Annotated in this window: 43 protein-coding genes (1 of these 43 running past the window's edge); 20 read left to right on the top strand and 23 right to left on the bottom strand. The window is 60.7% G+C overall.

The window, feature by feature from the left end; all coding sequences use genetic code 11:
• From trmD to ffh, 4 genes are all read right to left on the bottom strand, one after another.
• Positions 1-139 carry the 5' end (the start) of a tRNA (guanosine(37)-N1)-methyltransferase TrmD gene (gene trmD, locus ASD70_RS23800; protein ID WP_173664496.1) on the bottom strand. Its footprint begins 635 nt before the window's first position, so only the first 139 of its 774 coding nucleotides appear in the window; it begins with the start codon at positions 137-139; its stop codon lies off the left edge, out of view.
• Entirely contained in the window at positions 121-657 is a 537-nt protein-coding gene (gene rimM, locus ASD70_RS23795) for a ribosome maturation factor RimM (RefSeq protein ID WP_003175898.1), read from the bottom strand. Before rimM ends, trmD begins: the two co-directional genes overlap by 19 nt.
• Positions 658-662: 5 nt before the next feature.
• Positions 663-914: a 30S ribosomal protein S16 gene (gene rpsP / locus ASD70_RS23790; RefSeq protein WP_003175899.1), complete on the bottom strand. Its 252-nt coding sequence runs from the start codon at positions 912-914 to the stop codon at positions 663-665.
• 251 nt (positions 915-1,165) lie between these two features.
• The gene (gene ffh, locus ASD70_RS23785; protein WP_017139724.1) at positions 1,166-2,542 is read right to left on the bottom strand and encodes a signal recognition particle protein; all 1,377 of its coding nucleotides are present in this window, start codon (positions 2,540-2,542) and stop codon (positions 1,166-1,168) included.
• 232 nt (positions 2,543-2,774) lie between these two features.
• On the opposite strand from ffh, the gene ASD70_RS23780 reads away from it, so the two are divergent.
• The 3 genes from ASD70_RS23780 (at position 2,775) to ASD70_RS23770 (ending at position 6,517) form a co-directional block, all read left to right on the top strand.
• Positions 2,775-3,587, top strand: a complete 813-nt coding sequence (locus tag ASD70_RS23780) for a cytochrome C assembly family protein (RefSeq protein ID WP_043046858.1) — start codon at positions 2,775-2,777, stop codon at positions 3,585-3,587.
• Between the two features lie 12 nt (positions 3,588-3,599).
• Positions 3,600-4,838 (top strand): transporter associated domain-containing protein, encoded by a 1,239-nt coding sequence (locus tag ASD70_RS23775; protein ID WP_056847582.1) that lies wholly within the window; start codon positions 3,600-3,602, stop codon positions 4,836-4,838.
• 368 nt (positions 4,839-5,206) lie between these two features.
• Positions 5,207-6,517 carry an MFS transporter gene (locus tag ASD70_RS23770; protein ID WP_056847581.1) on the top strand — a complete coding sequence of 437 codons (1,311 nt, stop codon included), beginning with the start codon at positions 5,207-5,209 and terminating at the stop codon, positions 6,515-6,517.
• Positions 6,518-6,622: 105 nt separating this feature from the next.
• On the opposite strand, the gene purT is transcribed toward ASD70_RS23770, so the two are convergent.
• The 5 genes from purT to ASD70_RS23745 form a co-directional block, all read right to left on the bottom strand.
• Complete coding sequence (gene purT, locus ASD70_RS23765) at positions 6,623-7,804, bottom strand: formate-dependent phosphoribosylglycinamide formyltransferase (protein ID WP_019817237.1); 1,182 nt, start codon at positions 7,802-7,804, stop codon at positions 6,623-6,625.
• Between the two features lie 69 nt (positions 7,805-7,873).
• On the bottom strand, positions 7,874-8,341 hold the full coding sequence (locus ASD70_RS23760; RefSeq protein ID WP_056847580.1) for a VUT family protein: 468 nt from the start codon (positions 8,339-8,341) through the stop codon (positions 7,874-7,876).
• A gap of 166 nt (positions 8,342-8,507) precedes the next feature.
• Positions 8,508-8,723, bottom strand: a complete 216-nt coding sequence (locus ASD70_RS23755; RefSeq protein WP_056847579.1) for a DUF1289 domain-containing protein — start codon at positions 8,721-8,723, stop codon at positions 8,508-8,510.
• The gene (locus ASD70_RS23750) at positions 8,720-9,244 is read right to left on the bottom strand and encodes a gamma carbonic anhydrase family protein (RefSeq protein ID WP_005791135.1); all 525 of its coding nucleotides are present in this window, start codon (positions 9,242-9,244) and stop codon (positions 8,720-8,722) included. The genes ASD70_RS23755 and ASD70_RS23750 overlap by 4 nt, the downstream gene beginning before the upstream one ends.
• Before the next feature lie 35 nt (positions 9,245-9,279).
• Positions 9,280-9,882 (bottom strand): CoA pyrophosphatase, encoded by a 603-nt coding sequence (locus ASD70_RS23745; protein WP_046069410.1) that lies wholly within the window; start codon positions 9,880-9,882, stop codon positions 9,280-9,282.
• 147 nt (positions 9,883-10,029) lie between these two features.
• Here ASD70_RS23745 and ASD70_RS23740 point away from each other — a divergent pair, with 147 nt between their 5' ends.
• From ASD70_RS23740 to nagE, 7 genes are all read left to right on the top strand, one after another.
• Positions 10,030-10,578 carry an NUDIX hydrolase gene (locus tag ASD70_RS23740; RefSeq protein WP_056847578.1) on the top strand — a complete coding sequence of 183 codons (549 nt, stop codon included), beginning with the start codon at positions 10,030-10,032 and terminating at the stop codon, positions 10,576-10,578.
• Positions 10,579-10,615: 37 nt separating this feature from the next.
• Positions 10,616-11,119: a L,D-transpeptidase family protein gene (locus ASD70_RS23735; RefSeq protein WP_046069412.1), complete on the top strand. Its 504-nt coding sequence runs from the start codon at positions 10,616-10,618 to the stop codon at positions 11,117-11,119.
• A 263-nt stretch (positions 11,120-11,382) separates the two neighbouring features.
• Positions 11,383-12,141: a GntR family transcriptional regulator gene (locus tag ASD70_RS23730; RefSeq protein ID WP_043046851.1), complete on the top strand. Its 759-nt coding sequence runs from the start codon at positions 11,383-11,385 to the stop codon at positions 12,139-12,141.
• 10 nt (positions 12,142-12,151) lie between these two features.
• A complete protein-coding gene (gene nagA, locus ASD70_RS23725; RefSeq protein WP_056847577.1) occupies positions 12,152-13,258 on the top strand; it encodes an N-acetylglucosamine-6-phosphate deacetylase in 1,107 nt (368 codons plus the stop codon).
• On the top strand, positions 13,251-14,261 hold the full coding sequence (locus tag ASD70_RS23720) for an SIS domain-containing protein (RefSeq protein ID WP_056847576.1): 1,011 nt from the start codon (positions 13,251-13,253) through the stop codon (positions 14,259-14,261). The genes nagA and ASD70_RS23720 overlap by 8 nt, the downstream gene beginning before the upstream one ends.
• A 30-nt stretch (positions 14,262-14,291) precedes the next feature.
• Positions 14,292-16,802, top strand: a complete 2,511-nt coding sequence (gene ptsP, locus ASD70_RS23715) for a phosphoenolpyruvate--protein phosphotransferase (protein ID WP_056847575.1) — start codon at positions 14,292-14,294, stop codon at positions 16,800-16,802.
• 26 nt (positions 16,803-16,828) lie between these two features.
• A complete protein-coding gene (gene nagE / locus ASD70_RS23710; protein ID WP_056847574.1) occupies positions 16,829-18,535 on the top strand; it encodes an N-acetylglucosamine-specific PTS transporter subunit IIBC in 1,707 nt (568 codons plus the stop codon).
• Between the two features lie 117 nt (positions 18,536-18,652).
• On the opposite strand, the gene ASD70_RS23705 is transcribed toward nagE, so the two are convergent.
• The 3 genes from ASD70_RS23705 to purL form a co-directional block, all read right to left on the bottom strand.
• A complete protein-coding gene (locus ASD70_RS23705; protein ID WP_236708737.1) occupies positions 18,653-18,946 on the bottom strand; it encodes a DUF6124 family protein in 294 nt (97 codons plus the stop codon).
• Between the two features lie 309 nt (positions 18,947-19,255).
• Positions 19,256-19,567, bottom strand: coding sequence for a Nif3-like dinuclear metal center hexameric protein (locus ASD70_RS23700; protein ID WP_056847573.1), 312 nt, complete (start codon positions 19,565-19,567; stop codon positions 19,256-19,258).
• Between the two features lie 4 nt (positions 19,568-19,571).
• Positions 19,572-23,468 (bottom strand): phosphoribosylformylglycinamidine synthase, encoded by a 3,897-nt coding sequence (gene purL, locus ASD70_RS23695; RefSeq protein WP_056847572.1) that lies wholly within the window; start codon positions 23,466-23,468, stop codon positions 19,572-19,574.
• Between the two features lie 286 nt (positions 23,469-23,754).
• On the opposite strand from purL, the gene mltF reads away from it, so the two are divergent.
• Positions 23,755-25,215, top strand: a complete 1,461-nt coding sequence (gene mltF, locus ASD70_RS23690; RefSeq protein ID WP_056847571.1) for a membrane-bound lytic murein transglycosylase MltF — start codon at positions 23,755-23,757, stop codon at positions 25,213-25,215.
• 123 nt (positions 25,216-25,338) lie between these two features.
• Here mltF and ASD70_RS23685 read toward each other — a convergent pair whose 3' ends face one another.
• The 5 genes from ASD70_RS23685 to treP all read right to left on the bottom strand — a co-directional run bounded on the left by ASD70_RS23685 (position 25,339) and on the right by treP (position 32,696).
• Positions 25,339-25,617 carry a PTS transporter subunit EIIB gene (locus ASD70_RS23685; RefSeq protein WP_046069421.1) on the bottom strand — a complete coding sequence of 93 codons (279 nt, stop codon included), beginning with the start codon at positions 25,615-25,617 and terminating at the stop codon, positions 25,339-25,341.
• A 2-nt stretch (positions 25,618-25,619) separates the two neighbouring features.
• The gene (gene ptsP / locus ASD70_RS23680) at positions 25,620-28,148 is read right to left on the bottom strand and encodes a phosphoenolpyruvate--protein phosphotransferase (RefSeq protein WP_046069422.1); all 2,529 of its coding nucleotides are present in this window, start codon (positions 28,146-28,148) and stop codon (positions 25,620-25,622) included.
• Between the two features lie 96 nt (positions 28,149-28,244).
• Entirely contained in the window at positions 28,245-29,465 is a 1,221-nt protein-coding gene (locus tag ASD70_RS23675; protein WP_056847570.1) for a maltoporin, read from the bottom strand.
• 68 nt (positions 29,466-29,533) lie between these two features.
• Positions 29,534-31,180 carry an alpha,alpha-phosphotrehalase gene (gene treC / locus ASD70_RS23670; RefSeq protein WP_046069424.1) on the bottom strand — a complete coding sequence of 549 codons (1,647 nt, stop codon included), beginning with the start codon at positions 31,178-31,180 and terminating at the stop codon, positions 29,534-29,536.
• 73 nt (positions 31,181-31,253) lie between these two features.
• Positions 31,254-32,696 (bottom strand): PTS system trehalose-specific EIIBC component, encoded by a 1,443-nt coding sequence (gene treP, locus ASD70_RS23665; protein WP_056847569.1) that lies wholly within the window; start codon positions 32,694-32,696, stop codon positions 31,254-31,256.
• Between the two features lie 237 nt (positions 32,697-32,933).
• Here treP and treR point away from each other — a divergent pair, with 237 nt between their 5' ends.
• The 4 genes from treR (at position 32,934) to ASD70_RS23645 (ending at position 41,595) form a co-directional block, all read left to right on the top strand.
• Entirely contained in the window at positions 32,934-33,638 is a 705-nt protein-coding gene (treR, locus tag ASD70_RS23660) for a trehalose operon repressor (RefSeq protein ID WP_046069426.1), read from the top strand.
• Between the two features lie 88 nt (positions 33,639-33,726).
• On the top strand, positions 33,727-38,439 hold the full coding sequence (locus ASD70_RS23655; RefSeq protein WP_056847568.1) for a membrane-targeted effector domain-containing toxin: 4,713 nt from the start codon (positions 33,727-33,729) through the stop codon (positions 38,437-38,439).
• Positions 38,440-38,472: 33 nt separating this feature from the next.
• Positions 38,473-39,243, top strand: coding sequence for an APH(3')-II family aminoglycoside O-phosphotransferase (locus tag ASD70_RS23650; RefSeq protein WP_056847567.1), 771 nt, complete (start codon positions 38,473-38,475; stop codon positions 39,241-39,243).
• A 279-nt stretch (positions 39,244-39,522) separates the two neighbouring features.
• Complete coding sequence (locus ASD70_RS23645) at positions 39,523-41,595, top strand: TerD family protein (RefSeq protein ID WP_056847566.1); 2,073 nt, start codon at positions 39,523-39,525, stop codon at positions 41,593-41,595.
• A 396-nt stretch (positions 41,596-41,991) separates the two neighbouring features.
• On the opposite strand, the gene ASD70_RS23640 is transcribed toward ASD70_RS23645, so the two are convergent.
• From ASD70_RS23640 to ASD70_RS23610, 6 genes are all read right to left on the bottom strand, one after another.
• Entirely contained in the window at positions 41,992-42,258 is a 267-nt protein-coding gene (locus ASD70_RS23640; RefSeq protein ID WP_442965914.1) for a type II toxin-antitoxin system death-on-curing family toxin, read from the bottom strand.
• 452 nt (positions 42,259-42,710) lie between these two features.
• A complete protein-coding gene (locus ASD70_RS30045) occupies positions 42,711-42,878 on the bottom strand; it encodes a FitA-like ribbon-helix-helix domain-containing protein (RefSeq protein WP_046069431.1) in 168 nt (55 codons plus the stop codon).
• Positions 42,879-43,020: 142 nt separating this feature from the next.
• The gene (gene guaA / locus ASD70_RS23625) at positions 43,021-44,598 is read right to left on the bottom strand and encodes a glutamine-hydrolyzing GMP synthase (RefSeq protein WP_043046834.1); all 1,578 of its coding nucleotides are present in this window, start codon (positions 44,596-44,598) and stop codon (positions 43,021-43,023) included.
• Positions 44,599-44,679: 81 nt separating this feature from the next.
• Positions 44,680-46,149 (bottom strand): IMP dehydrogenase, encoded by a 1,470-nt coding sequence (guaB, locus tag ASD70_RS23620; protein WP_016977684.1) that lies wholly within the window; start codon positions 46,147-46,149, stop codon positions 44,680-44,682.
• A 128-nt stretch (positions 46,150-46,277) separates the two neighbouring features.
• Positions 46,278-46,826 (bottom strand): hypothetical protein, encoded by a 549-nt coding sequence (locus ASD70_RS23615; protein ID WP_046069432.1) that lies wholly within the window; start codon positions 46,824-46,826, stop codon positions 46,278-46,280.
• A 143-nt stretch (positions 46,827-46,969) separates the two neighbouring features.
• Positions 46,970-47,737, bottom strand: coding sequence for a sulfite exporter TauE/SafE family protein (locus ASD70_RS23610; RefSeq protein ID WP_056847565.1), 768 nt, complete (start codon positions 47,735-47,737; stop codon positions 46,970-46,972).
• A 99-nt stretch (positions 47,738-47,836) separates the two neighbouring features.
• Here ASD70_RS23610 and ASD70_RS23605 point away from each other — a divergent pair, with 99 nt between their 5' ends.
• The 5 genes from ASD70_RS23605 (at position 47,837) to leuA (ending at position 57,496) form a co-directional block, all read left to right on the top strand.
• Positions 47,837-48,727 (top strand): LysR family transcriptional regulator, encoded by an 891-nt coding sequence (locus tag ASD70_RS23605; RefSeq protein WP_046069434.1) that lies wholly within the window; start codon positions 47,837-47,839, stop codon positions 48,725-48,727.
• A 10-nt stretch (positions 48,728-48,737) separates the two neighbouring features.
• Entirely contained in the window at positions 48,738-50,117 is a 1,380-nt protein-coding gene (gene xseA, locus ASD70_RS23600; RefSeq protein WP_056847564.1) for an exodeoxyribonuclease VII large subunit, read from the top strand.
• A gap of 3 nt (positions 50,118-50,120) precedes the next feature.
• Positions 50,121-50,942, top strand: a complete 822-nt coding sequence (locus ASD70_RS23595) for a M23 family metallopeptidase (protein ID WP_046069436.1) — start codon at positions 50,121-50,123, stop codon at positions 50,940-50,942.
• 202 nt (positions 50,943-51,144) lie between these two features.
• The gene (locus tag ASD70_RS23590) at positions 51,145-55,410 is read left to right on the top strand and encodes a membrane-targeted effector domain-containing toxin (protein WP_156382938.1); all 4,266 of its coding nucleotides are present in this window, start codon (positions 51,145-51,147) and stop codon (positions 55,408-55,410) included.
• A gap of 406 nt (positions 55,411-55,816) precedes the next feature.
• Complete coding sequence (gene leuA / locus ASD70_RS23585) at positions 55,817-57,496, top strand: 2-isopropylmalate synthase (RefSeq protein ID WP_043046828.1); 1,680 nt, start codon at positions 55,817-55,819, stop codon at positions 57,494-57,496.
• The last annotated feature ends 175 nt before the right edge of the window (positions 57,497-57,671 follow it).

Genomic DNA, 57,671 nt, shown 5'->3' with positions numbered 1-57,671 from the left:
TCCAACAGGTAAGCTGCAACAGCCCCTGTTTCACCGCCCGACTGGTGATGCCGTACTCGCTGATGGCGGAAAACATCTCGGGAAACAAACTGATCACTTCAATGCGCAAATTAGCCACGCTTAGAAGTCCGCGTCCCATTCCACCTTCATCTCGCCCGCTGCCAGGTCGACGGCCAACACGCATTGCTCGGTATAGGGCAACAGGCGTTCGCGATCATCCAGGCTGCCAGCGCAAGGCTTGACCACCATTACATCATTGGCGCCGGTTTCCAGAAGATGGTCGATTTTCCCCAGCAATTGCCCGAGTTGATCGATAACCTTCAGACCTTCGAGCTGGTACCAGTAGTACTCGCCGTCGGTCAATTCAGGGAACAGGTTGCGCGGCACGCAGATCTCATAACCGGCCAGAAGACGAGCTTCTTCACGATCATCAAGACCCTTGAGCTTCGCGACCAGGAACTTATCGCTCCCGCGTCCACTGACCAGCTCAACCTGCTTCACACTACCCTCGCGCTTGAGCGTCCAGGTCTTGTACTGCAACAGGTTTTCAGTCGGATCAGTAAAGGAATACACCTTCACTTCGCCGCGAACGCCATGAACAGAGTAAATCTTGCCGATAACGATCAAATCATCAGCAACAGCTGGCGTCGCGTTCATATTGCTCAGGCTGCGGCCTTAGCCGAGTCCTTCAACAGTTTTGCAACGCGCTCGGATGGCTGTGCACCAACGCTCAGCCAGTAGGCTACGCGCTCTTGGTTCACGGACAGACGAACTTCTTGACCACGAGCAACAGGGTTGAAGAAACCAACCTGTTCCTTGTGCGAACCGTCGCGCGGGTTGCGGCTGTCGGTTACGGTCAAGTGGTAAAACGGGCGCTTTTTGGAGCCGCCAAGGGCAAGACGGATTGTTAGCATGTGAACATCGTTCCTGTAGTCGGTGCTGCAAATCTAAATGCACAGCGGGCATAGGTGCCCGAAAGGCCGCATATTCTAAGGAATATCCGGACTTTTGCAAATGTCTTTTTCTGGCGCCTAGTCAGCGTGCCACTCAGATCTGCTATAGAGCCGTCGGTTAAAACGGCGAGTCAGCCCCCGCCAACGGCGGGTTTGCTGGAGATCCCACATCCCTGTGGGTCGGAGCAGGAGTGAACTCCCGCTCGAAACTTTTACATTTTCGGCATGCCGCCGCCGGGCAACATACCGCCCATGCCGCGCATCATCTTGGCCATACCGCCTTTGGCGGAGAATTTCTTCATCATCTTCTGCATCTGCTTGTGCTGCTTGATCAAGCGACCGATGTCCTGCACCTGGGTGCCGGAGCCCATGGCGATCCGACGCTTGCGCGAACCACTGATCAGCTCAGGGTCGCGGCGCTCGGCCGGGGTCATGGAGTTGATGATGGCTTCCATCTGCTTGAACTGCTTCTCTGCCGCGCCTTGGGCATTGCCCATCTGCGCCAGGTTTACACCACCGATGTTCGGCAGCTTGTCCATCAGGCCGCCGAGGCCGCCCATGTTCTTCATCTGTTGCAGCTGGTCACGGAAGTCTTCGAGATCGAAGCCCTTGCCCTTCTTCAGCTTCTTGGCCAGCTTGTCGGCCTTGTCCTTGTCCAGCGTGGCTTCGGCCTGCTCGATCAGGCTGAGCACGTCGCCCATGCCGAGGATGCGCGAGGCGATACGCTCGGGGTGGAACGGCTCGAGCGCGTCGCTCTTCTCGCCCATACCGATGAACTTGATCGGCTTGCCGGTGATGGCACGCACCGAGAGCGCAGCACCGCCACGGGCGTCGCCGTCGACCTTGGTGAGGATCACGCCGGTCAGCGGCAGTGCGTCACCAAAGGCCTTGGCGGTGTTGGCCGCATCCTGGCCGGTCATGGCATCGACCACGAACAGCGTCTCGACCGGGTTGATCGCGGCATGCAGCGCCTTGATCTCGCCCATCATCTCTTCGTCGATGTGCAGGCGACCGGCGGTATCGACGATGACCACGTCGATGAACTTGAGCTTGGCTTCTTTAATCGCCGCGTTGGCGATGTCGACCGGCTTCTGGCTCAGGTCGGACGGGAAGAAGGTCACGCCCACTTCACCTGCGAGCATTTCCAACTGCTTGATGGCCGCCGGACGGTACACGTCGGCCGACACCACCATCACGGATTTCTTCTTGCGCTCTTTAAGGAAGCGCGCCAGTTTGCCGGCGGTGGTGGTTTTACCTGCGCCCTGCAAACCCGCCATCAGCACGACGGCCGGTGGCACGGCACTGAGGTTCAAATCTTCGTTGGCCGCGCCCATCAGGCTTTCGAGTTCGGCCTGGACGACCTTTACGAAGGCCTGGCCCGGGGTCAGGCTGCGGGACACTTCGGTGCCGACCGCGCGCTCTTTGACCGAGTTGACGAAGTCCTTCACCACCGGCAAGGCCACGTCGGCTTCCAGCAACGCCATGCGCACTTCACGCAGGGTGTCTTTAATATTGTCCTCGGTCAGCTTGGCCTTGCCGGTAACGTGGCGCAGCGTCTGCGAGAGACGGTCAGTCAAGTTTTCAAACATGCGCGATCCTTTCAGGCCCTACTCATCGAAATGCAGGTAGACCGAGGTAATGGCGGCCCAGGCTGTGGTCAATCGCTATTAAAAACAGCGCTCACCGAGCCTGCGGCGTGGGCAGGTCGCGGATTATAGCGAAGACTGCGCCCATGCACACCCGCTGTCTGGCCCGGGAGTCTTTCTTGCAGCGCAGGTGTGTGCCAAACTCAACGCCTTTCGGGCTTGCCTACCAGGATTTATGCTCCCCTTGTCACCCAGTTTGCTACCCAGCCTCGCCGCCGCCATTCTGTATGCCGCTGCGACTCTCTATCAGGGCACTCGTCTGGCCCAAGGCGCCAAAGCGGACAAACGTCTGCTCGTCGGCCTTGGCGTGCTGGCCCTGCTGGCCCATGCCGCCAGCCTGTTCACTCACCTGATGACGCCGGTGGGCCTGGGCCTGGACTTTTTCAGCGCCGCCAGCCTGATCGCCGCGGCCGTGATCGCGCTGACGCTGCTGGCCTGCTACCGCATTCCAGTCGAGAACCTGCTGGTGCTGCTATTCCCCTTGGGCATGCTGACAGTGCTGCTGGCGCAATTCGCGCCCACTGGCACCGTGCAGGTGATTGACGAGGAACCGGGCATCCTTGCCCATATCCTGTTGTCGATCCTCGCCTACGGCATGTTCACCATCGCGGTATTCCAGGCCCTGCTCCTGCTGCTGCAGGACCACCAGCTCAAGCACAAGCACCCGTCCGGGCTGATCAAGAACTTCCCGCCGCTGCAAACCATGGAAAGCCTGCTGTTCGGGTTCCTGTGGGCCGGCTGGACCCTGCTGTCGCTGTCGCTGATCTCCGGCTGGCTGTTCGTCGAGAACCTGTTCGCCCAGCACCTGGTGCACAAGACCTTGCTGGCGTGCCTAGCCTGGGTGGTGTTCAGCGTGTTGCTGTGGGGCCGCAACCGCCTCGGCTGGCGCGGCCACAAGGCAATCCGCTGGACCCTGGCCGGTTTCTGCCTGCTGATGCTGGCCTATTTCGGCAGCAAGCTGGTTCGCGAATACATCCTGCATATCTGACGAGCGGCGATCATGGACAACTTGCCCTTAGGGCCGATGCTCGCCGTAATTGCCCTGCTGGTTTTATGGGCGGCGCTGTTTACCGCCATCGAAGCAGCACAACAGCATCTGTTGGCCCTGCGCCCCGGCACCCGTCAGGGCGACAAGGCTGCCGCACGCCTGAGCTTCCCGCGCCATAGCCTGATCCTGTGCAACAGCCTGTGCCGTGCCGCGGTGGTGATCCTTTGCACGCTGCTGGCAATCTATGCCTGGGCGCAGAACGGCCCATGGCTGGGTTGGCTGATATCCTGCGCCCTGCTGCTGATACTCGCCGACTACCTGCCCCGCGCCTTGGCTACCCGCCATCCGCAAGCGGTGCTGGGTTTTGGTAACACCCTGCTGGGTGTACCGCTGAAAATCCTCTACCCCCTGGCCTGGCTGCTCAATGGCATCAGCCTGTTACTGCTGCGCCCGTTTGCCCGCAAGGCCGGCGTGGTGAAACACAGCGACGAGCCGCAGCCCCACCACGAAAACGAACCGCAGCCCGAAGCCGACGAAGACCGCATGCCCGGCATGCCTGGCATCCACGCCCTGGATAACATCACCGTCAACGACATCCTGGTGCCGCGCAGCGAAGTGGACGGTATCAACCTGGATGACTCGATCGAGGAAATCATCGAGCAACTGCGCAGCTCCCAACGCACTCGCCTGCCAGTGTTCCACAGCGATATCAACCAGGTCGAAGCGGTGCTCAACACACGCCAGGTCCAGCACCTGCTGCCCGATGCCAGCCTGACCAAAGAGGCGCTGCTCGCTGCCTGCCACGAACCTTACTTCGTCCCGGAAAGCACGCCATTGCAACTGCAACTGCTGAACTTCCACAAGCAGCAGCGGCGCCTGGGCATGGTGGTGGACGAATACGGCGAAGTGCTGGGCATCGTTACCCTGGAAGACATTCTTGAAGAGATCGTCGGCGAATTCGAAAGCGACCAGGCTGTGGATAACCCACATATCGAAGCCCAGCCCGATGGCCGCTACATCATCGACGGCGCCGCCTCGATCCGCGAACTGAACGAGAGCCTGGGCTGGCACCTGCCCAGCGATGGCCCCAAAACCCTCAACGGCCTGGTGACCGAGGCGCTGGAGACCATCCCGGATTGCGCGGTGTGCCTGAAGATCGGTCGCTATCGCCTGGAAATCCTCGAGACCGAGGACAACCGGGTGAGCAAGGTGCTGATCTGGCATACCAGCCATGTGCCTGTAGCCGCATAATCCCTGACAAACCAAATCCAATGTGGGAGGGGCGGTGCGACGGTTCGACTTGCTCCCGATAGCAGAGCGCCAGTCATTGCAGTAGGTGACTGATAAACCGCTATCGGGAGCAAGCCCCCTCCCACATTTTGATTTGTGGTACTCCAACCACTTGTTGTAATTCCAACCCCCTTCCTATAATCCATCCGGCTTACCCAAGCCCCGCCCGACCGCGTGCTACCCGCACTCAGCGTGTCCAGGCACCGCTTCATCATGTCCGACCGGTGTTTGCTCCCATCCCGAGCCGCCCCGCGCACAACCCTGATCCATGGGTGTTCGACCAATAATAATCCGCGTCCAAACGCGCAATGACCTTCAGGGATACTGCCATGAGCACCACCTACCAAGAGGCCGCGACCGCCGCCCCTACCAATTCGACCGCCCGTGTCGCCACGGCGAGCATCGTCGGCACCGCCATCGAGTTCTACGATTTCTATATCTACGCCACGGCTGCCGCACTGGTGATCGGCCCGGTGTTCTTTCCCCAGAGCTCCGGTACGGCGCAGATGCTGGCCTCGTTCCTGACCTTCGGCATCGCTTTTATCGCCCGCCCGCTGGGCTCGGCGTTGTTCGGCCACTTCGGCGACCGTATCGGGCGTAAATCCACACTGGTGGCCTCGCTGCTGCTGATGGGCGTGTGCACCACCTTGATCGGCTTGCTGCCCGGCTATGACAGCATCGGCGCCTGGGCACCGATCCTCTTGTGCGTATTGCGCTTCGGCCAGGGCCTGGGCCTTGGCGGGGAATGGGGCGGCGCGGCATTGCTGGCGACCGAGAACGCGCCCAAGGGCAAGCGCGCCTGGTTCGGCATGTTCCCGCAACTGGGCCCATCGATTGGCTTTCTGGCGGCCAACGGCTTGTTCCTGATCTTGGCCATGAGCCTGGATGACGAGCAGTTCCGCAGCTGGGGTTGGCGCATTCCGTTCATCCTCAGCGCTGCACTGGTGATGGTGGGCCTGTATGCACGCCTGAAGCTGCATGAAACCCCAGTATTCGCCAACGCCGTCGCTAAAGAAGCACCGGTGAAGGTGCCACTGGTGGAACTGTTCAGCCAACATTGGCTGCCGGTGCTGCTGGGCGCTGCGTCGATGGTGGTGTGCTACGCGCTGTTCTACATCACCACGGCGTTTTCCCTGAGCTACGGCGTTTCCACACTGGGCTACAGCCGCGAGACGTTCCTCGGCTTACTGTGCTTTGCCGTGCTGTTCATGGGCTTGGCGACGCCGCTGGCAGCGCTGGCCAGTGATCGTTATGGGCGCAAGCCGGTACTGATCGTTGGCGCGATCCTGGCGATTCTGTCGGGCTTTACCATGGAGCCACTGCTGACCCACGGCTCGACCTGGGCCGTGGCGCTGTTCCTGGCTTTGGAGCTGTTTCTGATGGGTGTGACCTTCGCACCGATGGGTGCCCTGCTGCCGGAGTTGTTCCCGACGCGTGTGCGTTATACCGGTGCTTCGGCGGCGTATAACCTGGGTGGGATTGTCGGGGCGTCAGCAGCACCGTTCTTTGCGACCAAGCTGGTGGCGATGGGTGGGCTGAGTTATGTGGGTGGGTATGTGTCGGCGGCGGCGTTGCTGAGCTTGATTGCGGTGCTGTGCCTGAAAGAGACGCGGGATAATGATTTGAACAAGGTCGCCTGAAAGCCAAAAACTGTAGGAGCGAGCTTGCTCGCGAAAAAGGTACATCCGACACCGCAATGTGCCTGAAATACCTTCGCGAGCAAGCTCGCTCCTACAGGGGCCGTTTTAGAGCTCTACCACCACTGCCTGGGAAGCCCGGGTCGCCTTGGCGCGAGCCGCTTCAATCGACTCATCCCGCGCCAGTGCCACACCCATACGGCGCTGGCCATTCACTTCTGGCTTGCCAAACAGGCGCAACGCCGTGTCCGGCTCGCTCAATGCAGCGCCGAGGTTGGCAAACGCCGTCTGGGTCGACTGCCCCTCTACCAGGATCACCGCCGATGCCGAAGGCCCGAACTGACGGATCAACGGGATCGGCAAGCCCAGGATGGCGCGAGCGTGCAGCGCGAACTGCGACAGGTCCTGAGAAATCAGTGTGACCAAACCGGTGTCATGTGGGCGCGGCGACACTTCGCTGAACCACACCTGATCGCCCTTGATGAACAACTCCACACCAAACAGGCCACGACCACCCAGGGCTTCGGTCACTGCCTTGGCAACGCGCTCGGATTCGGCCAAGGCAATCGGGCTCATGGCCTGAGGCTGCCAGGATTCCTGATAGTCGCCCTTCTCCTGACGGTGGCCAACCGGCGCGCAGAAGGTGGTGCCGCCAATGTGGCGCACGGTCAGCAGGGTGATTTCGTAGTCGAAATCGATAAAGCCCTCGATGATTACCCGGCCTTTACCGGCACGCCCGCCTTCCTGGGCGTAATCCCAGGCTTTCTGCACATCATCGGTGCTGCGCAGCAGGCTCTGACCCTTGCCCGACGAACTCATCACCGGCTTGACCACGCAGGGGAAGCCCAGGTCCTGGACGGCCTTGCTGTAGTCTTCGAAGGTGTCGGCGAAGTGGTACGGTGAGGTCGGCAGGTCCAGTTCTTCGGCGGCCAGGCGACGGATGCCCTCACGGTTCATGGTCAACGACGTGGCGCGGGCGGTCGGGATAACCGTGAAGCCTTCAGCCTCCAATTCCACCAGAGTGGCGGTGGCAATGGCTTCGATTTCCGGCACGATGAAGTGCGGCTTCTCCGCCTCGATCACCGCACGCAGCGCCGCACCGTCGAGCATGTTGATCACGTGGCTACGGTGCGCCACCTGCATGGCCGGCGCGTTGGCGTAGCGATCCACGGCAATCACTTCAACGCCCAGGCGTTGCAGTTCGATTACCACTTCCTTGCCCAGCTCACCGCAGCCACACAGCAAAACGCGGGTCGCGGTTGGCGACAATGGAGTTCCGATTCGGGTCATCTCAGGTCCTCAGGGGAGCGGATCAGGGGGAGAAAGGCCGGCATTTTACATGAACTGTAAAAATTGGCCTCAGTTGGCGATGGTGCGCCGGCGGATGCGCCAGGCCATGATCAGCCAGACCACAGTGACACCGGCAAATTTAGACACCAACGCCGTGCCCGCCACGGCCGGTGTGAGCGCGCCGATCAAGCCGAAGAAAATAAAGGTATCAACGGGAATGCTCAGTGCCGAACTTATCCACAGGCGATCATGCAGCGGACGTTTGGTGATGCTGAACACCAACCAGTCGATGCACTCGGACACCGCGAACGCCGTAGCGCTGGCCAGGGCGATGGACGGGTCGGAAGTGATATACGACAGCACCAGCGCCGCCAGCATGGCGATGATCGCGCCGTGGCCGAAGCGGGTTTGCACCATGTCGCGCAGGATAAATACCAGGCCCCCCCAGGCGGACCAGATGACATCCAGGTGCGGGGCGGTGGAGAAGGCGAAGTTGATCAGCACAACGCTGCTGATGTAGGCGATCAGGAAAAACATGGATGAATGACCTGTGAACAAGGGACACAGGGTACTTCACAATTAGACATATGTCGTCTGGGAGGGCCTCATCGGGGGCAAGTCGAACCGTCGCACCGCCCCTCCCACATTTTGATCTGTGAACACATTCAAGTGTGGGAGGGGGCTTGCTCCCGATAGCAATCGATCAGGCACCCGAGCTTTTGGGCGTCATCCACACCATCCCACTGGCCACCGCCCGCTCATGACACAACCCCAACACCACCCGCCGCTCGGCATTATCCATGCGGCTCCAACGCGTAATCTCGTCCACGCTACGCTGGCAACCGGTACAGATATCGTCCTCATCCAACGCGCAGATACTCACGCATGGCGAGGCTACAGGCCGTTCAACCGCACTCATTCTTCCTGCTCAACCAAGTCTCGGGCATAGCGCTGCGAGTTATGCACATAGTGCGCGGCACTGGCTTCGAGCATGCGTTTCTGCGCCTCGGTCAGCTCACGTACCACCTTGCCCGGCGAGCCCATCACCAGCGAACCGTCGGGAATTTCCTTACCTTCGCCGATCAGCGAATTGGCGCCGATGATGCAATGTTTGCCGATCTTGGCGCCGTTGAGGATCACCGCGTTGATGCCGATCAAGCTGTAGTCGTCGACGCTGCAGCCGTGCAGCATGGCGTTATGACCGATGGTCACGCCAGTGCCGAGGGTCAGCGGGTAGCCCATGTCGGTGTGCATCACGCTACCATCCTGCACGTTGCTGTTCTTGCCGATCAGGATCAGCTCGTTATCACCGCGCAACACCGCGTTGAACCAGACGTTGGCGCCCTCCTCCAGCTTGACCTTGCCTACCAGCGTGGCATTCGGTGCTACCCAACTGTTGGGATGGGTCTCGACACGGGCGTCGCCCAGGCGGTATTTCATGGTTTTTCCTCACGGCTTGCCATTCAAGCGATGGCTTAGATATTGATGAAGCTCTTGGGCGGCTGGTGCAGGCTGATCTTGGCGTCGTCATAGAGCAGATTGATCAGCTCGACAATCATGATCGCCGTCAGGCCCCAGATCTTGTATTCGCCGAACCGGTAGCTGGGCACATACCAACTGCGGCCCTGGTAATCGATCCGGTGGGTATGTTCGCGTGGGTCCTGTCGGAAAAACTCCAGGGGCACACTGAAGACTGCGGCGATTTCGGCGTCGTTGGCCAGGTATTCGACGTAATCGGGGATGACGCCGACATAGGGCGTTACGCGGATGCCATGCAGGGAAATCAGCGGGCTCAACGGCCCGATCACCTCGACCAGCCCGGGTGGCAGGCCGATTTCTTCTTCGGCCTCGCGCAAGGCGGTGAAGATCAGGTCCGGGTCGTCAGGGTCGCGGCGCCCGCCAGGAAAGGCCACTTCGCCACCATGGGTCGACAGGCCGCTGGCGCGCAGGGTCAGGATCAGCTCAGGTTCGTCACTGCGGGTAATCGGCACCAGTACCGCGGCCTCGGGGAAACGCCCGTCAGTTTCCAAGGTGTGAGGGGTGTGATTGCTTACCCGGCGAAGTAGCTCGTCCAGCATGAGTCATCTCGGTCTGTTGGCTACCTTGCATCATGCACCAAAGCGTGCGGGCGCCCAAGCCCAAAACCCGATGCATGTCGCGAAACGACAACTTGCAGGAACGCCCGGCACCAAGCCAAGATGTGCCCATTCTCCAGGAACCCCAGCATGAATTTCTGCAGCCAGTGCGGTAAACCGGTTACCCAACGTATTCCCGAAGGCGACGCACGCCTGCGTTTTGTGTGTGATCACTGTTCGACCATTCACTATCAGAACCCCAATATCGTCGCCGGCACCGTGCCCGTGTGGGGCGATCAAGTGCTGCTGTGCCGCCGTGCCATCGAGCCGCGCCTGGGTTACTGGACCCTGCCCGCAGGTTTTATGGAAAACGGCGAGACCGTGGAACAGGCGGCCATGCGTGAAACCCTGGAAGAAGCCTGTGCCCGGGTGCGTAACCTGAGCATCTATACCCTGATCGATGTGCCGCACATCAGCCAGGTGCACATTTTCTACCGCGCCGAGCTGATCGACCTGGACTTTGCCGCAGGCCCCGAAAGCCTTGAGGTGAAGCTGTTCGATGAAGCCGATATCCCGTGGTCCGAGCTGGCTTTCCGCACCGTCGGGCGTACCTTAGAATGCTTTTTCGCTGACCGCCGGCAGCAGCTGTTCCCGGTGCGCAGCGAGTCGGTGCCACCGATGACACGCCCAGCCAAATAACCTTCCAGGCAGCACCTTTATCAGGGATACCGTTTCAATGCGTTGGTTGCTTGTTCTTATCTGCCTGTCGTTCGCCACGCTGTCCCCCGCTTCCACGGTGGAGACCCTCGGCGGTAAAACCGTCGAGAAAGTCCTGGTGCTCAAGTCCGCCCACCAGTTGCAACTGATCAACGACGGCAAGCCCCTCAAGACCTATCGCATCTCCCTGGGCAAGAACCCCAAGGGCCACAAGCTGATCGAAGGCGACCGCCGCACGCCCGAAGGTCTCTACTGGATCGACTGGCGCAAGACCAGCGATCGCTTCAACCTGGCCATGCACATCTCCTACCCGAACATCAGCGACGCCGCCCGCGCCCGCCGCGAAGGGGTGAAACCGGGCAGCATGATCATGATTCACGGCACCCCCGACACAGAAGACTACCCGGAGCAGTGGTTCCACACCCTGGACTGGACCGACGGCTGCATCGGCATGCGTAATGTGGATATGCGTGAAGTCTGGAACCTGGTCAAGGACGGCACCCTGATCGAGATCCGGCCGTAATCTCGTACCGTTCGTAAATTAATTCGAAAATAATTCCTGCCTCCAGCAGCGCCTGCCGGTGAATACCAGTTCACCGCGCGGGACAGTGCACTTGTGCGCGACACAAAGACCTCTCTAATACCACTTGATACAAAGCCCCATTAAAGAGCCCTGAAACCGGGGCTTGCACCGTTTTGGTAGCATTGACATGGTATTTAAGTGGTATTAATTTCCGGCCATTACCGGGCGACAACACTCCAATAACCGCATCGGAAACTTCACAGATGAACCCCATCCTGACGCTGCGCCCCGACGACAAGCAATCCACGCCGTTGTACCTGCAACTGGCCCGCAACCTTGAAGCGGCGATCCACGCCGGCCAGTGGAAATCCGAGCAGGCCCTGCCGTCGGAACGCGCCCTCAGCGAGCAGTTGAGCATCTCGCGGGTCACCGCCCGCAAAGCCTTGGAAGTGCTGTTTGCCCAGGGTTTGATCCGACGCAGCCAAGGCTCTGGCACCTTCATCACACCGCGCCTGGAACAACCCTTGTCGCGCTTGTCGGGGTTCAGCGAAATGCTGCGGCTCAAGGGCTTTGTTCCCACGTCGCAGTGGCTGGAGCGCGACATCACCCCGCCGACCCACGAAGAGCTGATCCGCCTGTGCCTGTCGCCCACCGACAAAGTGGCGCGCCTCAAGCGTTTGCGCAAAGCCGATGACACGGTGATGGCGATTGAAATGACCGCCATGCCCGCCTCGGTGTTGCCGCACCCGCAAGCCATCGGCAATTCGCTGTACGAATACCTGGAAGGCATCGGCAAGCCCATCGTGCGCGCCCTGCAACATATCCAGGCGATCAACGCCTCGGACGAGTTCGCCAAGCTGGTGGGCATCGCCCCCGGCACCGCCATGCTGCTGATGACCCGAGTGGGCTACACCGCCGACAACACGCCGATTGAAATCACCGACACCTACTGCCGCAACGACTACTACGACTTTGTCGCAGAGCTGCGTCGCCATGACTATTCCGCTGAATTGCGACTCTAGAGAACTGCCCATGCCAGAAGACAATATCCTCACGCCCAGTGGCTGGATTCGCGGCCGCCTGGTGCACGAGCACGGCAAGGTGGTTGCCATCGAAGGCACGCCTTGCGACCCGGCTGACAACGACCTGCCTTACCTGCTGCCAGGCTTTATCGACCTGCACGTGCACGGCGGTGGCGGTGCCGACATCATGGAAGGTGCGCAAGCCTTTGAGACCATTACCCGCACCCACGTGCGCTTTGGTACCACCTCGCTGCTGGCCACCACCATGACTGCTCCGGTGGATGAAATCTCCCAGGTCCTCAGTGAACTCGGCAACTTCTGCGAACAACGTCCTGCCGGCAGTGCGCGGGTGCTCGGTGTGCACCTGGAAGGCCCCTATATCAACCCGGGCAAACTCGGCGCCCAACCCAACTTCGCCCACACCGCGTTGATGGCCGAAGTCGAAGCCTATTTGCGCCTGGCGCCAATTCGGGTAATCACCATCGCCCCGGAAATTGCCGGCCATGACGGCCTGATCCGCGCCCTCAGCCAACGCGGCGTGCGCATGCAGATCGGCCACACCCTGGGCAGCTATGAAGAAGGCGTCGCCGCCCTCGCCGCCGGCGCCACCAGCTTCACCCATTTGTACAACGCCATGAGCCCGCTGCATCACCGCGAGCCGGGCATCGTCGGCGCCGCGCTGGCCCACGCCCAATACGCCGAGCTGATCCCGGACCTGCTCCACGTACACCCCGGCGCCATGCGCGTGGCCTTGCGTTCGATCCCGTGCCTGTACTGCGTCACTGACTCCACCGCCGCCGCCGGTATGCCCGACGGCGAATACAAGCTGGGCAGCCACACCGTGACCAAATGCCTGGGTGGCGTACGCCTGGCCGACGGCACCCTGGCCGGCAGCACCCTGACCATGGACCAGGCGCTGCGCAACCTGGTGAAAATCGGCCTGCCCATCAGTGAAGCCTCACAGCGCCTGTCGCAATTTCCTGCGGACTACCTGGGCCTGGAAGAACGCGGCCGCCTGCAACCCGGTAGCTTTGCCGACTGCGTGCGCCTGGACCGTTCCCTGACACTCACCGACGTAATGGTCGAAGGAGACACCATTGACTTCAAAAATGCTTGAAGAGGCCCTGGCCTCCTGCGACGCCGTCACGGCACAACTGCAACGCCTGAACCCGCTGCTGGAAGAAGTGGCCGGTCGCCTGCGTCGCCAGCCGCCGCAAGTGGCGATGACCATTGCCCGCGGCAGCTCCGACCACGCCGCCAGCTACTTCGCCTACCTGGCCATGCAGCATGTGGGCATCCCGGTGGCGTCGTTGCCGATGTCGGTGGTGACCCTGTTGCAGGCACCGATGAAAGTCAGCGGCCAAGTGGCGTTTGGGTTCTCCCAGTCGGGGCAGAGCCCGGACCTGGTCAACAGCCTGCGACTGCTGCGCAAGCGCGGCGCCCTGAGCATCTCGCTGGTGAACGCCGAAGACTCGCCGCTGGAAGCCGCCTGTGAATTCCACGTGCCACTGTGCGCCGGCCCGGAACAAAGCGTGGCCGCGACCAAGAGCTTTATCGCCACCCTCAGCGCCAGCGCGCAATTGATCGGCCACTGGAACCAGGAAACCGAGTTGCTCCAAGCCTGCCAGGCGCTGCCCGAAGGTTTGCGTGAAGCCGCCAAGCAGGATTGGACCCAAGCCATCGAGGCCCTGCGCGACTGCCAGCAATTGATGGTAATCGGCCGCGGCGCCGGGTTTGCAATCGCCCAGGAAGCTGCGCTCAAGCTCAAGGAAACCTCGGCGATCCAGGCCGAAGCCTTCAGCAGCGCCGAGGTACGCCACGGGCCGATGGCCTTGATCGACGAAAACTACCCGCTACTGGTGTTCGCCCCACGCGGCGCCGAGCAGCCCGGCCTGTTGAGCCTGGCCGCCGATATGCGCCAACGCGGCGCCCGCGTGTTGCTGGCCGCGCCGGACGATATCGCCGAACGCGACCTGACCCTTAGTCGCGCCGAACACTCGAGCCTGGACCCGATTCTGGCGATCCAGAGCTTCTACGTGATGGCCGCAGGCTTGGCTGAGGCACGGGGCATGGACCCGGACCAGCCACGCCACCTGAGCAAAGTCACCCGCACGCACTAAAGCGGCGTTTTCCTGATGAGTACCGTGCCCATGCCCAACAACAATAATCCATTGACCTTAAGCGCCCCCTTGAGTGGGCCGTTGCTGGCCCTGAACAGCGTCCCCGACGAAGTGTTCGCCAGCGGCGCCATGGGCGACGGGATTGCCATCGACCCGTTGAACGATTGCCTGCATGCGCCCTGTGACGGCGTAATCATCCATGTCGCCCGCACCGGTCATGCATTGACCATCCGCGCCGACAACGGTGCCGAAGTGCTGATGCACGTGGGCATCGACACCGTGGAGCTCAATGGCGAAGGCTTTGCCTTGCTGGTGAAGGATGGCGCACGGGTGAGCGAGGGCCAGCCGTTGGTGCAGTTTGACCTGGACCGCATAGCGCGCCAGTGCAAAAGCCTGGTGAGCCTGATCATCCTGACTAACAGTGACCGCTTCGAGCTACACCCCATCGCGAGCAAGACCGTGAAGCTCGGTGAATCACTGATGCGGATTGCCCTGCGCACATCCGCACCGGTTCAAACCGCTGTGGATAACTCGGTCGCGCAAGTGAGCGCCACGGTACGCATCACCCATCGTGGCGGCTTGCATGCGCGCCCTGCCGCGCTGATCCGCAAGACTGCCCAGGGCTTCAGCAGTCAATCGCAGCTGCACTTCGGTGATAAGACCGCGGCTTGCGACAGCCTGATCGGCCTGATGGGGCTGGGTATTGGCGAAGGTGACGAGGTACGGGTGACCTGTCGTGGCAAGGATTGCGAGGCGGCGTTACAGGCATTGGTCGCCGCGCTGTCCGTGACGATCCAAGAGGAGCATCACGCGCCGGTCATTGCCACACCACGCCGGGCGAATACCGAAGCCAATGTGCTGCAAGGCGTATGCGCGGCACCGGGCCTGGTATGTGGGCCATTGTACCGCCTGACGGGCATCGAACTGCCGCAAGACAGCGGCAATCATAGCGTCGACGAACAACTGCAACGCCTGGATGCCGCCCTTGAGCAAGTGCGCGGCGAAATCCGCAATACGCTGGACCAGGCGCGCCAACGCAAGAACGTCGAAGAAGAAGAGATCTTTGCCGCCCACCTCGCCCTGCTGGAAGACCCGGCATTACTCGACGCAGCCACCGCTGCCATCGAACAAGGCAGCGCCGCCACCCATGCCTGGCGTGATGCGATCCAGGCCCAATGCGCCGTGCTGCTGGCGTTGGGCAAACCACTGTTTGCCGAGCGCGCCAATGACCTGCGTGACCTGCAACAACGGGTGCTGCGGGCGTTGCTGGGTGAAGCCTGGCATTTCGAATTGCCGGCGGGGGCGATCGTCAGCGCCCATGAGCTGACGCCCTCGGACTTACTGCAACTGAGCGCGCAACAGGCGGCAGGCATCTGCATGGCCGAAGGCGGTGCGACCTCCCATGTGGCGATTTTGGCCCGGGGCAAAGGCCTGCCGTGTCTCGTCGCCCTGGGCAGTGAAGTGCTCGATGTGCCTCAAGGCCAACGGGTGGTACTCGATGCCTCCAACGGCCGCCTGGAACTGGCCCCCAGCGAAGCGCGTCATGCCGAAGTTCACCAGACTCGCGAAACGCAGAAACAGCGGCGCCAACAGCAACAGGCCCAAGCCCGGCAACCGGCACTCACCACCGACGGCGTGACGGTTGAAGTCGCGGCGAATGTCGCCTCCAGCGCCGAAGCCCAAATGGCGTTTGACAACGGCGCCGACGGCGTCGGCCTGCTGCGCACTGAATTCCTCTTCGTCGACCGCCGCACTGCGCCGGATGAACAGGAGCAACGCCAGGCCTATCAAGCCGTGCTGGATGCCATGGGCGACAAGTCGGTGATCATCCGCACCATCGATGTGGGTGGCGACAAGCAGCTCGACTACCTGTCGCTGCCTGTCGAGGCCAACCCGGTACTGGGCCTGCGCGGTATTCGCATGGCTCAGGTGCGCCCGGAACTGCTCGACCAGCAACTGCGCGCCCTGCTGCAAGTTTCGCCGCTGGCGCGTTGCCGCATCCTTCTGCCGATGGTCAGTGAGGTGGATGAATTGCTGCAGATTCGCCAGCGCCTGGATGAACTGTGCGTGGAGCTGGAGCTGACGCAGCGCCCCGAGCTGGGCGTGATGATCGAAGTGCCCGCCGCCGCGCTGATGGCCGAGCAGTTGGCCAAGCATGCGGACTTCTTGTCCATCGGCACCAATGACCTGTCCCAATACACCTTGGCCATGGACCGCGACCACGCAGGCCTCGCCGCCCGGGTCGATGCCCTGCACCCGGCGCTGCTGCGGCTGATAGCCCAGACCTGCGCGGGTGCGGCGAAACATGGGCGTTGGGTCGGCGTGTGTGGCGCCCTGGCGTCCGACCCGCTGGCCACGCCGGTACTGGTCGGCCTGGGGGTCAGCGAGCTGTCGGTGAGCGCACCGCAGATCGGCGAAATCAAGGACCGCGTCCGCCACCTGGACGCGGCGCAATGCCGGCAACTGAGCCTTGAGCTGCTCGACCTGAGCAGCGCCAAGGCCGTTCGCCAAGCCTGTCAACACCACTGGCCGCTGAGCTGAAAACAACAAGAATAGGGAGACACGCCATGTACCAACACTTTATCGAAGGCCTGCAACGCCTGGGCCGCGCGCTGATGCTGCCGATTGCGATCCTGCCAATCGCCGGGCTCTTGCTGCGCCTGGGCGACACCGACTTGCTCAACATCGCGGTGATGCACGATGCCGGGCAGGCGATCTTCGCCAACCTGGCGCTGATCTTCGCCATCGGCATCGCCGTGGGCTTTGCCCGTGACAACAACGGCACGGCCGGCCTGGCCGGGGCGATTGGCTACCTGGTGATGATCTCGACCCTCAAGGTGATGGATACCACCATCAACATGGGCATGCTCGCCGGTATCGCCAGTGGCCTGATGGCGGGCGGGCTGTATAACCGCTTCAAGGACATCAAGCTGCCGGAGTACCTGGCGTTCTTTGGCGGGCGACGCTTTGTGCCGATTGTCACCGGTTTTTCGGCGGTGGGCCTGGGCGTGATCTTCGGTCTGATCTGGCCGCCGATCCAGCACGGCATCAACAGCTTTGGCGTGTTGTTGATGGAAAGCGGCAGCCTGGGTGCGTTCGTATTCGGCGTATTCAACCGCCTGCTGATCGTCACCGGTTTGCATCACATCCTCAACAATATGGCGTGGTTCGTGTTCGGCACGTTTACCGACCCGGCAACCGGCGCGGTGGTGACCGGCGACCTGACCCGCTACTTTGCCGGCGACCCGAAAGGCGGCCAATTCATGACCGGCATGTTCCCGGTGATGCTCTTCGGCCTGCCCGCTGCATGCCTGGCGATGTACCGCAATGCGTTGCCGGAGCGCCGTAAAGTGATGGGCGGGATTTTCCTGTCCATGGCGCTGACTTCGTTTTTGACCGGGGTGACTGAACCGATTGAATTTGCCTTCATGTTCCTGGCACCGTTCCTGTACCTGATCCACGCCGTGCTGACGGGCCTGTCGATGGCAGTCACCAATATGTTGAATATCCACCTCGGGTTTACCTTCTCCGGTGGGTTTATCGACATGGTGCTGGGTTGGGGCAAGTCCACCAATGGCTGGCTGGTGGTACCGGTGGGCCTGGCCTACTCGGTGATCTACTACACGGTGTTCAGCTACTGCATCCGCCGCTTCAACCTCAAGACACCGGGCCGGGAAGATATCCAGGTGGTGCAGGCCGAGGCCATGAGCGACAACCAGCGCGCCACGGCATATATCCAGGCGCTGGGTGGTGCGCAGAATCTGCTCAGTGTTGGTGCTTGCACCACGCGTCTGCGCTTGGACATGGTGGATCGCAACAAGGCGGTGGATGCAGAGTTGAAAGCGCTGGGCGCCATGGCTGTAGTGCGCCCGGGTAACGGCGGGAGTTTGCAGGTGGTGGTCGGGCCGATGGCCGATAGCATTGCCGATGAAATTCGCTTGGCGATGCCGGGGTTTGTTGCAGCAGCGTCTGTAGCGGTTGCGCCTGTGGATAAGCCCCTGACGGTGAATGTGCAAGAGGCCGAGCAATGGCTGAATGCGCTGGGGGGCCGAGGGAATGTGCGCCAGCTGGAAGCGGTGGCGATGACCCGGTTGCGGGTGGAGTTGGGGGATGATTCGGGATTGTCTGAAGCTCAGCTCACTGTGCTCGGTTGCCAGGGTGTGAGTCAGCTTGAGAGCGGTGTTTGGCACTTGTTGGTTGGTGACAAGGCCTCTGGCTTGGGTGAGGCGTTGGAGCGGTTGGTCAGTGGCCGTGAGGTCGGCGCCAGGGTTTAGAGCTGTAGTGGCTTTTCTGGCCTCATCGGGAGCAAGCCCCCTCCCACATTTGAAATGTATTCGCCATTCAAAATGTGGGAGGGGGCTTGCTCCCGATTGGCCCTCACAAGCGCCTGATTACTTCTGCTCAGGCACCTCAACTAAATCCAGCACCCGATCCACCATCAACTGAATGCCCTCTACCATCCGATGAATGCCCAGCACGACATCACGCTGGGGGCCATCGACATCAAAAGCCAGATTACCCGCCAGTGCCTGTACGGATGCCAGGTCTTGGGAAGCATTGGCGAGCAGGGTTTCGCTGTTCAGACTGGGTATTACGGTGAAGATCTGGTCGGACGGTAAATCACCAGCTTGGCGGGACTCGGCTTGAGATGAGATTGAACCAGTTAGCAAGTTGTCGCTGATCATCATTAAACTCCATATGGAATAGGCTCCTAGTGATTTTTCAGGCTTGCAGTCCCGGTCACTGAATTGGCAGCGACTCGAGAAGGTTAGTTGTGCGAGTTCCGACGGACAACCTGAAAGGCTTGTCGGAAAGTTCTGAGGCGCTTGCACCGACGCCATCGCAGGCAAGCCAGCTCCCACATGGGATTGATGTACGGTCTGACAACGGGGTCAAATGTGGGAGCTGGCTTGCCTGCGATTGGCACTTACAGCCAACAAAAAACCCGCTGACCAAACTGGCCCAGCGGGTTTCTTGTTTATGCAGCCAGCCGATTAAAAATCCGCCAACTGCCACACCTCATACGCCGGTGTCTCATACGGATGGCTAAGCTTGAGTGCAGCCACAACCGCCACAATCAACTCATCCGCCACCACCAACTCAACCTTCCATTCCGCAACCACTTCAACCTGACCGACCTGCCCGATAAACGGCTGACTGCCGTCCAACGCGCGGAATTGGCCCTGGCCCAGCACTTGCCAGGCGCAGCTGTCGTAGTCGCCGATGCGCCCGCCGCCGGCTGCGAAGACGGCGGTTTTCACCGTCTCCACATGGCTGTCGGGCACGAAGAAGGCGAGCTTGTACACGGCCTTAGTTCACCCACACGCGAGCGTTGCGGAACATGCGCATCCAGGCGCCGTCTTCGTTCCACTCTTCCGGGCGCCACGAGTTCTGCACGGCGCGGAATACGCGCTCCGGGTGCGGCATCATGATGGTGACGCGACCGTCGCGGCTGGTGAGGCCGGTAATGCCGCGTGGCGAGCCGTTCGGGTTGGCCGGGTAGGTTTCGGTGACCTTGCCGTGGTTGTCGACAAAACGCAGGGCCACGGTGCCGGACAGGTCGGCTTCAAGCAGCGCTTCTTCGCTGGCGAACTCGGCATGGCCTTCGCCGTGGGCGATGGCGATTGGCATACGCGAACCGGCCATGCCTTGCAGGAAGATCGAGTTGGATTCCTGCACCTGCACCATGGCGACGCGGGCTTCGAACTGCTCGGAACGGTTGCGCACAAAGTGCGGCCAGAACTCGCTGCCCGGGATCAGTTCGCTGAGGTTGGACATCATCTGGCAACCGTTGCACACACCCAGGGTGAAGCTGTCGTTGCGTTCGAAGAAGCCCTGGAACGCGTCGCGAGCGCGGCTGTTGAACAGGGCCGACTTGGCCCAGCCTTCACCGGCACCCAGCACGTCGCCGTAGGAGAAACCACCGCAGGCCACCAGGCCTTTGAACTCGTTGAGATCAACGCGACCGGCGAGGATGTCGCTCATGTGCACGTCAATCGCAGTGAAACCGGCGCGATCGAACGCCGCGGCCATTTCCACCTGACCGTTGACGCCCTGCTCACGCAGCACGGCGACCTGTGGGCGGATGCCCTTCTTGATGTACGGCGCGGCGATGTTCTGGTTGACGTCGAAGCTGAGCATGGTGCTCAGGCCCGGGTTGTCTTCTTCCAGGATCGCGTCGAACTCCTGCTCGGCGCACTCGACGTTGTCGCGCAGACGCTGGATCTGGTAGCTGGTTTCGGCCCACTGGCGTTGCAGCAGGCGGCGCTGGCCGGCAAACACCGTATCGCCATTGAAGGAGATGTTGACTTCACCGTTGTTGATCGGCTGGCCGATGACGGCCACGCAGTCGTCCAGGCCGGCGGCGCTGAATTGTGCGAGTACGTCCGGAGTCGCGTCCTGGCGAACCTGGATCACGGCGCCCAACTCTTCGTTGAACAGGATGCCATTGATCTCGGCGGCATCCTCGGCAACGCTGTCGAGCACGATGTTCAGGCCGCAGTGGCCAGCGAAGGCCATCTCGACAACGCTGGTCAGCAAACCACCGTCGGAGCGGTCGTGGTAAGCCAGCAGGTGACCGTCGGCGTTGAGGCCCTGGATCACGGCGAAGAAGGCTTTCAGGTCTTCGGCGTCATCGACGTCCGGTGCCTGTTTGCCCAACTTGCCATGGGTCTGCGCCAGGATCGAAGCGCCCATGCGGTTCTGGCCACGGCCCAGGTCGATCAGGATCAGGTCGGTGGTGCCCTTGTCCATGCGCAGTTGCGGGGTCAGGGTCTGACGGATGTCGGTGACCGGCGCAAAGCCGGTGACGATCAACGACAGCGGCGAGGTCACGCTCTTGTCGGTGCCATCTTCGTTCCAACGGGTGGCCATGGACATGGAGTCCTTGCCCACCGGAATGGTGATACCCAGTTCCGGGCACAACTCCATGCCGACAGCCTTGACGGTGTCGTACAAGCGCGCATCTTCACCGGGGTGGCCGGCAGCGGACATCCAGTTGGCCGACAGCTTGATGTCGGACAGCTTGCCAATACGCGAGGCAGCGATGTTGGTCAGGGTTTCGCCAATGGCCATGCGGCCCGACGCCGGAGCGTCCAGCAGGGCCAGCGGCGTGCGCTCGCCCATGGCCATGGCTTCACCGGTATAAACGTCGAAGCTGGTGGCGGTGACGGCAACGTCGGCCACCGGCACCTGCCATGGGCCAACCATTTGGTCACGGGCCACCAGGCCGGTGATGGTGCGGTCGCCGATGGTTATCAAAAAGCTTTTGCTCGCCACGGCCGGGTGGTGCAGCACGCGCTCAATGCTGTCGGCCAGCTCCAGCGTGCTTGGGTCGAAATCATCGCCCAGCTCGGTTTCGCGCACGGCCGAACGGTGCATGCGCGGTGCCTTGCCCAGCAGCACTTCCAGCGGCATGTCTACCGGGCTGTTGCCGAAGTGGCTATCGGTAACCGTCAGCTGCGGCTCGGCAGTGGCTTCGCCGACCACGGCAAACGGGCAACGCTCGCGTTCGCAGATGGCCTGGAAGCGTGCGAAGTCTTCGGGGCCGACGGCCAGCACGTAGCGTTCCTGGGATTCGTTACTCCAGATTTCGTGCGGGGCCATGCCCGGCTCGTCATTTGGAATGTTGCGCAGTTCGAAGCGGCCACCGCGGTCGCCATCGTTGACCAGTTCCGGGAAAGCGTTGGACAAACCGCCAGCGCCGACGTCGTGGATGAAGCTGATCGGGTTCTTGTCACCCAATTGCCAGCAACGGTCGATGACTTCCTGGCAGCGGCGTTCCATCTCAGGGTTTTCGCGCTGTACGGAAGCGAAGTCCAGGTCGGCCGAGCTGGTGCCGGTGGCCATGGAGGAAGCTGCGCCGCCGCCCAGGCCGATCAACATCGCTGGACCGCCGAGTACGATCAGCTTGGAACCAACCAGAATCTCGCCTTTCTTGACGTGTTCTTCGCGGATGTTGCCCATCCCGCCGGCCAACATGATCGGCTTGTGATAGCCGCGCACTTCATCACCACGGGGGGTGGTGATGGACTGTTCGAAGGTACGGAAGTAACCGGTGAGCGCCGGACGCCCGAATTCGTTGTTGAACGCGGCGCCGCCCATGGGGCCTTCGATCATGATGTCCAGCGCGGTGACGATGCGCTCAGGCTTGCCGTACGGCACTTCCCACGGCTGTTCGAAGCCCGGAATCTGCAGGTTGGACACGGTAAAACCGGTGAGGCCCGCCTTGGGCTTGGCGCCACGGCCGGTGGCGCCTTCGTCACGGATTTCGCCGCCAGACCCGGTGGCTGCGCCCGGGAACGGGGCAATCGCGGTCGGGTGGTTGTGGGTTTCAACCTTCATCAGGATGTGCACCGGCTCCTGCACCGCGCCGTACTGGCGGGTTTCCGGGTCCGGGAAGAAGCGGCCGGCGACGGAGCCGACGATGACCGAGGCGTTGTCTTTATAAGCCGACAGAACGCCTTCGCTGTGCATCACGTAGGTGTTCTTGATCATGCCGAACAGGCTTTTTTCCTGGCTCTCGCCGTCGATGTCCCAACTGGCGTTGAAGATCTTGTGACGGCAGTGCTCGGAGTTGGCCTGGGCAAACATCATCAGTTCGATGTCGTGGGGGTTGCGCTTCAAGCCGTTGAAGGCGTTGACCAGGTAGTCGATCTCGTCTTCGGCCAGGGCCAGGCCCAATTCGGTGTTGGCCTTCTCAAGGGCGGCGCGGCCACCGCCGAGCACGTCAATCGCGGTCAGCGGCTTGGGCTCAGCGTGGCTGAACAGCCCGGCAGCCTGTTCCAACTGGCTGACGATGATCTGGGTCATGCGGTCGTGCAGGCTGCTGGCGATCAGCTCGGCTTCGGCATCGCTGAACTGGCCAGCGACGTAAAAGGCGATCCCACGCTCCAGGCGCTGGATTTTATCCAGGCCGCAGTTGCGGGCGATGTCGCTGGCCTTGCTCGACCAGGGCGAGATGGTGCCGAACCGCGGCAGAACCAGGAACAAGCGGCCGGTCGGCTCTTGCACGGGAACGCTGGGGCCGTACTTCAGAAGGCGTGCCAGCACTTGCTGTTCGTCGGCGGTCAAGACGCCGGTTACGTCGGCGAAGTGAGCAAATTCAGCATAAAGGCCTGTAACAGCTGGAACCTTCTGGCTCAGTTGTTCAAGGAGTTTGCTGTGGCGAAAGGCAGAAAGGGCAGGAGCGCCGCGCAGGATCAACATCTTCGGGACAGCCTCGGAAGGGGGTGTGCTTTGAGGCCGTGCATTCTAGCGTAAACCTTCGCCAACGGCACCCGAAACGCTACCGGTGGCCGCTGCCGAACGTCAGTTGGCAGGGTTTGCACGCGATCGTGGCGTTATCCACGGCGTTGGGCGCAGTTATTTTAACCGTCACAATCGCTCGCCAAGCCGCGTTTCTGCGGGCTGCAGCACAGTTTTAGCGGCGCTAGCAGACAAGTGCGCCGCTGTCGAGATATGGCGCCGTGGGCCGTTTGCGTATACTGCGCAGATGTTCTCCCCAACCGTTTTGCGCCCGCGATGGGTCAAATGGCTCATCGCCACCTTGCTCTTCCTGATGCTCAGTGCCTGTGTTGACAAACCCAGCACCCTCGAGCGAATCAAGGAGGATGGCGTATTGCGGGTGGTCACCCGGAACAGCCCGGCCACGTATTTCCAGGACCGCAACGGTGAAACCGGTTTCGAATACGAACTGGTCAAGCGCTTTGCCGACGAACTGGGCGTGAAGCTGGAAATCGAGACCGCCGATAACCTCGACGAGCTGTTCAACCAGTTGGGCAAGCCCAACGGCCCGGTACTTGCCGCTGCCGGCCTGGTCAGCAGCGAACAGCGCCAACAGCAGGTGCGATTTTCCCACCCGTACCTGGAAGTGACCCCGCAGATCATCTACCGCAACGGCCAATCGCGCCCCACCAATGCCGCCGATCTTGTGGGCAAGAAGATCATGGTGCTCAAGGGTAGCACCCACGCCGAGCAACTGGCGGCGTTGAAAAAGCAGAATCCTGCAATCGAATACGAAGAATCCGACGCCGTTGAGGTAGTTGATCTGCTGCGCATGGTGGACGAGGGGCAGATCGACCTGACCCTGGTGGACTCCAATGAAGTGGCGATGAATCAGGTGTACTTTCCCAACGTGCGCGTGGCGTTCGACCTCGGCAATGCCAGCCACCAGAGCTGGGCCGTGGCCGCCGGCGACGACAACAGCCTGCTCAATGAGATCAACGGCTACCTGGACAAGGTCGAAAAGAATGGCACGCTGCAGCGTCTGAAAGATCGCTATTACGGGCACGTCGATGTACTCGGCTATGTGGGCGCCTATACCTTCGCCCAGCACCTGCAACAGCGCCTGCCCAAGTACGAGAAGCATTTTCGCGCCTATGCCAAGGCCGAAAAGGTCGATTGGCGGCTGTTGGCAGCCATCGGTTACCAGGAATCGCTGTGGCAACCGACCGTCACCTCCAAGACCGGCGTGCGCGGCCTGATGATGCTGACCCAGAACACCGCACAGGCCATGGGCGTGTCCAACCGCCTGGATGCCAAGCAGAGCATCATGGGCGGCGCCAAATACCTGGCCAAGATCAAGGATGAACTGGACGACAAGATCGCTGAGCCTGACCGCACCTGGTTCGCCCTCGCCGCTTATAACGTGGGTACCGGCCACCTGGAAGACGCACGCCTGCTGGCGAAGAAAGAAGGCCTGAACCCGAACAAGTGGCTGGACGTGAAGAAGATGCTGCCACGCCTGTCGCAGAAGCAGTGGTACAGCAAGACCCGCTACGGCTACGCCCGGGGTGGCGAGCCGGTGCACTTTGTGGCGAACATCCGGCGTTACTACGACATCCTCACCTGGGTGACCCAGCCGCAGCTGGAAGGCGACCAAGTGGTCGAAGGCAACCTGCATGTGCCGGGTGTGGACAAGACCAAGCCGCCGCAGGACAGCCCGCAATTATAAGAACACTGAATACCAATGTGGGAGGGGGCTTGCTCCCGATAGCCTGGTGCCAGTCACTACTACAGTGACTGATCCATCGCCATCGGGAGCAAGCCCCCTCCCACATTTTGATCTGCGCTTGGCTTAGAGGCCGGTGATTAGATGGACTACGCCGCCCGACAACACCATCACGCCTGCTACACCCGCCGCCTTCAACGCCGCCTCATCCAACCGCCCCGCATCCTGCAACTGCACCCTCACCCGCGTCAGCGCCACACGCTGTTGTGACTTGAGATTCTCGGCGCCGCCCAAGGCACTCAGCACATCGGTGGCCAACAGGCTCGGGGTCGTCGGTGCAACCGTCTCGGCCACCAAATCAGGTGTCAGGGCTTTCCAGAATGCCCGCTGCAATTTCTCGAACATGCTCAGTGCTCCATGACAGGTGAGGTTTCAACGGTGGCCGCGTGGTACAGGCGCAGGGCCTCACGCACTTGGCCGGCTTCTTCCAGGCCCAGCACCTGGCGGGCGATGAGTTGGCAGTCAACCAGTTCCAGTTCGCGCACGGTGGCCTTGATGCTCGGGATCAGCGGCACGCTGACCGACAGTTCATCCACGCCAAGTCCGATCAACACCGGCACCGCCAATGGTTCAGAGGCCAGCGCACCACACACGCCCACCCACTTGCCATGGGCGTGGGCCGCCTTGACGGTGCTGGCGATCAGGCGCAACACAGCGGGGTGGAAGCTGTCGGCCTGGCTGGCCAGGCGCGGGTGATCGCGGTCCATGGCCAGGGTGTATTGGGTCAGGTCGTTGGTGCCGATGGAAAAGAAATCCACATGGGGCGCAAACACATCCGCCATCAACGCCGCCGAAGGCACTTCAATCATGATGCCCAGCTTGGGCAATTCGGTGAGCCCGAGCGCCAGCGCTTCTTCTTCGAGCATCCGGCGCGCCAGGTGCAGCTCGCAGAGCTGGCTGACCATCGGCAGCATGATATGCAGCCGCGCCAAGCCCGCACTGGCGAGGATCGCGCGAAACTGTTCGCGCAGCAGTTCGGGGCGTTCCAGGCACAGCCGAATACCCCGCAAACCCAGGAACGGGTTGGTCTCGCTTTCCATCGGCACATAGGCCAAGGGTTTGTCGCCTCCCACGTCCAGGGTGCGCACCACCAGATTGCGCTCGGTGCCAAGGGCACGGGCGATGGCGCTGTAGGTGCCGGCTTGTTCCTCCGGGCTCGGGGCACGGTTGCGGTCAAGGTAGAGGAACTCCGAACGCAGCAGGCCCACGCCTTCACCGCCCAGGGTCAGGGACTGCTCGACTTCCTGCAGCGAGGCGACGTTGGCCGTGACTTCGACGTGATGGCCGTCGCGAGTGATTGCCGCCAGGGATGCCTGTGCGATTTCACGCTGCAGCCGCAGCTTTTGCTGCTGGCGAACCGCTTGCAGTTGTTCGATTTCAGCAAGGTCCGGTTCCAGGTGCAGCTCGCCTTTATCGGCGTCAAGCAGTACCCGTTTGCCGTTGGCCAGAGCCAATACTTGAGCCGGCACCCCGCAAATGGACGGCAGGCCGAGCGCCCGAGCGAGGATGGCCACGTGGCTGGTAGCCCCACCGGCCACCGTGACGAAACCCAGCACTTTACTGGTATCCAGGCCGGCGGTTTGTGAGGGCGTCAGTTGTTCGGCGACCAGGATGGCGCACTCAGGCAGGTCCAATGAGCGTTCGGGAACACCCAGGATCAGTTTGAGCACGCGCTGGCCGACATCGGCCAGGTCCGCCGCACGCTCGGCGAGCAGCGCCTTGCCCAAGCCTTCGAAGAGTTTCGCCGTCGCCAGCGTGGCGCTGTTCCAGGCAAAGGCGGCGCTCTTGCCTTGGGCGAGCAGGCCTTGGGCTTGCTCCAGCAGGGTCGGGTCTTCGAGCAATTCCTGGTGGGCGCGGAAAATTTCGGCCTGGGCACTGCCGGCGGCCTTGGCTTGCAAGGCTTGCAGCGCTTCGGCTGCCGTCCGCAGGCCACGCGCCAATGCGGCACGCTCGAAGGTTTCGCCGGCACCGGCTTCGGGAATATTCAGCGCCGGTTCGGCCACTTGGACGACCTGCCCAAACGCCGAGCCCGGCGACGCACACACGCCCCGCATCAAGGTTGCCGATGACACCGGCGCGGCAGGCTTGACTACTTCGACCGCCGCCACCGTCTCGCCACAGCCGTCCAGCAACAACGCCACCAGCGCCTGGATCGCCGCCTCGGCATCCGCGCCCGCCGCGCTCACTTGCAGGCTGTCTCCCCGGGACGTCTGCAGCGCCATGATCGCCACCAGCGACTTGGCATTCGCGCTCTGGGTTTGCTTGTGCAGGTAGATGCTTGAACTGAACCCTTTCGCCGCCTGGGCAAGCACTGCCGCTGGGCGAGCGTGCAAACCGTTGGCGTTGGGCAAGGTCAGGGGCTTGGAGAACAGCGCATCGCCCTCCTCTTCATCGGCTTCCGATGACGCTTGCCCGGGGGACACTCGTAACAGTGGCTGGCCTTCCTCGACGGCGCCCTGATCGGGCACCAGCAACACAAATGGCTCGCCACTGACGACCAGCATCAGGGTCAGCAGGCTACGTGCATGCAGTGCCACATAGTCGGCGTCGAACTCAATCAGCGGCTGCCCGGCTTCCACCCGCTGGCCCTCCTCAACCAAACGGGTGAAGCCCTGACCCGCCAGGTTCACGGTGTCCAGGCCGATATGCAACAGCACCTGCACGCCGTTGTCGTCGGTGACACTCACAGCATGACCGCTGTCCTGGATATTGCTGATCACCCCGGCCAGCGGCGCGCAGAGCGTCTGCGAGGTGGGATCGATGCACAGGCCGTCGCCGATCACGCGGCTGGAAAACACTGGGTCGGGTACCTGATCCAGCGCCAGCAGCATCCCGGACAGGGGCGCCAGCAGTTCCAGGGGTTGAGATGGGGTCATGACTTCACCTGTTGGGTTGTTCTGTAAAAATCATTGGGTGAGATGGCACAGTTCAAATGTGGGAGCGGGCTTGATCGCGCCCACATTAGTTCGCGGTTATTTCCACCAGTATTCGACTTGCACGCCCATGTTCGATCCATGCCGTGCCGTGCCATAGGCACCGGTATCAGATAACGCCGAGCCCGCCGCGAGTTCATTCGCTGCGCGCTTGGCCGCCTGGTTCCAGCTGGCATAGGTGTAGTACAACCGCACTTCCGGCCGCGCCCAGAATTCCGGGCCTTTGGGCGACCAGGTCGGCGCGAACGTGAATTTGCTCAGCTTGCGTGTACCGCCGGTAGCCTCGACCTGATCGTGGCCCAGTTCAGCGACCAGCTTGAATTGCTCGCTGATGGCATACGCCGGGCGTACACCCAGGGACATCCAGTTCTGGTCCTGACGCCCCGGGCGTACATCCTTCTGGTACACCGCCTGGACTTGCCCACCGAAACGCGGGGTCACCTGCCAGTCAAAGAATTCCACGGCACGGTAGCTTTTGCTGCTCTTGTCCAACCGGGTATTGCCGGTGTAGCCCAACCCAGTGCCTGGGCCTTCGCCGTACTGCAAGGCAAATTTGTTCTTGCCGCCCAGGAACGCGGTTTGCACATGCTGCGCGGTCAGCGCCCAACCGCTGTTGGTGTCACGCCCACCGGCCTTGGCGATATAACTCAGGCCAAGCTCCAGCTCGCCGCCCGGGTTGGTGTTGAAACCGGCCACGTTGAAGTCGTGACGGGTGGCGTATTCCTTCTGGTACAGGTTGTCCTTGCGCGACAGGGCGTAGCTGTATTTCAAGCCGCCGATCAGCACATCCTCGATCCCGCCACCGGTGGCGCTCTGGTTCCAGTAGTAGAAGTCGGAGATATGGATGTCGTTACGTTTGTAGTAGCGCCGCCCGGCCCACAGCGAACCGCCGTTGAGGCTGGGCAGGTTGGACCATTGCGCATACATCTGCGGCATGCGTGCCGAGCCGTTGTTTTCACCCTGGAACTTCAGGGCGCGGTCGTACTTGTTGTAGAGGGAGGCCATGGCATCCACGCTGAGCACTGAGCCGTCATCGAACGTCAGCAGGTCCTGGCGCAATTCCAGTTCGGCATATTGCTCGCATTCGTTACCCAAGCGGTATTTGGTTCGCGCCCCCGGCAGTTGGAAGCACTGCTGCTTGCCGCTGCCCGTTGACGTGCCCGCGCCACTGCGCAAGTAACCGGCGAACTCCAGGGCCTGGGCGCCAAACGGCACAGCAAGGCACGACGTAATAAGGCCCAGTTTTATTGTTGTTTTCATGAAGCGCTCCTTTATTTTTATTGTTTTTTCTTACTTTGATGCGTGATGCGATTACCGGTAGAGGCGGCTCAGTCCTTGAGATGCAGCACAAACGATTCGTAAGGGCGCAACACCACCGTGCTCGTGCGCGCCGGGCAATCGGGGTAATTGCTGATGAGCAGCCGCTGCGCGCTCGACGGATTGATCACCTGGTCGGGCAGCTGGATTTCGCACGGCGTGCCGTAGAAGTTGTTGAGCACCAGCAGGCGCTCGCCATGGCCTTCGCGCACGTACGCCCAGACCTGGCGATGGTCTTGCAGCAGTGGGCGATAAACGCCTTCCTGGATCAGCGGTTCGCGGCGCCGCAGGGCGATCAGGGCGCGGTAGTGATGCAGCACCGAATCCGGGTCATCCAGCTGGTTTTCAACGTTGATCTGCGCAGCGTTGGCCGCAACGCCAATCCAGGGCTCGCCACGACTGAAACCGGCATTGGCCTGGTTGCTCCACTGCATCGGCGTGCGACCGTTGTCGCGGGATTTCTGCATGATCGCCGCCATGCTCGACGCCTCGGACTCCCCGGCATCACGCTTGAGGCGGAAAATGTTCAGGGTTTCCACATCGCGGTACTGTTCGATCTTGTCGAAGCCCGGGTTGGTCATGCCCAGTTCCTCGCCCTGGTACACATACGGCGTGCCCTGGAGGAAGTGCAGCGCCGTGGCGAGCATCTTGGCCGAGACCACGCGGTATTCGCCGTCATCACCAAAACGCGAGACCACCCGCGGCTGGTCGTGGTTACACCAGAACAGCGCGTTCCAACCGCCACCGGCCTGCATACCCAGTTGCCAGTCGGAGAAAATCTGCTTGAGTTGCAGGAAATCGAAGTCGGCCTTCACCCACTTCTGCAGGTTGGGGTAATCGACTTTCAGGTGGTGGAAGTTGAAAGTCATCGACAGCTCTTTCGAGGCCGGATTCGAGTAGCGGATACAGTGTTCCAGGCTGGTGGACGACATCTCGCCGACGTTGATCAGGTCGTGGCCTTCGAAGACTTCGCGGTGCATTTGCTGCAGGTAGGCGTGCACATTCGGGCCGTCGGTATAGAAACGGCGGCCGTCGCTGTTGTCTTCGGGGAAGTCGGCGGGCTTGGAGATCAGGTTGATCACATCCAGGCGGAAACCGCCCACGCCTTTGTCACGCCAGAAGCGCATCAACTTGAACACTTCGGCACGCACCTTGGGGTTGTCCCAATTGAGGTCGGCCTGGGTATGGTCGAACAGGTGCAGGTAGTACTGCCCGGTCTGCGCTTCGTATTCCCAGGCCGAGCCGCCGAACTTGGATTCCCAGTTGTTCGGCTGGTCGCGCCAGATGTAGAAGTCGCGGTAGGGGTTGTCGAGACTGCTGCGCGCCTGCTGGAACCACTCGTGCTCGACGGAGGTGTGGTTGACCACGATATCGAGCATCAGCTTGATGCCACGCTTGGCCGCTTCGCTGATCAGCAGGTCACAGTCAGCCATGGTCCCGTAGCTGGGGTCGATGGCGTAGTAGTCGCTGATGTCGTAGCCGTTGTCGCGTTGCGGCGACCTCAGGAACGGGGTGATCCACAGGCAGTCCACCCCCAGCCATTTCAGGTAGTCAAGCTTATCCACGATGCCCAGCAGGTCACCGGTGGCGTTACCCGCGTGGCTATGGAAGCTTTTGGGGTAGATCTGGTAGATCACCGAGTGTTGCCAGTTTTGCATGGTGGGGTTCCTTCAATTAATTGTGTGCTGGCTTTGAGGGCCTCATCGGGGGCTTACCCCCGATGGCGGTGGATCAGGCGACCCGATACCCAGGCCGGATAATCTTCATGCTCAACACACAGGTCAGTACAAAGGGCACGACGATCGCGACGGCCATGCCGATCACAAACACCGGGATGTACTGCGGGATGATCGAGATAAACCCGGGCAGGCCTCCAACGCCGATGGCCGAGGCAGTGACCTTGTTCAACGACAGGAAAATACTGCCCAGCGCCGAACCCAGCAGCGCGGCATAGAACGGAAACTTGAAGCGCAGGTTCACCCCGAACATCGCCGGCTCGGTGATGCCGAAATAGGCGGAAATCGCCGAGGTCGAGGCCATGCTTTTGTCCCGCGCATTGCGGGTCATGTAGAACACCCCGAGTGCGGCGCTGCCCTGGGCCAGGTTGGACATGACGATCATCGGCCAGATAAAGGTGCCGCCCTGGGTGGAGATCAGCTGCAGGTCCACGGCCAGGAACATGTGGTGCATGCCGGTGATCACCAGCGGCGCATAGAGCAGGCCGAAGATCGCTCCACCGAGCATCGGCGCCAGGTCGAACAGCGTGACCACCCCTTCGGTGATGAGGATGCCGAGGTGACGGGTCACCGGGCCGATGATCGCCAGGGCCAGCACGCCAGTGACGACGATGGTAGTGATCGGCACCACGAGCAGTTGGATCGCATTGGGCACCCGCGCGCGCAGCCACTTCTCGATGACGCTCATCACATAGGCCGCGAGCAGGATCGGCAGGATCTGCCCCTGATACCCGACCTTCTCGATCTGGAACCAGCCGAAAATATCGAAATACGGCAGGCTCTGGCCGTCGAGGCCGGCGACCGCCTTGCCGTAGTTCCAGGCATTGAGCAGATCGGGGTGCACCAGCATCAGGCCAAGCACGATGCCGAGGATTTCACTGCCACCGAAACGTTTGGCCGCCGACCAGCCCACCAGTGCCGGCAGGAACACGAAGGAGGTATTGGCCATCAGGTTGATCAGGCTCCACAGGCCATCCAGGTTCGGATAGGCCTCCAGCAGCGTCTGGCCCTCGATGAACATGCCCTTGGCGCCCATCAGGTTGTTGATGCCCATGAGCAGGCCGGCAATGATCAGCGCTGGCAGGATCGGCATGAACACGTCGGAGAACACGCGCACCAGGCGCTGCATGGCGTTGGTCTTGTCAGCGCCCTTCTGCTTCACATCAGCAATGGTCGATGCCGCAAGACCGGTGACTTCACGCAAGGCGGCATAGACCCTTTCCACTTCGCCTGGGCCGATCACTACCTGGAACAGACCGCCGGTAAAGAACGATCCCTTGACCAGGTCGACCTGGTTCAACGCGCTGCTGTTGACCAGGCTCGGGTCCTTGAGCGCCAGGCGCAGGCGGGTCACGCAATGGGCAGCTTGCTCAAGGTTGTCGCGCCCACCGAGGTTCTTGAGAATCTCGCGGGCGATAGTCGGATAGTCGTGGCTCATGCTCGTTTTCCACTGTGATTGTTTTTATGGGTGGCAGTCGTTGGCAGCACGCCGAGGGCAAAAGTACTCGTCTGTACGAGTTAAATCAACAACTCGTCTGTACGAGTTACACTTTTGTTTATTAATGCGAACTTCCCGTCAGATTTTTCCCCTGGCTACACGGCTGCCCAATGGACAAACCCCACCTCTGCCACTAAGGTTCCTGCCTTGAATGCAAGCCGGGCATAGAGCCATCTCATGAGCAAATACAACCAGATCTATACGGATCTGCTTGCCAGCATCACCACCGAACGCCTGCAACGCGGTACGCGCCTGCCCTCTGAAACCGAGCTGATGGACGCCTACCAAGCCAGCCGTGGCACCGTGCGACGCGCCATTGAGCAGTTGCAGGAACGTGGCTTTGCCCAAAAGATCCATGGCAAGGGCACTTTTGTGTTGTCGCCCAACCCGATCGAGTTCCAGCTGGGCGGTATCGTCAGCTTCCATGAGACCCACGCCGACCTGGGCAATGACGTACGCACCGAGGTGGTTGAATTCACCCAGCTCCCGCTCGAAGGGCCACTGCTGCAACACTTCGAGGCCGACCCAGGCACGCTGATCACCCGTATCAAGCGGGTACGACGCATCGGCGGCAAACGGGTGATCCTGGACATCAACCACTTCATCGCCGAGCTGATTCCCGGCCTGGATCGCGAGATCGCCGAACAGTCGATCTACGCGTTTATAGAGCAGACGTTGCAGCTGCAGATCAGCTATGCGCAGCGCACCATCGAGGCCTTGCCGCGCAGCAAGGACGACCAGGCGCACCTGGACCTTGACGGGCAAAGCCATGTGATCGTGGTGAGTAACCAGACGTTCTTGCAGGACGGGCGGCAGTTCGAGTACACCGAATCGCGCCATACCCTGGACAAGTTCTACTTTTCGGATATCGCACGGCGCTGAGCACAGCCCCTTAGCCTAACTATGTAGCGCCCTCCCCGTGCCAGCCTGGGGGAATCTCGCCCTTCATTTTTGAAGGATGAGCACTCCCATGAGTTCGAGCGAAACCCACACCCTGCCCAACACCGCCGACAAGGCGGCCCTCAAGGCCCTGGCCGGACGCGTGATCCTGGCTTGCCCCAGCCTGCACGATACGGCTCACGAAACCGCCCGCGGCATTCTGAAAAAGCACGGCGTCGAGGGCCTCGACCCGGACGAGGTGTACTACCACCGCTTCAAGGCAGCCCAAAGCAATTCGCTGACCTTTACCGGCTGGGAACATGTCCTGGAAAAACCCTACGAGTCCACGACCCTGACCGAGTTGGTGATTCATCGATTCCGTGCCACCGACTATGACAACGCCGACCTGCTGGACCTGTACGGTGGTTTCTACACCAAAGGCCCGGAATACGGCGATTTCAACCAGACCAATGAAGTGCGCCTGCATGGCAACGAAGTGCTCAAGGACTTCTGGGCCCTCAAGTTCAGTGACCTTTACCGCGACAAGCTCGACAGCTTCTGGCAGGACCACGCCGAAGCCTTTCGCACCCAGGCCAAATGCAATTTCCTCAGCAAGGCGGTGCAAGCCCTCGAACTCAAGCACCTGAGTGCCGAAGACTTCCACACTTGCATCACGGCCGTGGCCCCGCACCTGAGCTGGCCGGTCAGCCTGGCCATGCTGCAAACCGACGTGGCGCCAGGCGCCGATGCGCAGGTCGCCGCCCTTGACCTGGACGGTCACGTGGCTACCAACCTGTTGCGCATCACTGACTCCGCCGGCCGGCAAATACTCTATGTGCCAGGTGAGCAGCAGGCCTTCAAAGTGTTCGACACCGCGGGGCAATTGCACTGGTGGTTGCTCGGGCTTATGGACGACAAGAAGACCCGTGACCTGTTCCTTTGCCACTTTTCCCTGACTGACCGCGAGGCCATGACCGACGGCATCACTGACCTGATGAATCGCCTGGTGCAGACCTGGGGCAAGTCGGATCATCACATGATCAACCAGAAGAACCAGGCGGTCACCACGGACGCCTTCAGTTGGTTGCGAGACCGCACCCGCGCAGCGATGTATGACGAAGCCGAGCAGTTGCTGACCACCAATGCGCAACTGAGCAAGAAAATCTGGATCGGTTACCTGAGTGCCGGCCTCAAGATATTCGGGCCGCTGGCTGTCATTGGATGGCCGATAGCCTTGCCGGTTCTGGGCGCCAGCATCGCCAACCTGGCCCTGAACATCGACCAGGCGGTGAATGGCCGAACCAGTGCCGAGCGCAAGGCCGGGGTGACCGGTTCGGTGTTCAGCGCGATCGACACCCTGTTCAACCTGGCAGCGCTGCATGGGCCCGGGCCCATCGCCGAAGTGGGTGCCGACGTCGACGCCGCGGAAGCGGCCGAGATGGCCAAGTACGACGAGGCGTTGAACCCCGAGGCTGCCGAACCGGCAAGCCCTGCCGTGCCGGCGCCCCCCGCACTGCCCCAGCTGCCCGACGCCGGCCTTGGGCAAATACCCTCGAGCTGGCGGCGCCTGCAAGGACTGGAGGGTGCCACGGCGATGACCGAAGGCGGCCGTTTTGCACAGATCTACCGCATCAATGCCAACCCTTCGACCCTGATCAAGCTCAAGGACGCGGTGTTTTATGTGCGTTATGAAGCAGACGTAAACGGCGGCGGCACCTGGGCCATCATCGACCCGCTGAACCCCCACGCCAGCACCGGCTCACTGCCGGTACGCCTGAATGCCGAGAGCGAATGGGAGCGGGTGCTGCGCCCCTCCGAGGCGGTGCGCGGTGGCAGCCCCATGGACACCCCGACCACAAGTACCCAGCTGACGCCCGCGAGCGACTATCGCCGACCAACCTCCTATGGGGCACCGGGTTTTGAAAACCCGCCCTCCAGCTTGCCGACCCCTTTTGATCTGAAGAACCAGAACAGTTTCGATATCGGCCTCGCCATGTCCGGGGGGCCGGACTACATCAAGCCAATCATCACCCCCACGGGCGAAGCTGGCAGCTTCAGCACCTCGGACTACTTCATCAACCCCATGCGGGCAAAAATCCTCACCAGCGCGCGCAACTTCTACGCCCGTCCACTTTTCGCCAGCAACCTGCCCGCGAAGCCGGCATTGCCTGCCATTACGCCAGGGATGGACGCCGACCAATTGTTTGATAAATGCCTGGCAAACGGCCCGGGGCTGGTCGTCGCCGAGAGCCCCAAACGCGTTGCCAGCACCTACATGCTGATCAAGCAGATGCCGCGCCTGGCCAAGCAGGGCGTCAAGACCCTGCACTTGCATCGGCTCTACAACGACCTTCATCAGGCAGATCTCGATGCGTTCGCCCGCAGTGGCGTCATGCCCGACCGCCTGGGTAAATACCTGCGCGAGCTGGACCCCGTCGAGATGGGCCGCTTCAACACCCTGGAGCTGCTACACGCCGCCCGCGACAACCATATACGCATCCAGGCCAGCGAATGCCTGGCCAACTACCTGCCCAAAGGGTCAGCGGTGGATGAGCAAATGTCCAAGAACTTCATCACCAGTGAAATCCTGCGCCTTGACCAGGCCAAAAACGGCGTCGGCAAATGGGTGGTGCTCACCGGGGCGCAAAACACCAACACCTTCAGAGGGGTGGCCGGGATCAGTGAAATAAACGGTGGGACCAGCCTGCGCATTACCGAGGAACTCGGCGGCGAAGGCAGTCAGATCAAAGTCGCTTATGGACCCAAGGTGAACAACCTGCCCACGTTCGATCAGGTAAAGCCGCCGCTCAATGCGCTGGACACCGACCTTTCCCTGCAAGTGCCGATGCGTGAGAGCGAGCAAGTACACCCCTATATCTTTGAACAGAGAGACCTAGAAAGAACCCTCGGCTCACCTGGGGACTGCGTCATGCAACAGACCCGCGATGAGCTGACGCTTATTCACCGCAACCGCCTGAACAAGCTTGTACGCAACCGCATCCAACACTCGGACGCCGGTTATTTCATTGATCGCGATGCCTTCCCAAGGCTCAACGGGGCTGTCTACAAGACGCTGCCTGAGCTGCGCGGCGCCCTGCGCGCAAACGGCCTCACGTTCAAAGGCCTGCCGCCGGCCAAGACGCTGGTTCCCGCAATAGAGCTGGAGCGCCCTGTCGAGCAGGCCGTTGTTGAAACCACCGCCGAAACGGGCGCGGCCCTGGCGCCTTCGGCCATTCCCACCGGCGCGGTGGAGGCCGGCCTACGGCCAGAAATTCCACCAGCTTGGGAAGCCAATGAAATCCTCGAGGGCCGCGACCCGGTCAGCGAGCCCGGCCGGGATCAAGGTATCTATCGTCTGGAATCCAACCCGGCGGCGGCCATCCTGCTCAACGACACGCCGTATTACGTGCAGTATGTGAATGACGTCAATGGCGGCGGGCATTGGGCTATTGTCAGCCCTGAACATCCACTTGCCCTCTCGGAAGCCATCCCGGTGCGCTTCAACGCCCAGGGTGAATGGGAAGTGTTGCCCAGGCCTGGCTTGAAAGGCGGCGCCGGGCAGCTGCTCAACCGGGTGCCGGGCCGCCGACCGGTGCCGACGGTGCAAAGCCCGGCCATCGCCTATGAAATACCGCCGGACCTGCGTGCCCCCCTGGAAAATGCCGCCGCAGGGCCTGGCACTGCGAAATATGCCCTGAGCGACGAGGGCGTGAACCTCTTTGACAACGGCGCCGACCCGTACGCGCCGTTCAAAAGCAGAAGGCAGCAACTGTTCAAGGATGCGGTGGCCTTCCTGCGTCGGTTCCGTGCAGCCAATCGCCCGCCCATTCCCTCGGTGCCAGCCAAGGCGCCCACGGCAACCTGGCTGGAGGCACTGCTGGAGGACGGACGTGGCATCGTGGTCGGCGAAGCCCACAGCGGCGTGGGCAGCAAACAACTGCTGATCGAGTACATGGAGTTACTGGCGCAGAAAAACGTCAAGACGTTGTACTGCGAGCACCTGCTGCGCGACTTTCACCAGGCAGCCCTGGACAGTTTTTTCGAAAGCGGCGAAATGCCCGAGACGCTCAGGCGCTACCTGCAGAGCCTCGATACCGGCATGGGCACCGATCCGCTGGGCCAATACAACTTCATGGAGCTGATCAAAGCCGCCCGCGCGCACAAGATCCGCATCCAGGCCATCGATTGCCTGGCCAGTTACCGTACCGACGGATTTATCCCGGCCGTGACCGATAGCCAGATCGCCCGAGGTGCGCAACGCCACGCCTTGATGAACTACTACGCAAGCACCGTGATCCGTGCCGACCAGGCGGCCCAAGGTGCGCACAAATGGGTGGCACTGGTGGGCAATACCCACGTCAGCAGCTACAAGGGGGTTCCCGGGCTGAGCGAACTGGAAGAAGTGCATGGCCTGAGGGTAGAGGATGTCGCGCCCGGGCAATCCCAAGGCATCATCCCGGACCCTGGCATCCCGGCAACCGGCGAGGAAGGCGCGGTGAAAAGCGACCTGTTGTTTCAGTCGCAGATCCCCCGGAAACCTGCAACCGCCGCGGAGTTCGACGCCCTGCTGCAACGCGCCGGAACGTTTACCGTCGACTCGTCATCGGTGTCGCCCATCCTGAAACATCGCAGCAAACTGGGGGAGTTGGTCTCTACGGATATTCGTAACCAGAACGGCTACTTCTTCATCGAGCGACCCAATTGGCCGAGCGTGAGCGGTAAGCGCTTCGACAGCCTCAAAGCGTTATTTGCCGCGCTTGAAGACATGGGTATGGTGATGGTTGGCAAACCGGTGCCGCTATGAGCAGCACAGCTGAAACCAGGAAATGAGAACACTGTGAATATCCCGAACACATGGCGCGAACAGTTCCCCCATGCACTGATTGAACAACAGTCTATCGGCGAGTCGCGCGCAGACGTCTATCGACTGCGCAGCGAACAAGGCGAAGACCTGTTCCTGAAGTCCGAGCCCCTTGGAGAGTTCGCTGAGCTGGCGGACGAAATCGAGCGCCTGCGCTGGCTGCGGCAACAAGGGCTACCGGCACCGATTGTCGTGGATGAGGTGATAGACCAGGATCGTCACTGGCTACTGATGAGCGCCATGCCAGGAAAGGACCTGGCGACGGTCGACGACCTTCCTGTGGCGCACATCATAGAAATCCTGGCGAGTGCCCTGCGCACGCTGCATCAGGTTCCCACCGCTCTGTGCCCGTTCGATCACTCCCTTGAAGTGCGCATCGCGACCGCACGGGGCCACGTCAACGCGGGCTTGGTCGACGAGACCGATTTCGACGATGAACGACAAGGGCAAAGCGGCGAGCAAGTGTTGGACGAACTGGTATCGACACGGCCAATCATCCAGGACTTGGTGGTGACCCATGGCGACGCCTGCTTGCCGAACTTCATGACAGCAGACGGTCGTTTCAGCGGTTTTATCGATTGTGGTCGCTTAGGCGTCAGTGACCGCTACCAGGACCTGGCCCTGGCAGCGCGCAGCATTACCCAGAACTTTGGACAAGCGTGGGTGGCGCCGTTCTTCGAACGCTACGGCGTGGAGCCCGATGAGCAGCGCATTGCGTATTACTGCTTGCTTGACGAGTTCTATTGAAGGCTGCCGCGAATCCAGAAAGCAGCGGCTCGTAAGGTATGGCCGCTTTCAGCCCCTTTTCTGACGAAGCAGTTTGTTACCGTTGGGACACGCAGCAACCTGCCAAACAGATACAACCTTACGTAGAATGCCTGCGTGGCTATGGAACACCTTCCTTCTAACCTCCTATGACCTAGGGGTTTCGCTCTCCACACCGCGCCTGCGTCTTGCAGGCGTTTTTACATCCGTTGTAGAACCACGCAGCTCATCCATTACGGCGCCGAAGGGAGAAAATCAAGCATGAATCAAGATATGTTCCTGAATCGCCGTAGCAAAGTCCACGTTCCGGTGGGCACTGGCGGTGCCACGCGCGCACAGGTCGCATCGGCTGTCCGCGAAGTCGCAGCGTTCGGATGCGTATTTTCAGAGCCTCTGATTGAGCAAATCGGCACATTGTCGCCGATAGAACTGAAGTACTGGCTGCGCGAAATCGTCGGAGTCCTTCGCAGGGAAAATGGCGCTCATGTACACCACAGGCCATTTTATCCTGATTTTCCAGAGCAGGTTCTGACGGCCTCAGAGGCGCAGTTGTACCTAAATGCCGTCCTGCATTACCTCACGCTTCAGCGCCTACCACCGACTGAAAACTCTCGACCTGCAATGCTTGAGGGCAACTGCATAGCCCGCGTGATCGAACCGGGAAGCATCCCCGAGTTCGAGTCACTGCTCGAGCCGCTGGTTTCAGCGCGTACCTCGCTCTCCGAGAGGGACACTGCCGACGTCGTCTGGTTTATCCGAAAGTACAAGAGTGATGTATTCCGGCTACTGCCGGACACCGTCCCGTTCCGGGAGATCCGTGCGCAGGTTGGCAGCGCACTTATTCAGAATGTAGCTGGGGATGCACGGGTAGACGCGTTCCTGCAGCGAAACGTCGAAACAGCGACTGACGTGCTACGGCTCGCTGTCGCGCTGAATGGTGGAGACGTGTCACTCGCGACAGCTTCGACACGTTTCACGGCGATGAAGCGCTCAATGCGCCGCCTGCTATTACGCTTGCTCGATCATGTACCCAACGCTGCAGAAGACGTAATGCACCATGCTGAGCGATGGAAACGCTTGGCTGAAGTACTGCATCCGGGCGATTACGCCGACAAGTACCCACGAGCCCTAACCGCCATCACGGCAGCGCGTCGCAATGAAGCGCCAGACTCATTTGGATCACGTGTCGAAACATTACTTGCCCAGCGTCAAATCGCCACGCTTACCCCCATACTACAAAACCGTCCTGGCGAGTTCGCACGACGGCTGGACGTGACCCTAAGGCGCGCGACGGAACCAGAATCGGTACTCGACGCGTTCGAGGCGGTTGCGCCCCTAGTGTCCTCACCAATTCTGCTTCAATTACTGGCCCACGTACGTGCTCCGCGCCCCCTACCCCTGCGAGCGTTCACACCGAAAGGCGCATTCGCCAAGGTCTATGGTGTTGAGGATCGACGTGAACATCTCGCTCCAGAAGTATTGGCTCGTACGGCCAGGATCTGCGAGGAGGCTCTCGTAACGCGTTTTGCATCGCTTGTGCCATTAGGCCGCTGTTTCATCGATCCTGCATTACGCGAATATAACGTGCCGCTGGCGCAGCGGGCCTCATCAAAGTCGCTACGTACGCTGGTGCGGGGCAGTCGGCTGCCTATGCCTGACACTCGTTTCATACGCCTGTTCCTGTGGTGGAAGAACGGCCGTGGACGCACGGATGTCGACTTGTCTGCCGCATTTTTTGACGCCAACTTCGTGTTCAAACAAACGGTGGCGTACTACAACCTGAAGGGCTTCGGCGGCTACCACAGCGGCGACATCGTCGACGCGCCCCAAGGGGCTTCGGAGTTCATCGACCTTGACCTTGATGTCCTCGTCAAAATGGGCGTTCGTTACGTGGTCACCTCTATCAACTCATACACCGAGCAGCCGTATTGCGATCTTCCAGAATGCTTCGCTGGTTGGATGGCCCGTGCCGACGTAGCGTCGGGTGAAGTATTCGAGCCGCGCTCTGTGTTCGACCGTATCGACATCGCCTCCGACACAGGCATCTGCCTGCCATTCGTGATGGACCTGCAGGAAAGGCGCATGATCTGGGCCGATCTCGGACTTACTTCATCTGCGCGATGGAACAACGTCCAGAACAACCTCAGTGGGGTATCGTTGATGCTGCGAGCGCTGGTACATACACCAAAGCCGGATTTAGAGACACTGTTCGATTTACATGTTCGAGCACGGGGAGAACGAGCGGCTTCACCGCAGCAGGCAGAGACGGTGTTTTCGCCTGATCAGGGGATAACGCCGTTCGATACGGATTTGATCCGATCACAGTTTCTCTAATACCTACCCCAGCCTTCGCCGCTCGTTATAGTAACAACTCTTGCTTCATAGCTTTATGCCCAGAACAAAAATGCCAGTCAGCATAACTGACTGGCACTGGTTAACCCCATTCCTGCGCTCCGGACTTAGCGCTGCACTCTAGTGAGGTTCGGGCGCCCTATTTCAACCAGTAGCTCAGCTTAGACAGATCAGCCTGGCAAACTCAGCTATTGCCTAATCATGACTACGGCAAATCGAGCCAGTGAATTTGCCAAGCCTTCCTGGTGCTAAGCCTGATTTTTAGAAGCGATGAAGCAGGAGTAGAGAATATCAGCGAAATCATGCTCGTTGATATCGCCGATAACCAAATCCCTAACGGCATCCGCTATCAGATCATTATCTAGAGTAATTTCATAATCATTTAGAAAGGTACTCCAAGCCGACTGCAAGCCCGGTGCGCTTGTTGGCATCGGGCGGTGCATGGCCTTGCGCGATATTGGCAGTGTACTTGGCAGCGATTTCAAATACGTCGTCGAGGCCATTATAGGCGATCGCATTGTCGATTCGGGCCAGCGCGCCTTGCAAGGTCGGAATACTTACCGGCCCCTTCATGCCGGGCTCGGTAGTCAAGATTTGAGTGTTTATCTCAATGACCCGTTCAAATGGAAAGAAGATCAATTCCATTACATATCAGCCAACTTCTGAAAGGTCTTCTTGTGAGTTCTGAGAACAAGCTTGGTTTCTGAATAAACGATCTGTTTACCCGACTCGCCACCCAAGTCCAGCTTTTTGATAGCTTTAACTTTAGGCCTGTCTACTATGGATACACCATAGGTATTCAGCTTGTGGTTCATGGCTTGAGTACCCCAAACGGATTGATCAATTTCTGCTCACACGGTAGCACACTGGGAGGCAAGATACACCGAGCCATCGACAGCTTCGTACGCCGCTTGCCGATTGGCATCAGCACCACGCCAGCGCGCAACTCAGTATCAGCCATTGCTGACAGATAAAGCATCTGCAGCGGTAGTGTGTCGATACATTCAATCAAGTTGGCCTCAGGCGAACACCCTAACGGCTTCGAAATCACATTCGTATCAAGAACGTCATTGAAAGGCTACCGTCTGAGCGGGCGTCTAGTCGCGCGTACTCTCAAAGGCCGCAAACTCTTCATCCGTCGGGCTGGCCTTACCCACCTCAGCTCGCAGCGAACCCTGCTTCACCCGGCCTTGCGGTTTCACCGAAGATTCCAAAATGTCTCGCATTTCGGCATCGAGACTGCGACCGTGCTGAGCAGCCCGCAATGGACTTCATCAAGTGCATCTCGAACGGTAACAGAATGCGCCGGTTTCGGAAGGTGACAAATGCAAAATACCAAAAGCCCGCAATTACGCGGGCTCCAGAGCATTTCTTGCTAGTTGGTGCCGGACAATGCCGGACATCCAATCATTCCCACTCAATAGTCGCCGGCGGCTTGCTCGACACGTCATAAGTCACGCGGGAAATACCTTCGATCTCATTGATGATCCGGCCGCTGACGGTTTCCAGCAGTTCGTAAGGCAGGTGCGCCCAACGCGCGGTCATGAAGTCGATAGTCTCTACGGCACGCAGCGCCACAACCCACGCGTAACGACGGCCATCGCCAACAACACCAACCGATTTCACCGGCTGGAACACTACGAAGGCCTGGCTGACCTTGTGGTACCAGTCGGCCTTGCGCAGTTCTTCGATGAAGATGTGATCGGCGCGACGCAGCAGGTCGGCGTATTCCTTCTTCACTTCACCCAGGATCCGCACGCCCAGGCCCGGGCCCGGGAATGGGTGGCGGTAGACCATGTCGTACGGCAGGCCGAGTTCCAGGCCCAGGCGGCGGACTTCGTCTTTGAACAGTTCGCGCAGCGGTTCTACCAGCTTGAGGTTCATTTCCTCAGGCAGGCCACCGACGTTGTGGTGGGACTTGATCACGTGGGCCTTGCCACTTTTGGCGCCAGCCGACTCGATCACGTCAGGGTAGATGGTGCCCTGGGCGAGGTACTTGATGTTGTCCAGTTTGTTGGACTGGGCATCGAAGACGTCGATGAAGGTGCGACCGATGATCTTGCGCTTTTTCTCCGGGTCGGACTCGCCGGCCAGGTTGTTGAGGAACTGCTCCTCGGCGTTGGCGCGGATCACCTTGACGCCCATGTTCTCGGCGAACATGGCCATCACTTGCTCGCCTTCGTGCAGGCGCAGCAGGCCGTTGTCGACGAATACGCAGGTGAGCTGGTCGCCGATGGCTTTGTGCAGCAGGGCTGCTACCACGGAGGAGTCAACGCCGCCGGACAGGCCGAGCAGCACGTTGTCAGTGCCGACCTGGGCGCGTACCTGGGCGATGGCGTCTTCAGCGATCTTCGACGGGGTCCACAGAGCTTCACACTCGCAGATGTCGAGGATGAAGCGCGACAGGATGCGCCCGCCTTGCTTGGTGTGGGTCACTTCCGGGTGGAACTGCACGCCGTAGTAACGACGCTCGTCGCTGAACATGCCGGCGATCGGGCAGCTCGGGGTGCTGGCCAGGATGTGGAAGTCTTCGGGCATCTTGGTGACCTTGTCACCGTGGCTCATCCATACGTCGAGGCCGAACAGGCCGTCGGCGTCGATGTGGTCTTCGATGCCGTCCAGCAGGCGGCTCTTGCCGACCACGTCGACACGGGCATAACCAAATTCACGCAGCTCGGAACCTTCGACCTTGCCGCCCAGTTGCTCGGCCATGGTCTGCATGCCGTAGCAGATACCGAAGACCGGCACGCCCAAGTCAAATACCGCCTGCGGGCAGCGCGGGCTGTCGGCTTCGTGCACGGACTCGGGGCCACCGGCGAGGATGACGCCTTTAGGGGCGAATTCGCGGATCGCTGCGTCATCCATGTCGAACGGGTGCAGTTCGCAGTACACGCCGATTTCACGCACGCGGCGGGCGATCAGTTGGGTGTACTGGGAACCGAAGTCGAGGATCAGGATGCGGTGGGCGTGAATGTCGAGGGCCATGAAGTCAGTCTCGTCTAATGAATCAGAAACAACTCGGGGCTGAAAGAACAGCCCCGGTTACTTAACGTTTTGCTGGAAGCCTCAACCTACGCGGTAGTTTGGCGCTTCCTTGGTGATCTGCACGTCGTGGACATGGGATTCAGCCATGCCGGCGCCGGTGATCCGTACGAACTCCGGCTTGGTGCGCATTTCTTCGATGTCGGCGCTGCCGGTGTAGCCCATCGAGGAACGCAGGCCGCCCATCAGTTGATGGATGATCGCGCTCAGGGTGCCTTTGTACGGCACACGGCCTTCGATACCTTCCGGTACGAGCTTCTCGGCGCCTGCCGAGGAGTCCTGGAAGTAACGGTCGGAAGAACCTTGCGCCTGGGACATGGCGCCCAGCGAACCCATGCCGCGGTAAGCCTTGTACGAACGGCCCTGGAACAGTTCGATCTCGCCCGGCGCTTCTTCGGTACCGGCGAACATCGAGCCCATCATCACGCAGGAAGCACCGGCGACGATGGCCTTGGACAGGTCACCGGAGAAACGGATGCCGCCGTCGGCGATCAACGGCACGCCTGTGCCTTCAAGGGCAGCGGCGACGTTGGCGATGGCGCTGATCTGCGGCACGCCCACACCAGCGACGATACGCGTGGTGCAGATCGAGCCAGGGCCGATACCGACCTTGACCGCATCGGCGCCGGCTTCGGCCAGGGCCTTGGCCGCAGCGCCAGTGGCGATGTTGCCGCCGATCACTTGCACGTCAGGGAAGTTCTGCTTGACCCAGCGCACGCGGTCGATCACGCCCTTGGAGTGACCGTGGGCAGTGTCGACCACCACCACGTCAACACCGGCAGCAACCAGCGCCGAAACGCGGTCGCCGGTGTCTTTACCGGTACCCACGGCGGCGCCAACACGCAGACGACCTTGGTCATCCTTGCTGGCCAGCGGGTAAGCCTTGGCTTTTTCGATGTCGTTGACGGTCATCATGCCTTTGAGGGCAAACTTGTCGTCGACGATCAGCACGCGCTCGATGCGGTGCTTGTGCAGCAGTTCGCGCACATCGTTCTTGTCGGCGCCTTCCTTGACGGTGACGAGGCGCTCTTTAGGCGTCATCACTTCACGGACGGTGACTTCAAGGCGGTTCTCGAAACGCACGTCGCGGGAAGTGACGATGCCGACCAGGTCGCCATCGTGCAGTACCGGGACGCCGGAGATATTGTGCAGGCGCGTGAGATCGAACAGGTCGCGCACGGTGGCGTCGGCCTCGATGGTGATCGGATCTTTCACCACACCGGCTTCGTAACGCTTGACCTTGCGCACTTCGGCAGCTTGCTGCTCGATGGTCATGTTCTTGTGGATGATGCCGATGCCGCCTTCCTGAGCCATGGCGATGGCCAGACGGGCTTCGGTGACGGTGTCCATGGCAGCGGAAACCAGGGGAATATTCAGCTCGATGCCACGGGTTAGGCGGGTCTTGAGACTGACTTCGTTAGGAAGCACCTCGGAATAACCGGGCACTAGGAGAATGTCGTCGAATGTCAGAGCTTCTTGGCTGATACGCAGCATCGCGGGGGCTCCCGAGCGGGAAAATGGAAGCGCGCCATTATATACATGCACCCTGCCAGGCTCAATGTAAAACTCTGACAAACTTGGTATTACTGATAGATGGAGAAAACCTTCTATATGGGTATCGCTTAAAGCTCGACTTTGACCCAGGCGATCTTCTGGTCCAACCAATCGGCAAACTCGTCGATAAAGCTCTGCTTGAAGCCCGCCTCTGCCCAGTTATTGAAGATGAACCCCAGGTTGGAAAACCCGCATTCCTGCAGGAACAGGAAGCCGTTGATGTCATCTTCATGCCCACACAGCGGGCAGGTGAAATTGTCGGTGTGGCCGGGCATCCAGTCTTCCAGGCTTTCGAACAGCGCCTCGCCGACTTCCTTGAGGCATTCCGGGCAACCGGCCTCTTCGAGAAAGCCCTTGGCCGGCGTATAGATGCAACGTTTGTAGATGATCTCCAGGCCATTGACCGGCTCATTGAACGGCAGCGCCTCGGGATGCAGCACCACGGCGCGGGCGCCATCGGCCAGGGCGTAGGCCATGCGGTTACCCGTGCGGCCGCAGGTGGTTAACTCTTCCTTGACGATGTTCTTGCGCACCAGCCAGCGCACGATTGCCCGGGCGCGGGGTTCGTGGACCGGCAAGGTGGAGATTTTCGGGACGAGGATGCTTTGGGAGTTCATGGGAGTCCTGCGGTGTGGCGTCTGGCGCCATCGGGGGCAAGCCCCTCCCACCTTTGAACGTATTCACAATTCAAAATGTGGGAGGGGGCTTGCCCCCCGATGGCGCCCTAAAGGCTGGCAGCTTAATCCCTGCCCCACACAGGTCAAGTGCTCAAATACCGCCCGATCAACGCAATACCACTGGCCAGCACCAACCAGGTCACCAAACGCACAAACGCTTCACGAGACATGCGCATCGTCAGCCTGCGTCCACACCAAAGCCCCAAGGCCATCGCCGGCAACAGGCAGACCGCCAACATCAACAAGGGCAGATCCGCGTATACCCCGGCAAACAGAAACAGGCTCAGGCGCACCACCGTACTGCAACTGATCAGCGCACTTTGCGTGGCCCGCGCCGCGTCCTTGGATAGTCGGCTATTGAGATAAATGGCATATAAAAAGCCGCCACTGCCAAACAACGCACCAAACAACCCTCCCACTGTGCCCATGGGCACCGACCAACCCGCCGCCAGCCGCGTCGGCCGGGCCTTCACCGCCAGGCTATAAAGGGCGTAGGCGCTGATAAACAGCCCCATCAACAGCAGTAGCAAATCCGAATGCAGATTGAGCAAAAACACCACGCCCAGAGTGCAGCCTATCGCCATGCACGGCAGTAATCGCAGCAGCTCCGGTGTGTTCACCTCCCGTCGCGTTTGCAGCAGGCCGCCAAACGCCGCGACAAAATCCAGCAGCACCAGCAGCGGGATGATCTTCGACAGCGGCATAAACATCAGCAAGACCGGCCCCGCCACCAACGCCGTGCCGAAGCCGGCGATGCCAAACACGATATAGGCCACCACAATGCCCAGGCCGATCACCAGCCAATCCACTGCGCCGAACGACCACTGACTCATCCACTCAACCGCGCTCATGGGCTATTCCTTAAAAGACCTGGCCTTCACTTTAGCCATCGGTGAGTGTTGCGACTAATATCTTCAAAGCCGTCCACCCATCTCTAAAAGGCATGCCCCGTGATTTCTACCCGGCAACTGCGTTACTTCGTCGAAATCGCCGACAGCGGCAGCTTCAGCGCCGCGGCCGAGCGTCTGTTCGTGGCGCAGTCGGCCTTGAGCCGGCAGATCAAGGCGTTGGAAAACCAATTGCAGACCCCCTTGTTCGAGCGCACCGCTCGCCAGCCGCGCCTGACGGCGGCCGGTGAGGCCTTTTATCCACGGGCACGCAACCTGCTGGGTGAGCTGCTCAAGGCCAGCGAGATGGCGACACAGGTGGGCAATGGCCAGCTCGGCACCTTGCGCCTGAGTCATTCGAGCACCGTGCCGATGAGCGGCGCGCTACTGCAGGGCATCAGCACCTGGCTGGAGCGTTGCCCCGGGGTGTCGATGGATATCGCCAAACTCTCCTCCGAGGCTCAGTTGGAAGAAATTGCCGACGGTCGCCTGGATGTCGGCCTGTTGCGCTTGCCGGTGTTGCGCCAGCGCGAAGGGGTGCGCGTGGTGCCGTTGTACAACGAGCCATTGGTGCTGGCGGTGCCGCCAAGTCATCCTCTGGCATGTAGCGACGGCGCTGTGGAATTGGCCCGGCTCAAGGACGAAGCGTTTATCTCGATCCCCCATCCACAACGTGGCGGGCTGAGTTATCTGTCGGCAGAGCTATGCATGCGCGCCGGTTTTTTCCCCAGGGCGGCGCGGGTGATGTCTCGCAAGACTACGCAGTTGCAATTGATCCAGGCCGGCTTCGGCATTGCCTTGTTACCCAAGTCCATGCAGGACATCGCCCCTGCCAACCTGCACTTCCTGCCCCTGGCCGACCCGGACTGTCACAGCACCGTAGCCCTGGCCTGCGCGCAGCTGCCGAGCACGCTGGTGGAGCAATTCTGTCAAACCCTGCACGAATGCCTATAAACTGCCGCCCATGATTAAAGATCCCTTTGCCCGCCTGGGCCTGGACCGCGAAGTCCTGACTGTCAGCCAGCTCAACGGCCGTGCGCGGGTGTTGCTGGAAGACGTGTTCACCAATATCTGGGTCGAAGGCGAGATCTCCAACCTCGCCCGCCCAGCCTCCGGCCATGTGTATTTCACCCTCAAGGACAGCGGCGCCCAGGTGCGTTGTGCGCTGTTTCGCAACAACGCGGCACGGGTGCGCCAGGCGTTGAAGGACGGCCTGGCGGTCAAGGTGCGCGGCAAGGTCTCGCTGTTCGAGGGCCGCGGTGACTACCAGCTGATTCTCGATACGGTGGAACCTGCCGGTGATGGCGCGCTGCGCCTGGCCTTCGACGCGCTGAAAGAGAAGCTCAGCGCCGAAGGGTTATTCAGTGCCGAGCGTAAAGTCCCACTGCCGGCGCATCCACAAAGGATCGGCATTATCAGTTCGCCGACCGGTGCGGTGATCCGCGACATCATCAGCGTGTTCCGCCGTCGGGCACCGAACATTGAGCTGACCCTGATCCCCACCGCCGTGCAGGGTCGCGAAGCCATCCCGCAGATTGTGCGTGCATTGAAACTGGCCGACGCACGTGGGTTCGACGCGTTGATCCTGGCCCGAGGCGGCGGCTCGCTGGAAGACCTCTGGTGCTTCAACGAGGAGGCCGTGGCCCGAGCGGTGGACGCCTGCGTGACGCCCATCGTCAGTGCCGTCGGCCATGAAACCGATGTGTCCATCTGCGATTTTGTCGCAGACGTGCGTGCGCCTACGCCATCCGCCGCAGCCGAGCTGCTCGCACCGGACGCCAGCCACTGGGTACGCCAGGTCGACAACCTGCACCGCCGCCTGGTGATGCTGATGCGCAACCGGTTGGCCCACGACCGCCTGCGCCTGGAAGGCATGGCCCGACGCCTGCGTCACCCAGGCGAGCGCTTGCGCCAGCAGGCCCAGCGCTTGGACGACCTTGACATGCGCCTGCGCCGCGCCTTCGAGCGCAGCCTCAATACCCGGCGCGAGCGCCTGATCCGCCTGGAAACCCGCCTCGCCGGCCAGCATCCGGGGCGCCAACTGGCGCTGTTGCGCCAGCGCCTGGACAGCCTCGCCGAACGCCTGCCCCGTGCCATGCGCGAAGGCCTCAAGGCGCGGCGTCTGCAACTGCAAAGCCAGGTGCAGACGTTGCAGGTGGTCAGCCCGTTGGCAACCCTGGGTCGTGGCTACAGCATCCTGCTCGACGAGCGCGGCCAGGCCATTCGCAATGCCGCACAAACCCACACCGGCCAGCGCCTGACCGCGCGTCTCGGTGAAGGCCAATTGCAAGTGCGGGTGGAAGACAACCACCTGACACCCGTCACCCTTTCGCTACTGGATTGATTGATGCCACGTCTATTGAGCTTGTTGCTGCTGCTGTGCCTGGCCGTTAACGCCCAGGCTGACAGCTATATCACCCGCACCCTGAACAAACCGGTGCCGGGTGGCGTGGCGGTGGTCGAGCTGGGCCCGTCCGCCACGGCGCCGAAGGCTACTTACCAAGGCAAGCCGGTGCTGGTGGTCAAGGAGCAGGACAACTGGCTGGCGATTGTCGGCATCCCTTTGACGGTCAAGCCTGGCAACGAGCGCATCAGCAGCGGCGGGCGCAATCTGCCGTTTATCGTCGGCTACAAGAAGTACCCGGAACAGCGCATTACCTTGAAGAATAAAAGCCAGGTCAATCCAGCCCCTGCGCAGCTCAAGCGCATCGAAGGGGAACTGGCCGTGCAGCTCAAGGCTTACCGCAGCTTCAGCCCTACCCTGCCAAGCAACCTGGTGCTGGACAAACCGGTGAATGGTCCGCTGTCGAGCAGGTTCGGCGTGCGCCGTTTTTTCAACGGTGAAGAACGCAACCCGCACTCAGGCCTGGATTTCGCCGTGCCGGCCGGTACGCCCATCAAGACGCCGGCGAACGGCAAGGTGATCCTGGTCGGCAACTACTTTTTCAACGGCAATACCGTGTTCGTCGACCATGGCCAGGGCTTTATCAGCATGTTCTGCCATATGTCGAAGATCGATGTGAAAGTGGGTCAGCAACTGGTCCGCGGTGCGGTGGTGGGCAAGGTCGGCGCAACTGGCCGAGCCACCGGGCCGCATATGCATTGGAATGTCAGCCTTAACGATGCCAGGGTCGACCCGGCAATTTTTATCGGCGCATTTCAGCCTTGACAGCCATGCCTGGGCGCCTTCCCCTGCGCGCCCTTCTCTTTCCTCCCGCCTAGCCTGAACTGCACCGATTTCACTGCAACACGCTCGCTCCTGCTTACATTTGCAGCAGGAACCACCGGATGGTCAATACGCACCCAACCTACGCGTTACCGGGAGCGTAACGACGATATGAACAGCCCATTCATCCTGCGAGTGCCCGCTTATGCCTATTCTTCTAGAGGCTGCTCCGCGCAGCCCCTTTGACGCCTTTTATCGTCTCTATGTCGACAACGCCGGCGTCCATCGTCCAGCCGATACACACCAATCTACGTCCTCGCCGCCAGCGGCCTTGAGCTATGCCCCAGACGATCTGGCGCTGCCCACGTCTTCCGGGATTGCCCCCGTCGGCGTGCATTACCCCAAGCTTGTGAAGCAGTTCAACGTCAGTCACCAGCGCGCGTTCCTTACCCAGCACGACAGCCTCACGCAAGAGATGCAACGCCTGCAAAGCGAACAACCGAGTTTCAAGGCCTTTGTGCAAGCGCAACTTGAACAGGCCTTTCCAGACCTGCGCCCCCTCGCCGCCGACACCATCAGTTTCAATCGCTACCGCAGCGACGGCGACGACGAAACACCGCTGTCATCAGAACCTCTGATGAAGGCCCTCGGTGAAAAGGTGCGCAACATCCTGGCCAACCCGAATACGCTCCTGCACGCAGAACGCAAGGTACGTACCGAATTCACGACTCGCCCCACGCCTGCCGATGAGCCCAAGACGTTGAGCACCTCCAGCTCATTGCAATCAATTGCACGCGCCATTGCCACGCAGTATCCGGCGTACCTGCAAGCGTTCTGGAGTACGCCACGGCTGACGCCGATGGATGCACAGATCGAGAAAATCCTGAACACCCCGCAACTGCCGAAAGTCCCGCAAGACCAACTGCTGAGCCTGCACAAACAACAACTGTCGACCCTGGCCGCGCTGCGTGTCAGCGACGGCACCCTGAGCCCGGCCAGCAAACGCTTGATAGATATCGCCCTGCAATATCCCACGCTGGCCGATCGGGAACGCCAGTTCCCCAACGGCGCACGCCCGGGCGTGTATCCCATCACCCTGGATGACGGCACCGAGCACGGTGCCATGCTGGCGGGCAGTTTCCTTATCACCAGCACCGACGGCTGCGCAGCCACCCCGCCAACCTGGTCAAAAGACGGCAGGCGCCTTGCTCTCAATGACCTCAATGGCCCCGTCGTGCTGTACACACCCGGTGAGGGTTTCGAGGAGTTTGCCACCCCGGTTCAGGCACGCCAGGCGTTGGCGGCACGCCTTGACCAGGGCGGAATAGACGCCGAACTGCTGCTGCAAACCGTGCCGTTGTCGGTACAAAACCAACCCGAAGCGCCTTCAGGCAAAGACCTGATGCGCAGTGTTGAACCCCTGAGCGGCGACGTGCTGGCAGAAGCAATCCCCTTGATGCTCAAACGCCAGGAGACGCAGATCAATGCGCACCTGGCCCAGGCATTGGCGCCACCAGTCACTGGCGCCGGCAGCAACGCCTTGCTGGATCCAGCGTCAATACAAAGCCTCGATGACGCAGCAGATGCACTCTTTGTATTCGATGGCACCAATGCCATGCTGGCACGCGACGCCAAGCTGGCCGAAAAGCTGCAACCGCAATGGTTGAAAACCCTCGAACCGGTTCAAGAAGCGCTCTTCGAAAAACTGGAGCATTCCGAAGGGGAAAGTTCGCGCCAGTTGGCCTCACTGCTGGAAAAGATCCCGTCCCTGGCGGATTTTTCCCGGGATCGGCTGAACCAAGCGCTTAGCCGACAGTACCCGAGGGCACGCCTGAATACTGACCAACTGATGGTTCAGGTCGACACTCGCACAACCATTCACAGCGGCCGAGGCAGTGGTGCCAGGACCACTTTTCCCGCTCAGCGCTCAGTGTCCCTGACCGACCTGGCATTGCAAAACCCCAGCGGTTTTCCAGCCGTCGAACGCGGCCAATTCACCCATACCACTCTGACGCTGCCGCTGGTCGACACCCAGGGCAAGCCCCTCATCGACGCCAAGGGCAAGCAGGTGATACTCGATACCGAAACGCTCAAAACACTGGTCAATACCGCAGATGTGGGCGGCGAGTACACCAAGCTGCTTGAACAGGAGCTGGCGCCTGATACGGCGTCGGGGCCTGCTGCGCAACTGCGCCAGGCCTGGAAAGCCAACCTGAACGACCTGATGGCCAAAGAAAGCTTTCTCGCCGAGCTCAACCCCGATGCCTATCAAACAGAGGCTAGCCAGTACAAATCGACAAAACGCGCTGCGCAATGGGTCGCTGCGGTGCTGGATTATCCCGACCCGGCCAATCGCCCTCAGGTTGATGGCAAGACCATCGTCGCCAACAGCCTCGTGCAATACGGCTTACCCGTCCAAGGCGTGCTCGTGATCGGCAATCAAGTGGATTCATCGCTGGTGCTGTACGCACCCGATGCTCCAGATGGCGTAGTGTTTCGTGAGGTCGCTGACCAGGCCGCGCTGAACACCCTGCTGGAAAAAGATGAGTGGACGGCCTACACCGCCCGAAGAAAATCACCGGTAAATAAAGATGACTTCGTCTCGTTCATTGAGACCGCCAAGAAGCGCCTGGCTAACCCACTGGCGATAAAAGATCCTTATGAAATAACCAGCCTGGCCGTCCAGGCGTTAAAGCTCAAAGGCGGCGATCTGACTCTCGAGCCGATAACAGGCAATGTAGAGGATCACCTGTATAAGCAACACGTGCAGTTGGTGATAGACAAGGCTGACTACCAGTCCGTCAGCAGTGCAGAAGTGGCGGCCCAGTCGAAAATCAACAAAGTCGAGTTCGGCATTGAAGTGGGCACGCTGTTGCTGGACCTGGTACCGGTACTCGGCAAGGGCCTTTCCGCCGGTGCTCGCCTGGGCAAATCGGCGGTGACTGCGCTGCGCGCCAATAGCCAGCTGTTGCCACACCTGATCAAGAATCCCGGCCTGGGCCGTGGGATCTACGCCGACTTTACCCTGGCCGCAGCGCGCATCCCCAACCTTCGCGCTTCGTCAATGCGGCCGGTATTCAATGCGTCAACGACTGCCGTCGCCAACCCGATACGCCCCGGCGCAAGGGCGCTGCCTGCGCCGGCCAGCCCCGCACCCGCTATCGCCTCCACCAGCAGAGGTGTGGAACAGGGTGTCGTGCAGACACCGGCCCTGAGGGGCGCCCCAAGCCGCGACCTGAGCGCCTACGCCAAGCCCGACGATATAATCCTTGGCCGTCAGTTAGGCACCAACGGTACCTATAATGTCGACGACAATTGGTATATCCGCTTCACCGATAGCACTGGCGTGAACAAGGTTTATCAGATCGACTCTGCATTTCACGCCAGCAGTGGGCAGGCCAATATCATCGACCCCAATGCTCCGCTGACGAGGAGCAAAAGCAGCAGGATCGTGGCGTCGGTGGAACACGCAGGCAACGGTGAATGGCGCCTGAATCGACTGCCCGGAGGAGCACCGACGCCGGTAGCAAATGCATCGGGATCGGGATCGGCTTCAGGGTCAGGGGGGTCAGGGTCAAGCTCAGCTTCAGCTTCAGGATCACAAGCAGTAGAAGCGCCAGCATCGACAGCGCAAGCGCCCGCCAAGCAGAAGTTAACCGACCACGAATATTTCAGCATCACCGACGGCAGGTTGGTCGAAAATCACTTTACCCCCGCAAGACTGCCCGTATTCAGAACCTGGTTCAGGCGCGACTTGATTCACTTCTACCGGAACATGCTTACGCCCGGCCAGATGCCACCGCGCCCGCCTCGGCTGGAGCTTGCACCCGGCACGTCGCCCGCCGATCTCTTGCGCAAGGCTTATGGCGTCACTGACGTTGTGATATTGGGCGAGTCTCATCGCGAAATCGCGAGTTTCCAGATGATCAAAGAATGCATGCCAGCCCTCAAGGAGGCAGGCGTCACCACCCTGTATCTTGAGAACATCGAACTCAATGCCGCAGGCCAGCTTATGGATGTCGGCATGGGTGGTCATCGGCCACCAGGCGCGTCTCCCACACTCTCCGAACTGGTTAAGCTTGCCAATGACAATGGTATAACCGTCAAACCCATTGAGCATCACTACTTGACCCGCCGTTCGGATATGCCCGATTTCTACAAGTACGTCGGGGACAATGACAATGGCATCATACGCCTGCAGGAACTCAACTACTTCGCGACCCGTGTCATACAAAAGCGCAAGCCCGGCGAAAAAGTACTGGCCCTGGTAGGCAGGGCCCATATGAACACGGCTCGCAACGTACCAGGCCTGGCCGAACTGAATGGCGGCATAGGTATAGGGGTGTACCCGAACACTTCATTCTCCAAGAGCACGGCCATCAGCGGCCCATCCATCCAGCGCGATCCCGGGGCCGGGGTAGCGGACAGCCTTACGGTAGGGGATTATCAGGTTTTCCAGCAAGTGACCTGAATGTGTTAGTCGCGCATGGCCTGCGCAATGGCAAACCGATCGCCATTGCGTTGTGCACGCCTGAACTATGCGACAAAACCCGAACTCAATAAATTGCGCGCTGCTTAAAAGCAGCGCAACAACAACAAATATAAAAAATAATAACCGCAATAATTAACCTTAAAACCGCATAAAATCAGAAAATCTATCAATTTTTCCTGATCACTTGCCATCTCCCCTGCCCACGGTTAGGGTTGGGCTTATGAAAACCTCTCACACCCTCATTCAGCTTCGCCAGCACCGCAGCCTGTGCCTTGTCAGCGCACGACTGCCAGGCTGAATCGATCTGCCTCGTCCCAAGCTCCATCCCCAATAACAGTTGCATGGCAGGCCGCCTCTTCTCGGCCCCTACACAAAGGATTTCCCGATGAGCATGCTCAAAGACCCGTCTTCCAAGTACCGCGCGTTCCCGACTATCGATATCCCGGACCGCACCTGGCCCTCGAAAACCATCACCACCGCGCCGATCTGGTGCAGCTCCGACCTGCGTGATGGCAACCAGTCGTTGATCGAGCCGATGGACGCTGCGAAGAAATTACGCTTCTGGAAAACCCTGGTCGCGGTTGGCGTAAAGGAAATCGAAGCGTCGTTCCCGGCCGCCTCGCAAACCGATTTCGACTTCGTGCGCACCCTGATCGAAGACAACCACATCCCCGAGGACACCACCATCCAGGTGCTGACCCAGGGCCGTGAAGACTTGATCGCACGCACCTTCGAATCCCTGCGCGGTGCCAAGAAGGCCATCGTGCACTTGTACAACGCTACGTCGCCGTCGTTCCGCCGTATCGTGTTCAACCAGGACAAGGATGGCATCAAGGCCATCGCAGTCAACGCGGCCAAACTGTTCGTCAAATACGCTGCGCAGCAGCCGGAAACCCAGTGGACCTTCGAATACTCCCCGGAGACCTTCAGCGCCACTGAACTTGAATTCGCCAAGGAAGTCTGCGACGCCGTGATCGAGGTGTGGAACCCGACGCCCGAGCACAAGATGATCCTCAACCTGCCGGCCACGGTTGAATGCGCCACACCGAACATCTATGCCGACCAGATCGAGTGGTTCGGCCGCCATATCAACCGTCGTGACAGTGTGATCATCAGCCTGCACACCCACAACGACCGTGGCACCGGCGTTGCCGCCACCGAACTGGGCCTGATGGCCGGCGCCGACCGTGTCGAGGGCTGCCTGTTCGGCAACGGCGAGCGTACCGGCAACGTCGACCTGGTGACCGTGGCGCTGAACCTCTACACCCAGGGGGTTAACCCCGAACTGGACTTCTCCGATATCGACGGCGTGCGCAAGGTCGTCGAGGAGTGCAACCAGATCCAGGTGCACCCGCGTCACCCGTATGTGGGCGACCTGGTCCACACCGCGTTCTCCGGCTCCCACCAGGACGCGATCCGCAAGGGCTTCGCCCAGCAGAAAGACGATGCGTTGTGGGAAGTACCGTACCTGCCGATCGACCCGGCCGACATTGGCCGCAGCTACGAAGCCGTGATCCGCGTGAACAGCCAGTCGGGCAAAGGCGGCATCGCCTACCTGCTGGAGCAGGAATACGACATCAGCTTGCCGCGCCGCATGCAGATCGAATTCAGCCAGGTGGTCCAGGCCGAGACCGACCGCGTTGGCCTGGAAATGACCGCACCGCAGATCTACGCCTTGCTGCAGCGCGAATACCTGCAAGCCAACACGCCGTATGCGCTGGTCAGCCATCGTCTGCAGGAAGAAAACGGCAACAGCTTTGTCGAGGTGGAAGTCTCCGGCAAGGGCCAGGGCGAGACCAACCTGCACTGGAAAGGCAAAGGCAACGGTGCGCTGGAAGCCTTGGTGGCCGGCCTGCCGATTGGTGTGGAGATCATGGACTACAACGAACATGCGATCGGTGCGGGCACCAATGCCAAGGCGGCGGCCTACATTGAACTGCGCGTGAACGGCGAGCGTCCGGTGCATGGTGTGGGCATTGATGAAAACATCACCACCGCCAGCTTCAAGGCGCTGTTCAGTGCGCTGAACCGCTCGCTGAGCCAGTTGGAAGCCAAAGCGGCGTAATCGGCTGCTGAAATGTGAAAGGCCCCTGGATGTGAATCCAGGGGCCTTCTCGTTTCAATACCTTGTAGGAGCGAGCTTGAACTGGCCTAATGATCCCGGACACCTCTTAAGGGCGATATGATTCGCCCATTCAGGAGGTTCCATGCAAGAACGAAAAACCTATACCCGCGAGTTC

The sequence above is a fragment of the Pseudomonas sp. Root569 genome (genome assembly GCF_001427465.1).
Lineage (GTDB): Bacteria > Pseudomonadota > Gammaproteobacteria > Pseudomonadales > Pseudomonadaceae > Aquipseudomonas > Aquipseudomonas synxantha.
This window is presented reverse-complemented; position numbering and strand designations above follow the sequence as displayed.

What these genes read in the sequence shown, in the direction of transcription:
- guaB (WP_016977684.1), bottom strand. Translation starts at nt 46,149, where the DNA reads ATGCTGCGTATCAGCCAAGAAGCTCTGACATTCGACGACATTCTCCTA.
- treP (WP_056847569.1), bottom strand. Translation starts at nt 32,696, where the DNA reads ATGAGCCACGACTATCCGACTATCGCCCGCGAGATTCTCAAGAACCTC.
- ASD70_RS23745 (WP_046069410.1), bottom strand. Translation starts at nt 9,882, where the DNA reads ATGCTGGACGAGCTACTTCGCCGGGTAAGCAATCACACCCCTCACACC.
- nagA (WP_056847577.1), top strand. Translation starts at nt 12,152, where the DNA reads ATGCCAGAAGACAATATCCTCACGCCCAGTGGCTGGATTCGCGGCCGC.
- nagE (WP_056847574.1), top strand. Translation starts at nt 16,829, where the DNA reads ATGTACCAACACTTTATCGAAGGCCTGCAACGCCTGGGCCGCGCGCTG.
- purT (WP_019817237.1), bottom strand. Translation starts at nt 7,804, where the DNA reads ATGACCCGAATCGGAACTCCATTGTCGCCAACCGCGACCCGCGTTTTG.
- ASD70_RS23770 (WP_056847581.1), top strand. Translation starts at nt 5,207, where the DNA reads ATGAGCACCACCTACCAAGAGGCCGCGACCGCCGCCCCTACCAATTCG.
- ASD70_RS23655 (WP_056847568.1), top strand. Translation starts at nt 33,727, where the DNA reads ATGAGTTCGAGCGAAACCCACACCCTGCCCAACACCGCCGACAAGGCG.
- guaA (WP_043046834.1), bottom strand. Translation starts at nt 44,598, where the DNA reads ATGGCCCTCGACATTCACGCCCACCGCATCCTGATCCTCGACTTCGGT.
- ASD70_RS23735 (WP_046069412.1), top strand. Translation starts at nt 10,616, where the DNA reads ATGCGTTGGTTGCTTGTTCTTATCTGCCTGTCGTTCGCCACGCTGTCC.
- ffh (WP_017139724.1), bottom strand. Translation starts at nt 2,542, where the DNA reads ATGTTTGAAAACTTGACTGACCGTCTCTCGCAGACGCTGCGCCACGTT.
- ASD70_RS23720 (WP_056847576.1), top strand. Translation starts at nt 13,251, where the DNA reads ATGCTTGAAGAGGCCCTGGCCTCCTGCGACGCCGTCACGGCACAACTG.
- ptsP (WP_046069422.1), bottom strand. Translation starts at nt 28,148, where the DNA reads ATGACCCCATCTCAACCCCTGGAACTGCTGGCGCCCCTGTCCGGGATG.
- ASD70_RS23645 (WP_056847566.1), top strand. Translation starts at nt 39,523, where the DNA reads ATGAATCAAGATATGTTCCTGAATCGCCGTAGCAAAGTCCACGTTCCG.
- ASD70_RS23610 (WP_056847565.1), bottom strand. Translation starts at nt 47,737, where the DNA reads ATGAGCGCGGTTGAGTGGATGAGTCAGTGGTCGTTCGGCGCAGTGGAT.
- ASD70_RS23640 (WP_442965914.1), bottom strand. Translation starts at nt 42,258, where the DNA reads ATGGAATTGATCTTCTTTCCATTTGAACGGGTCATTGAGATAAACACT.
- ASD70_RS23740 (WP_056847578.1), top strand. Translation starts at nt 10,030, where the DNA reads ATGAATTTCTGCAGCCAGTGCGGTAAACCGGTTACCCAACGTATTCCC.
- treR (WP_046069426.1), top strand. Translation starts at nt 32,934, where the DNA reads ATGAGCAAATACAACCAGATCTATACGGATCTGCTTGCCAGCATCACC.
- ASD70_RS23755 (WP_056847579.1), bottom strand. Translation starts at nt 8,723, where the DNA reads ATGAGTGCGGTTGAACGGCCTGTAGCCTCGCCATGCGTGAGTATCTGC.
- rpsP (WP_003175899.1), bottom strand. Translation starts at nt 914, where the DNA reads ATGCTAACAATCCGTCTTGCCCTTGGCGGCTCCAAAAAGCGCCCGTTT.
- ASD70_RS23595 (WP_046069436.1), top strand. Translation starts at nt 50,121, where the DNA reads ATGCCACGTCTATTGAGCTTGTTGCTGCTGCTGTGCCTGGCCGTTAAC.
- leuA (WP_043046828.1), top strand. Translation starts at nt 55,817, where the DNA reads ATGAGCATGCTCAAAGACCCGTCTTCCAAGTACCGCGCGTTCCCGACT.
- ASD70_RS23775 (WP_056847582.1), top strand. Translation starts at nt 3,600, where the DNA reads ATGGACAACTTGCCCTTAGGGCCGATGCTCGCCGTAATTGCCCTGCTG.
- ASD70_RS23780 (WP_043046858.1), top strand. Translation starts at nt 2,775, where the DNA reads ATGCTCCCCTTGTCACCCAGTTTGCTACCCAGCCTCGCCGCCGCCATT.
- ASD70_RS23675 (WP_056847570.1), bottom strand. Translation starts at nt 29,465, where the DNA reads ATGAAAACAACAATAAAACTGGGCCTTATTACGTCGTGCCTTGCTGTG.
- purL (WP_056847572.1), bottom strand. Translation starts at nt 23,468, where the DNA reads ATGTTGATCCTGCGCGGCGCTCCTGCCCTTTCTGCCTTTCGCCACAGC.
- ASD70_RS23750 (WP_005791135.1), bottom strand. Translation starts at nt 9,244, where the DNA reads ATGAAATACCGCCTGGGCGACGCCCGTGTCGAGACCCATCCCAACAGT.
- ASD70_RS23730 (WP_043046851.1), top strand. Translation starts at nt 11,383, where the DNA reads ATGAACCCCATCCTGACGCTGCGCCCCGACGACAAGCAATCCACGCCG.
- ptsP (WP_056847575.1), top strand. Translation starts at nt 14,292, where the DNA reads ATGCCCAACAACAATAATCCATTGACCTTAAGCGCCCCCTTGAGTGGG.
- rimM (WP_003175898.1), bottom strand. Translation starts at nt 657, where the DNA reads ATGAACGCGACGCCAGCTGTTGCTGATGATTTGATCGTTATCGGCAAG.
- ASD70_RS23685 (WP_046069421.1), bottom strand. Translation starts at nt 25,617, where the DNA reads ATGTTCGAGAAATTGCAGCGGGCATTCTGGAAAGCCCTGACACCTGAT.
- ASD70_RS23705 (WP_236708737.1), bottom strand. Translation starts at nt 18,946, where the DNA reads ATGATCAGCGACAACTTGCTAACTGGTTCAATCTCATCTCAAGCCGAG.
- ASD70_RS23590 (WP_156382938.1), top strand. Translation starts at nt 51,145, where the DNA reads ATGCCTATTCTTCTAGAGGCTGCTCCGCGCAGCCCCTTTGACGCCTTT.
- treC (WP_046069424.1), bottom strand. Translation starts at nt 31,180, where the DNA reads ATGCAAAACTGGCAACACTCGGTGATCTACCAGATCTACCCCAAAAGC.
- ASD70_RS23760 (WP_056847580.1), bottom strand. Translation starts at nt 8,341, where the DNA reads ATGTTTTTCCTGATCGCCTACATCAGCAGCGTTGTGCTGATCAACTTC.
- ASD70_RS23615 (WP_046069432.1), bottom strand. Translation starts at nt 46,826, where the DNA reads ATGAACTCCCAAAGCATCCTCGTCCCGAAAATCTCCACCTTGCCGGTC.
- mltF (WP_056847571.1), top strand. Translation starts at nt 23,755, where the DNA reads ATGTTCTCCCCAACCGTTTTGCGCCCGCGATGGGTCAAATGGCTCATC.
- xseA (WP_056847564.1), top strand. Translation starts at nt 48,738, where the DNA reads ATGATTAAAGATCCCTTTGCCCGCCTGGGCCTGGACCGCGAAGTCCTG.